The 55895-nt window shown below is 63.6% G+C and carries 54 protein-coding genes, 1 pseudogene and 1 riboswitch (1 of these 56 running past the window's edge); of the genes and pseudogenes, 14 read left to right on the forward strand and 41 right to left on the reverse strand.

Translation table 11 applies throughout. The annotated features are described in order from the left end of the window. Positions 1–378: 378 nt before the first annotated feature. From RCH10_RS21195 to RCH10_RS21210, 4 genes are all read right to left on the reverse strand, one after another. Positions 379–519 carry a KTSC domain-containing protein gene (locus RCH10_RS21195; protein WP_409053923.1) on the reverse strand — a complete coding sequence of 47 codons (141 nt, stop codon included), beginning with the start codon at positions 517–519 and terminating at the stop codon, positions 379–381. A gap of 23 nt (positions 520–542) precedes the next feature. Further along, entirely contained in the window at positions 543–1112 is a 570-nt protein-coding gene (locus RCH10_RS21200) for a hypothetical protein (RefSeq protein WP_409053924.1), read from the reverse strand. Further along, a complete protein-coding gene (locus tag RCH10_RS21205; protein ID WP_409053925.1) occupies positions 1109–1423 on the reverse strand; it encodes a hypothetical protein in 315 nt (104 codons plus the stop codon). Before RCH10_RS21205 ends, RCH10_RS21200 begins: the two co-directional genes overlap by 4 nt. Positions 1424–1591: 168 nt before the next feature. Then, on the reverse strand, positions 1592–3064 hold the full coding sequence (locus RCH10_RS21210) for a phage/plasmid primase, P4 family (protein WP_409053926.1): 1473 nt from the start codon (positions 3062–3064) through the stop codon (positions 1592–1594). A gap of 97 nt (positions 3065–3161) precedes the next feature. Between RCH10_RS21210 and RCH10_RS21215 the strand changes: the two genes are divergently transcribed. Further along, on the forward strand, positions 3162–4130 hold the full coding sequence (locus RCH10_RS21215; protein ID WP_409053927.1) for a hypothetical protein: 969 nt from the start codon (positions 3162–3164) through the stop codon (positions 4128–4130). A gap of 174 nt (positions 4131–4304) precedes the next feature. After that, a complete protein-coding gene (locus RCH10_RS21220) occupies positions 4305–4502 on the forward strand; it encodes a hypothetical protein (protein ID WP_409053928.1) in 198 nt (65 codons plus the stop codon). Positions 4503–4733: 231 nt separating this feature from the next. Here RCH10_RS21220 and RCH10_RS21225 read toward each other — a convergent pair whose 3' ends face one another. The 9 genes from RCH10_RS21225 to argE all read right to left on the reverse strand — a co-directional run bounded on the left by RCH10_RS21225 (position 4734) and on the right by argE (position 13895). Beyond that, complete coding sequence (locus RCH10_RS21225; RefSeq protein WP_409053929.1) at positions 4734–5453, reverse strand: ABC transporter ATP-binding protein; 720 nt, start codon at positions 5451–5453, stop codon at positions 4734–4736. Next, positions 5450–6244, reverse strand: coding sequence for an ABC transporter ATP-binding protein (locus RCH10_RS21230; protein WP_409053930.1), 795 nt, complete (start codon positions 6242–6244; stop codon positions 5450–5452). The genes RCH10_RS21225 and RCH10_RS21230 overlap by 4 nt, the downstream gene beginning before the upstream one ends. After that, the gene (locus tag RCH10_RS21235; RefSeq protein WP_409053931.1) at positions 6241–7104 is read right to left on the reverse strand and encodes a branched-chain amino acid ABC transporter permease; all 864 of its coding nucleotides are present in this window, start codon (positions 7102–7104) and stop codon (positions 6241–6243) included. Before RCH10_RS21235 ends, RCH10_RS21230 begins: the two co-directional genes overlap by 4 nt. Next, positions 7104–7985 carry a branched-chain amino acid ABC transporter permease gene (locus RCH10_RS21240; protein WP_187053119.1) on the reverse strand — a complete coding sequence of 294 codons (882 nt, stop codon included), beginning with the start codon at positions 7983–7985 and terminating at the stop codon, positions 7104–7106. The genes RCH10_RS21235 and RCH10_RS21240 overlap by 1 nt, the downstream gene beginning before the upstream one ends. 185 nt (positions 7986–8170) lie before the next feature. Further along, positions 8171–9319, reverse strand: a complete 1149-nt coding sequence (locus RCH10_RS21245) for an ABC transporter substrate-binding protein (RefSeq protein WP_187053120.1) — start codon at positions 9317–9319, stop codon at positions 8171–8173. A 69-nt stretch (positions 9320–9388) separates the two neighbouring features. After that, complete coding sequence (locus RCH10_RS21250) at positions 9389–10402, reverse strand: ornithine cyclodeaminase family protein (RefSeq protein WP_409053932.1); 1014 nt, start codon at positions 10400–10402, stop codon at positions 9389–9391. 30 nt (positions 10403–10432) lie between these two features. Beyond that, positions 10433–11422: a threonine/serine dehydratase gene (locus RCH10_RS21255; protein WP_409053933.1), complete on the reverse strand. Its 990-nt coding sequence runs from the start codon at positions 11420–11422 to the stop codon at positions 10433–10435. Further along, complete coding sequence (locus RCH10_RS21260; RefSeq protein ID WP_409053934.1) at positions 11419–12708, reverse strand: MFS transporter; 1290 nt, start codon at positions 12706–12708, stop codon at positions 11419–11421. The genes RCH10_RS21255 and RCH10_RS21260 overlap by 4 nt, the downstream gene beginning before the upstream one ends. Positions 12709–12728: 20 nt before the next feature. Further along, positions 12729–13895, reverse strand: coding sequence for an acetylornithine deacetylase (argE, locus tag RCH10_RS21265; RefSeq protein ID WP_409053988.1), 1167 nt, complete (start codon positions 13893–13895; stop codon positions 12729–12731). Positions 13896–13963: 68 nt separating this feature from the next. Between argE and RCH10_RS21270 the strand changes: the two genes are divergently transcribed. After that, the gene (locus tag RCH10_RS21270; RefSeq protein WP_323495743.1) at positions 13964–14578 is read left to right on the forward strand and encodes an XRE family transcriptional regulator; all 615 of its coding nucleotides are present in this window, start codon (positions 13964–13966) and stop codon (positions 14576–14578) included. Here the strand turns inward: RCH10_RS21270 and RCH10_RS21275 are convergent, their stop codons facing one another. From RCH10_RS21275 to ruvA, 3 genes are all read right to left on the reverse strand, one after another. Further along, complete coding sequence (locus tag RCH10_RS21275; protein ID WP_409053935.1) at positions 14579–15463, reverse strand: UDP-2,3-diacylglucosamine diphosphatase; 885 nt, start codon at positions 15461–15463, stop codon at positions 14579–14581. A gap of 86 nt (positions 15464–15549) precedes the next feature. Beyond that, a complete protein-coding gene (ruvB, locus tag RCH10_RS21280; RefSeq protein ID WP_323495744.1) occupies positions 15550–16611 on the reverse strand; it encodes a Holliday junction branch migration DNA helicase RuvB in 1062 nt (353 codons plus the stop codon). A gap of 93 nt (positions 16612–16704) precedes the next feature. Continuing rightward, positions 16705–17277 (reverse strand): Holliday junction branch migration protein RuvA, encoded by a 573-nt coding sequence (ruvA, locus tag RCH10_RS21285; protein WP_323495745.1) that lies wholly within the window; start codon positions 17275–17277, stop codon positions 16705–16707. Between the two features lie 18 nt (positions 17278–17295). Between ruvA and RCH10_RS21290 the strand changes: the two genes are divergently transcribed. Together RCH10_RS21290 and ybeY are read left to right on the forward strand one after the other, a co-directional pair. Then, positions 17296–18255: a PhoH family protein gene (locus tag RCH10_RS21290; RefSeq protein WP_409053936.1), complete on the forward strand. Its 960-nt coding sequence runs from the start codon at positions 17296–17298 to the stop codon at positions 18253–18255. Between the two features lies 1 nt (position 18256). Continuing rightward, the gene (gene ybeY, locus RCH10_RS21295; RefSeq protein ID WP_323495748.1) at positions 18257–18709 is read left to right on the forward strand and encodes an rRNA maturation RNase YbeY; all 453 of its coding nucleotides are present in this window, start codon (positions 18257–18259) and stop codon (positions 18707–18709) included. A gap of 48 nt (positions 18710–18757) precedes the next feature. Here ybeY and RCH10_RS21300 read toward each other — a convergent pair whose 3' ends face one another. Then, entirely contained in the window at positions 18758–19720 is a 963-nt protein-coding gene (locus RCH10_RS21300) for a cation diffusion facilitator family transporter (RefSeq protein ID WP_323495749.1), read from the reverse strand. Between the two features lie 122 nt (positions 19721–19842). Between RCH10_RS21300 and RCH10_RS21305 the strand changes: the two genes are divergently transcribed. Then, positions 19843–20331: a FecR domain-containing protein gene (locus RCH10_RS21305; RefSeq protein WP_409053937.1), complete on the forward strand. Its 489-nt coding sequence runs from the start codon at positions 19843–19845 to the stop codon at positions 20329–20331. After that, complete coding sequence (locus tag RCH10_RS21310; protein WP_409053938.1) at positions 20328–20948, forward strand: OmpA family protein; 621 nt, start codon at positions 20328–20330, stop codon at positions 20946–20948. The genes RCH10_RS21305 and RCH10_RS21310 overlap by 4 nt, the downstream gene beginning before the upstream one ends. Before the next feature lie 36 nt (positions 20949–20984). Here the strand turns inward: RCH10_RS21310 and tyrS are convergent, their stop codons facing one another. After that, positions 20985–22217 carry a tyrosine--tRNA ligase gene (tyrS, locus tag RCH10_RS21315; protein ID WP_409053939.1) on the reverse strand — a complete coding sequence of 411 codons (1233 nt, stop codon included), beginning with the start codon at positions 22215–22217 and terminating at the stop codon, positions 20985–20987. 161 nt (positions 22218–22378) lie between these two features. Between tyrS and RCH10_RS21320 the strand changes: the two genes are divergently transcribed. Continuing rightward, positions 22379–23728, forward strand: coding sequence for a peptidoglycan DD-metalloendopeptidase family protein (locus RCH10_RS21320; RefSeq protein ID WP_409053940.1), 1350 nt, complete (start codon positions 22379–22381; stop codon positions 23726–23728). A 41-nt stretch (positions 23729–23769) separates the two neighbouring features. Then, positions 23770–24894 carry an anhydro-N-acetylmuramic acid kinase gene (locus RCH10_RS21325; protein WP_409053989.1) on the forward strand — a complete coding sequence of 375 codons (1125 nt, stop codon included), beginning with the start codon at positions 23770–23772 and terminating at the stop codon, positions 24892–24894. Positions 24895–24993: 99 nt separating this feature from the next. Here the strand turns inward: RCH10_RS21325 and mdtD are convergent, their stop codons facing one another. The 4 genes from mdtD to rplM form a co-directional block, all read right to left on the reverse strand. Then, positions 24994–26472, reverse strand: a complete 1479-nt coding sequence (mdtD, locus tag RCH10_RS21330) for a multidrug transporter subunit MdtD (protein ID WP_409053941.1) — start codon at positions 26470–26472, stop codon at positions 24994–24996. Between the two features lie 72 nt (positions 26473–26544). Continuing rightward, positions 26545–26925 carry an iron-sulfur cluster insertion protein ErpA gene (gene erpA / locus RCH10_RS21335; RefSeq protein ID WP_409053942.1) on the reverse strand — a complete coding sequence of 127 codons (381 nt, stop codon included), beginning with the start codon at positions 26923–26925 and terminating at the stop codon, positions 26545–26547. A 142-nt stretch (positions 26926–27067) separates the two neighbouring features. Beyond that, complete coding sequence (gene rpsI, locus RCH10_RS21340; RefSeq protein WP_187053137.1) at positions 27068–27460, reverse strand: 30S ribosomal protein S9; 393 nt, start codon at positions 27458–27460, stop codon at positions 27068–27070. After that, positions 27457–27927, reverse strand: a complete 471-nt coding sequence (gene rplM / locus RCH10_RS21345) for a 50S ribosomal protein L13 (protein WP_187053138.1) — start codon at positions 27925–27927, stop codon at positions 27457–27459. Before rplM ends, rpsI begins: the two co-directional genes overlap by 4 nt. Positions 27928–28089: 162 nt before the next feature. Here rplM and RCH10_RS21350 point away from each other — a divergent pair, with 162 nt between their 5' ends. After that, entirely contained in the window at positions 28090–28986 is an 897-nt protein-coding gene (locus RCH10_RS21350) for a 23S rRNA (adenine(2030)-N(6))-methyltransferase RlmJ (RefSeq protein ID WP_409053943.1), read from the forward strand. Positions 28987–29025: 39 nt separating this feature from the next. On the opposite strand, the gene RCH10_RS21355 is transcribed toward RCH10_RS21350, so the two are convergent. The 4 genes from RCH10_RS21355 to ahcY are packed head-to-tail and all read right to left on the reverse strand — an operon-like array spanning position 29026 to position 32862. Further along, positions 29026–29760 (reverse strand): septal ring lytic transglycosylase RlpA family protein, encoded by a 735-nt coding sequence (locus RCH10_RS21355; protein ID WP_409053944.1) that lies wholly within the window; start codon positions 29758–29760, stop codon positions 29026–29028. Next, positions 29757–30581 carry a methylenetetrahydrofolate reductase [NAD(P)H] gene (gene metF / locus RCH10_RS21360; RefSeq protein ID WP_409053945.1) on the reverse strand — a complete coding sequence of 275 codons (825 nt, stop codon included), beginning with the start codon at positions 30579–30581 and terminating at the stop codon, positions 29757–29759. The genes RCH10_RS21355 and metF overlap by 4 nt, the downstream gene beginning before the upstream one ends. Then, entirely contained in the window at positions 30559–31401 is an 843-nt protein-coding gene (locus RCH10_RS21365) for a TlyA family RNA methyltransferase (protein ID WP_409053946.1), read from the reverse strand. Before RCH10_RS21365 ends, metF begins: the two co-directional genes overlap by 23 nt. Positions 31402–31407: 6 nt before the next feature. Next, positions 31408–32862 carry an adenosylhomocysteinase gene (gene ahcY / locus RCH10_RS21370; protein ID WP_323495759.1) on the reverse strand — a complete coding sequence of 485 codons (1455 nt, stop codon included), beginning with the start codon at positions 32860–32862 and terminating at the stop codon, positions 31408–31410. A 76-nt stretch (positions 32863–32938) separates the two neighbouring features. Beyond that, positions 32939–33007: riboswitch (S-adenosyl-L-homocysteine riboswitch) on the reverse strand. 103 nt (positions 33008–33110) lie between these two features. Between ahcY and RCH10_RS21375 the strand changes: the two genes are divergently transcribed. The 4 genes from RCH10_RS21375 to RCH10_RS21390 all read left to right on the forward strand — a co-directional run bounded on the left by RCH10_RS21375 (position 33111) and on the right by RCH10_RS21390 (position 36973). Then, a complete protein-coding gene (locus RCH10_RS21375; protein ID WP_409053947.1) occupies positions 33111–33803 on the forward strand; it encodes a hypothetical protein in 693 nt (230 codons plus the stop codon). Positions 33804–33933: 130 nt separating this feature from the next. After that, positions 33934–34404, forward strand: a complete 471-nt coding sequence (gene phaP, locus RCH10_RS21380) for a TIGR01841 family phasin (protein WP_409053948.1) — start codon at positions 33934–33936, stop codon at positions 34402–34404. A 125-nt stretch (positions 34405–34529) separates the two neighbouring features. Further along, positions 34530–36158, forward strand: a complete 1629-nt coding sequence (locus RCH10_RS21385) for a peptide chain release factor 3 (RefSeq protein ID WP_409053949.1) — start codon at positions 34530–34532, stop codon at positions 36156–36158. 17 nt (positions 36159–36175) lie between these two features. Next, on the forward strand, positions 36176–36973 hold the full coding sequence (locus tag RCH10_RS21390) for an HAD-IIB family hydrolase (protein ID WP_409053950.1): 798 nt from the start codon (positions 36176–36178) through the stop codon (positions 36971–36973). A 77-nt stretch (positions 36974–37050) separates the two neighbouring features. On the opposite strand, the gene RCH10_RS21395 is transcribed toward RCH10_RS21390, so the two are convergent. The 15 genes and pseudogenes from RCH10_RS21395 to RCH10_RS21465 all read right to left on the reverse strand — a co-directional run. Further along, positions 37051–37599, reverse strand: a complete 549-nt coding sequence (locus RCH10_RS21395) for a Fic family protein (protein WP_409053951.1) — start codon at positions 37597–37599, stop codon at positions 37051–37053. 121 nt (positions 37600–37720) lie between these two features. Further along, positions 37721–43564, reverse strand: a complete 5844-nt coding sequence (uvrA, locus tag RCH10_RS21400) for an excinuclease ABC subunit UvrA (protein WP_409053952.1) — start codon at positions 43562–43564, stop codon at positions 37721–37723. Positions 43565–43711: 147 nt separating this feature from the next. After that, positions 43712–45388 (reverse strand): MFS transporter, encoded by a 1677-nt coding sequence (locus RCH10_RS21405; RefSeq protein WP_409053953.1) that lies wholly within the window; start codon positions 45386–45388, stop codon positions 43712–43714. A 180-nt stretch (positions 45389–45568) separates the two neighbouring features. Then, positions 45569–46207: a 2-hydroxychromene-2-carboxylate isomerase gene (locus tag RCH10_RS21410; protein WP_187053147.1), complete on the reverse strand. Its 639-nt coding sequence runs from the start codon at positions 46205–46207 to the stop codon at positions 45569–45571. Further along, positions 46204–46338: a hypothetical protein gene (locus RCH10_RS21415; RefSeq protein ID WP_409053991.1), complete on the reverse strand. Its 135-nt coding sequence runs from the start codon at positions 46336–46338 to the stop codon at positions 46204–46206. The genes RCH10_RS21410 and RCH10_RS21415 overlap by 4 nt, the downstream gene beginning before the upstream one ends. A 12-nt stretch (positions 46339–46350) precedes the next feature. Continuing rightward, positions 46351–46470: pseudogene (locus RCH10_RS21420) on the reverse strand (DUF1289 domain-containing protein); the annotation flags it as partial. Then, positions 46467–46994 (reverse strand): YbaK/EbsC family protein, encoded by a 528-nt coding sequence (locus RCH10_RS21425; RefSeq protein WP_409053954.1) that lies wholly within the window; start codon positions 46992–46994, stop codon positions 46467–46469. The gene RCH10_RS21425 and the pseudogene RCH10_RS21420, both read right to left, overlap by 4 nt. Next, entirely contained in the window at positions 46994–47914 is a 921-nt protein-coding gene (locus tag RCH10_RS21430; protein ID WP_409053955.1) for a hydroxymethylglutaryl-CoA lyase, read from the reverse strand. Before RCH10_RS21430 ends, RCH10_RS21425 begins: the two co-directional genes overlap by 1 nt. A gap of 17 nt (positions 47915–47931) precedes the next feature. Continuing rightward, positions 47932–48870 carry a glyoxylate/hydroxypyruvate reductase A gene (locus RCH10_RS21435; protein ID WP_323495770.1) on the reverse strand — a complete coding sequence of 313 codons (939 nt, stop codon included), beginning with the start codon at positions 48868–48870 and terminating at the stop codon, positions 47932–47934. Positions 48871–48872: 2 nt separating this feature from the next. Further along, on the reverse strand, positions 48873–50900 hold the full coding sequence (locus RCH10_RS21440) for a biotin carboxylase N-terminal domain-containing protein (RefSeq protein WP_409053956.1): 2028 nt from the start codon (positions 50898–50900) through the stop codon (positions 48873–48875). Next, entirely contained in the window at positions 50893–51564 is a 672-nt protein-coding gene (locus RCH10_RS21445; RefSeq protein ID WP_409053957.1) for a DUF4126 domain-containing protein, read from the reverse strand. Before RCH10_RS21445 ends, RCH10_RS21440 begins: the two co-directional genes overlap by 8 nt. Before the next feature lie 54 nt (positions 51565–51618). Then, positions 51619–53121, reverse strand: coding sequence for an MmgE/PrpD family protein (locus tag RCH10_RS21450; protein WP_409053958.1), 1503 nt, complete (start codon positions 53119–53121; stop codon positions 51619–51621). Positions 53122–53173: 52 nt separating this feature from the next. Further along, on the reverse strand, positions 53174–53968 hold the full coding sequence (locus tag RCH10_RS21455; RefSeq protein WP_409053959.1) for an enoyl-CoA hydratase/isomerase family protein: 795 nt from the start codon (positions 53966–53968) through the stop codon (positions 53174–53176). A 45-nt stretch (positions 53969–54013) separates the two neighbouring features. After that, entirely contained in the window at positions 54014–55642 is a 1629-nt protein-coding gene (locus RCH10_RS21460) for a carboxyl transferase domain-containing protein (protein ID WP_409053960.1), read from the reverse strand. After that, positions 55639–55895, reverse strand: partial view of an AMP-binding protein gene (locus RCH10_RS21465; RefSeq protein WP_409053961.1) — the final stretch only. It continues 1408 nt past the right edge of the window; 257 of the gene's 1665 nt are visible here — the last part of the coding sequence; its start codon lies off the right edge, out of view — the gene reads right to left on this strand; it ends in the stop codon at positions 55639–55641. The genes RCH10_RS21460 and RCH10_RS21465 overlap by 4 nt, the downstream gene beginning before the upstream one ends.

The following is a 55895-nucleotide window of genomic DNA, read 5'->3' on the forward strand; positions in this document are numbered from 1 at the left end:
TACACTTATCCACAGCCGACCATCACGGCGTCGGCTTCCACCCCTGGCTCACGATTCAATTGGCGCGGTGGCTCACTTCTACTTCGGCGCGGACAGGAAGCCTTCGTAGTCGTCTTGGGACAGACGCATCATCTTCGCAGATGGTAGCCCGCGGGTGCGGGCGACCTGTAGCATGTAGTGGCAGCGTCCGTGCCCATCCCGCTGCCAACCGGCCCGGCGCCCCGGGTTCTAGCTTCCCGTGAACCCCGACGCACACTCCCGTGCCCGCTCACGAAACGGGCGAATCTTCCCGGTTTCGGCTGCTGGCCCCCACCCGTCCGAGCACTGACCGCCCCCGGATATACGCCGTGTAGTAGCCGCTATTAGACGCGGACATCATCAGTTCCCGTCATAGACCCGCTGGGGCACGCGGCAGAAGTCGTATATGTGGCCCTGCTTGAACGGGATTTTCATCTCCTGGTTGATGGGGTCGTACCCCACCGCCGTCATCGCAGACGACGACACCCGCACCATTTCCATGTCGTGCTCCAGTTCTGTGAAGTTCAGATTTTGACCTTCTTGGCATCGGCGCCATCCTTCAGACTGAGCCGGTCCGACAATCGTTCGTGCCGCAATGCCGTTTCACACCGACCGACGAAGGCTGCGAAGCGCTCATCACGATCCTCGCCCGAGATGCTGATCTCTTGCATAAGTTGATCTACGACTTCGGCAGGGGTCATTTGCGACCGCAGAAGGTACTGCACCAGCTCCTCGGCAATACGGCGATTGCCCATTTCCATCCAGTGCCGATGAGCGATCATCGCGAGGCCCACCGATGACGGATCGGGTTCCACCAGTGCCCCGGCCTTCAGCAGACATTCAAGCTCAGTGGTGTGGTCATCACTGAAGTGCTGGAGCCGCCATCGCATGATTTTTTCACCGCGCTTCACGGCCTCTTTCAGCTCCGCCACACCAGCATCCGTCAACACGCTGTGCATCGTGTGGGTGCGGAAATTCGGCTGATAGTCAAACGCCGCGTTCGGCTCATAGTCCACCGCTTCGCTCGCCGAGTAGCCCATCACCGCCATCCGCCAGCAATGCCAATCGGTCTTGGCCCAGTTGATGCGATTCACAGTGCCGCATCCAGCAAGTTGCGAAGTTGTTCCGCATCGGTCGCTCCGGAGAAGTCGCGGCCGTAGATGGAAATCGACTCCAGCGAATCGCCATCGCAATAGCAGGCGTCGTAGATGGCATCGACCGGGTCAATGACCGGGCGTTCCTTCTCGCGGCTGTAGCCCATCGCTTCGCCGAAGCTCAGTTCCTCCTCGCGGACGGTGATCGAGAAAGCAAAACTGTCATCGTCGTGGGTGAAGCAATATCCGCCGTTTTTTTCACCCAGAGTGAAGGCAGCGTTGAATGCCTGGGTAAATTCGTTCCGTGTCATGTTGATTCCTTAAAAATTGGGTTGATGTGTCCACCCTGTCCGGGCTGCCCAAGTGATATCTGTGTTTCGTCGCGTGGGAGCTGCGGAGCGGGAGGAGCAAGTCGTCGTCACTGTCTGGCCGGCAAAGTCATCAAAATGCCTGGCCAGCCTGGACCGCTTGGACATGTCTTACCTGTTCTTGAACGGGTCGAAATCCTCGTCTGCCGTCGGGATGTTCGCCATGAGCATCGCGGTCAACTCAGCGCTCTGGTCGTTCGCTGGCTGCCCGATATCAAAGTGTCCGAGCATGAGTCCCAGACGGCGCACCCGCTCTTTCTTCCCATTGACAGTGAGCACCACACGGTCTTCCTTGGCCGTGGGGAAGACGGCCTTCATCCGCTTGAAGAACTCGGCATTGCCTACGGGCATCAGGCCGTGCTGATGGCAGTGGTCGCGATAGCAGTCATAGAGGTCCGCCTTGCTCACCATCTGGCTGGGAAGCATGGACAGAGCCACACCGGCATCCTGGGTCCAGGAGAACACCGTGTTGGATGTCTGAATGGCATCCTGCTTGGCCTGCTCCATGACCTCGGGCACCGCGAAACCACTGCGAGCAAGCATCCGCTGCAACCCGAGCAAGGCCCAGTCCAACACCGCATCCAGTTCCGTCTCAATGATCTTCTGGTCCAGGTCGTAGATGACCTTGGCTCCTTTGATCTGCTGGTTCCACTCCACGATGTGAAGACGGCGCCACCAACCGTCGGAATGGTCCGTTGCACTGGGCAGGTGGTTGCTGCAAATGATGAACTTCGCCGTGGAGCGATAGTTGAAGGGCTTGCCGTACTTCGGCTCCACTTGAACCACGCCGCCGCTGATCAGTGACTTCAGGGCCTGCTGGTTGATCTTGGATTTCGGTGTCTCATCGCAGAAAGCGAGCGAAGCGCCGACGAGGCCGGCCAGGTCGAAACCCGAGAGCTTGTCAAGCCGGACGGCGGCCGCACTTTCATGCAAAGCCCGCACGACATTCAAAAGGAGCGATTTGCCATTGCTGCCCGCTCCTACCCACAAGGTACCGACCTGCAATTTGGTGGTGCTGGTCAAGGTGTAGCCGATGTACTCTTGAACGAAGTTCCGCACGTCCTGGTTCGGCAGTGAAGAGGCCAGAAACTGGGCGAACAGCGATTTCGGCTTCAGAGGCTCCGGCGTGTAAGGGCCGAGGGGAATGCTTTTTTCGCAAGCGATCCGGTGGCAGACAGCGACACCGGGGTCCGCTTCAATGGCGGTGATGACACCTTTTGGGTCCACGAAGAGCCAGCGGTCACGCAGCGGAATGACGGTGCTGGAAGCCCTGGGCTTGGCGGGCAGTTTCCGCACCCGCAGCCGTGCGGTTTCAACACAGGACTGAGCCATGGAGGCCGTCGCCCTGCTGCGGTCAAAAATGGAAAGCCAGTCAAGTGCTTCCTCCTGGATTGCCTCGTCCGACGTGGCCTTCCAGTGGTCCTGATCCCATTTGTAGAACAGCCCGTCGCTGCGAGCGGTCCGCGGGTCCTTGCGACACAAGTCCGCATACTGGATCTGCGAGGTCTCCGAGTCCGAGGATTTCGCGCGAGCCAGTGGCGCGGATGAGGGAAGGCTTGAATCGATAATTTGTTGCTTCGTCATGTGGTTCCTTTCGTTGTTGATGACAAACCGAATCTCTCAAAACGACGCCCAAAACACCCGGCCGAACCACCCCTGACCAAGCGCGCCTGGTTCGTCCTTGACAAACACGATTTCTCGCAAGATGAAAAATGAAAAACCCGCGCCAAGTCAAAGCCGTGCGCGCTCCACACGGGCCCTCAAGGATCGTGAGCTTCAGAAGCTGCGGGTGCAGACCTGGTATCGGCACCTGCTGGAACGAGCAATCGAACACGAGGTGGACCGGCGGGCCGACCGCGCGGCTCTGAACGAATATTTCGGCGTTGACGGCGACTTGCCCAACCTGAACGCCGCCATGCAAAAGTGGTTGGAGGCTCAGGTGGAAAAGAACCTGCACCGGCTGACGCTGAAGGAGACGGAGGTCGCGCAACGGCTCGCACGCAGTCGTTATGACAAAGGCAAGACCACCCCGACCGAACTCACAATCAGGGTTTTTGAGGTGCTGCTGCCCGGTTCGGCCGCCGTCTACGACCAAGGCCCTGGGGACTTGCCGTTGTGGCGGGTGCTGGATGGCGATCTGGAGGCATGCAAGGCCTATGTGGAGGACATGCTCAGTCCGCCGCCGCCGTGGTGGGAAGAATGCTTCAACGATGTCGTACAGGGGGTTTTTGATTCACTGATTGCACCGGCGTACCGCGTGGACATGGACGCAATTCCCACGCTGAGCGCACCGCAGCGCGACACGCACCCTGTGTGGCTGAGCTTCATCAACAGCCGCTATGTGGCCACTTTGGACGAGGACGAGGGGGACAAGGTGCCCGAGGCATTCACGCTTGACGACTCGGTTCTTCTGGCCATCGCCTTGGCCAACCTCGCCGCTGCCAGAGATGACGGCCCGCAGCTTCAACTGGAATGGTTGCTGGTAGGGCTGTGCTGGGGGGTGATCGCGCAGCACATGGAAGAGCCGATTCAGGAATACGTGCTGAAGTCAGTGGAGAAGCGCGGCAAGGCCATGGATGCCACACTCAGAAAGATGGGGGTCCGGATGCCGACGTTTGAGGAGCGCTGGCCGGGTGGATTCGCCCCCTGACCGAGGCCTCCGGGCCTACCCTGTTGGCGGCGAACGTGCTCCTGATCCACGGCGTCGAAGACGCAAACGATGACATAGGGAAAACGTCAGGCATCCTCGCGCAAATGACGGCGCCGGCAGAGATACATTTCCCTACACGCCACTGCGCTCATGCATCGGCTACTAGGAGGAACCATGGCAGTGAATTCGTTTCGCCCGAAAAAATTTGAAGATCACGAAATCGTGGATGACAAGAACAAGGTTGTCGGTCACATCAGAGTTAAGCCTAGCGGCATCCTTTGGTCTCCGAAAAACGGGAAGGACTGGTACGGCATAAGCTTGGCGGACTTTGCGGCTTACGTTGAAGCGAACGGAAGAAAGCAAACCAAGTAATCGGTCTTTGGCGCCTGCCAATTGGCGGCGAACGTGATACGGTTGGTGTCACGAATCCCGTACCACTTCTGACCGTCACGGGTTCGCAAGTACTTGATATTCAAGGACTTTCCGGAGTTTGGCTTTTCCTCCGTGAAGAGCCACCAGTTTGAAAATGCCTTGCAGGTCAATGACTTGCAAGGCATTTTTCGTTTTCCGGAGCGATGCTGCCGGTTCAGCAAATCCAGCCTGCTAGCCGCCCAGATAGGCGTCTTGCACCTTCGGGTTACCGAGCAGCTCGCGCCCGCTGCCGGCCAGCACGATGCGGCCGGTTTCGATCACGTAGGCACGGTCGGCGATCTTCAGTGCCTGACGCACGTTCTGCTCGACCAGAAAAATCGTCAGCCCGTTCTTGTTGATCTCGCGCAGCGTTCGAAAGATGTCCTGCACGATGATGGGCGCCAGACCCATCGACGGCTCGTCGAGCAGCAGCACGCGCGGCTTCGCCATCAAGGCACGGCCGATGGCCAGCATCTGCTGCTCGCCGCCCGACAGGTTGCCCGCCAGCCCATCGGCCCGGTCTTTCAGCACCGGGAACAACGTGAAGATGCGGTCGAGGTCGTCGGCGCGCTGGGCACGGCCGTCGCGCCGTGTGTAGGCGCCGAGTTCAAGGTTCTCGCGCACGCTCAGCGTGGTGAGCGTGGCGCGCCCTTCCGCCACTTGCACCACGCCAGCGGCGACGATCTTGTGCGGCGCCAGCGAGCTCAGGTCTTGACCTTGCAATACGACTTTGCCGGCCGCCTTCTTGACCAGCCCCGACAGCGCCAGCAACGTGGTCGACTTGCCCGCACCATTGGCGCCCACGAGCGTCGTGATCTGCCCCTCGTGCAACTCCAGGTCGATGCCCTTGACCGCTTCGATGTGACCGTAGGCGACCTTGAGCCCGTCGACCTTGAGAAGCACGGCGCTCATTGTTCAACCTCCGTGCCGACTTCGTCTTCTTCGCGGCCGAGGTAGGCCTCGATGACCTGCGGGTCGTTGCGAATCTCGTCCGGACCGCCGCGCGCGATGATGCGGCCGAAGTTCAGCACGGCGATGTGCTCGCAAAGGCCCATGACGAAACGCATGTCGTGTTCGATCATGAAGATGGTGTAACCGCGCGCAGCGATGTTGCGGATCTCGATCATCAGATCGGTCTTTTCAGTGCTGTTCATGCCGGCGACCGGCTCGTCGAGCAACAGCAAAGTGGGATCGGTCGCGAGCGCGCGCGCCAGCTCGAGCTTGCGCTGTTCGCCGTAGGAAAGGTTGTCGGCGATGTCGCCGGCCTTGTGGTCCAGCTTGACCCACGACAGCAACTCGCGCGCACGGTCCCGCGCACGGCGCTCTTCGCTTCGAAAGAGTCCCGACGAGGTCAGCAGCCCGAACGCACCGTAGCCCAGGTTGGCGTGCATGCCGACCATCACGTTCTCCAGCAGCGACATTTCCTTGAAGACGCGGATGTTCTGAAACGTCCGCGCAATGCCGGCACGCGTGATCTCGTGCGGCTTCATGCCAGCGAGATCGTTGCCCTGGAAGCGGATCGTGCCGCCGGTCACAGGAAGCAAACCGGTCGTGAGATTGAACACCGTCGTCTTGCCGGCGCCGTTCGGACCGATGAGGCCGAACACGCCGCCCTTCGGCACATCGAGGTGCACTTCCTGCAGCACCCTGAGGCCGCCGAAGTGACGCGAAACGCCATCGAGTGTCAGCAGGCCCGCGCTCATGCCACCACTCCCTTGCGACCGAACCAATTCCGGATGCGCGACGGGTCCCATATGCCCTTGGGCAGGAACAAGACGATCAACACGAGGATGATTCCGTTGAGCACCAGGCGGAAATCGCCGAAGGCCCGCAGCGATTCGGGGAGGATCGTCAGGATGACGCCGCCGAGCACGGGCCCGGTGAGTCCATTGATGCCGCCGAGCACCGCCATCGTCAGGATGTCGACGCCGCGGTCGAAGCCGAACTCGTTCGGTCCGATAAAGAAGGTCAGGTGCGCGTTGAGCGTGCCGGCCAGACCCGCGATGGCTGCGCCGAACACGAAGGCCAGCATCTTGTGGGCGCCAACGTCGATGCCCATAAGCCCCGCGGCCGTCTCGTCTTCCTTGATGGCTTCGAACGCGCGGCCGATTTTCGAGTGCCGCAAACGCCAGAGTGCCGACAGCACCAGCACCACCGCGAGCAGCACGTGCCACCACTGCGTCGAGGGCGGAATACCGTTCAAGCCGAGGGCACCGCCGGTGAGTGATTCGGCATTGAGGATCACGATGCGCACAACTTCGCCGAAAGCCAGCGTTGCCATGGCGAGGTACACGCCCGACAGTCGCAGCGTCGGCTTTCCGATGATGAAAGCCATCAATGCCGGTGCCGCCATGCCGGCCGCGATCGCGACCGGAAACGGCGCGCCGTAACTCATCGTGAGGATGGCCGAGGTGTAGGCGCCGATGCCCATGAACGCGGCGTTGGCCATCGCCAGCATGCCGCACGACAGCGTGAGCCAGATCGACAACGCCAGCAGCGCATTGGTGCCGAGCGACAGCACCACGTTGCTGTAGACCGACCAGAAGTTGGCGAGCGAGTCCATCAGACTTTGCGTTCCTGCAAAGTGCCGAACAAGCCTTTGGGGCGCACCAGCAGCACGAGGAACAACAAGCCGAAAGCGACCGCGTCACGCATGGTTGAACCGATATAGGCCACCGACAGCACTTCGGCAAAGCCGAGGAAGAGCCCCCCCAGCAGCGCGCCACGAATGTCGCCCATGCCGCCGAGGATGATGACCGCGATGCCCTTGTGCAGCATCGGCTGGCCCATCAGGGGAAACACCGCGTTCGAATAGAGCCCGATGAGTACGCCCGCCAAGCCACCCAACGCTGCAGCAGCGAACGAGGTCATGAAGAACAGGCCTTCGACGTTCACGCCGACAAGGTACGCAGCCTTGGGCGATTCAGCGATGGCGCGCAGCGCGCGGCCGAGCTGCGTGCGCTTGAGCGCCAGCAGCAGCACTGCCATCAAGGCGAACGACAGCAGGATGATGCCGAGCTCGAGCGCCGTCAGATGAATGCCGCCGAGGCTCAACGACTGGTCCGAAATCACGCCTTGCGGAAAGCGGATGTTCTGCGCACCGAATATGCCCTGAATGCCGTTGTTGATGATGATGGCCACGCCGATGGTGGCGATCATCGGGATCAGGTGCGGTGCGTTGCGCGCACGCAGCGGCTTGAGCACCAGAAAGTCGATCAGCAGCCCGAGCGCACCGCAAAAAACAAAGGCGAACAGCATGCCCGCCCATAGCGGCAGCGCGAAGCGCGCCATGACCTCGACCGCCGCGTAAGCGCCGACCATGAAGACCGCGCCATGCGACAGATTGATGACGCCCAAGACGCCGAAGATGAGCGTGAAACCCAGCGCGAAAAGCGCGTACACGCAGCCCAGCGACAGGGCGTTGACGAGTTGCTGTTCAAGCAAAGTGAAACCTCCGAGCCCGCGACAAGGCAGGCAATACAAACGCTGAAGTTGCTGTCGACAACAGGCCGTCGGCATCGCTTCTTCAGGTGAGACACCGAGGAACCGGCTTTGCCGGACCTCTGGTGTCGCCCCCGGCAGGGGGTGGGAGTCGCGACACGCAGTGCGCAGCGACCTGGGGGCGAGTTCTACTTCTCGATGACGAACTCAGCGCCCTTCGTCACGCTGACGATCGGGACTTGCTGCGCGTCGTAGCCAGCCGGCTTGCCAGCCTTGTCTGTGGCACGGCGAAACTGGAATGCACCGGTAGCGCCGGTCCACTTCACCGCCGGCAGCGCGTCACGCAAAGCGGTGCGATCGGCCGCCAGGGTGCCCGACAGCTTCACGGTCTTGATGGCCTGCGCCGCGATGTACATCGCGTCGTACGCCTGCGCCGCGAACTGGTCGGGTGCCACCTTGTACTTGTCGTTGTAGCCCTTGATGAACTTGCTGTTCTCGGGCGTCGCATTGCTCAACGACCACGGGCTGCCGACATACAGGTTGTCGGACTGGCCCTTGGCCAGATCGAACACCTTGGCCGAGTTCATGCCGTTGCCGCCGATGAAGGGCACGGCGAGGCCGAGCTGGCGCGCCTGCACCATGATCGGGGCGCCTTCGGCCAGCAAGGCCGACAGCACGATCGCATCGGCACCGCTGGCCTTGATCTTGGTCAGTTGCGCCTTGAAGTCGACGTCGCCCTTGGCGAAGGTCTCGGTGGTCGTCACCGGGATCTTCAGGTCGTCGAGCGCCTTCTTGAAGTTGTCGTAGCCGCTCTTGGTGAACACGTCGTCGTTGCCGTAGAGGACAGCGACTTTCTTGATGCCGGCCTTCTTGACCGCCATCTTGATGGTCTCGGGCAGCACGTCGGCTTCGGTCACCGAGTTGCGAAAGACGTAGTCGCCGATCGAGGTGATGCCGTCGGCCGTATTGGATGTGCCGAAGGCCACCGTCTTGCCGGCTTGAGCGATCGGGTCGCCAGCCTGCGCCGAATTGGACAAGGTCGGGCCGAACACCATCAGGACCTGGTCCTGAAAAATCAGCTTCTTGAAGACGTTGATCGCTTCTTCTTTTTTGCCTTGCTCGTCGGCGACGATGAGCTGGATCTTGTCGCCGTTGATGCCACCGGCGGCATTAATCTCATCGGCGGCCAGTTCGAGGCCGTTGCGGATCGCGACACCGTACTGAGCGGCACCGCCGGAAAGGGCTTCAGCCACGCCAATCTTCAGATCGGCGGCCTGCGCCGTGGCGCAGAAAGCTGCGAAAGCCAACAGCGTGGCCTTGAATGGAAGTTGTCTCATTTGGAGTCTTTCGGGGGGAAAAAACGAGCGCCAAGCATAAATCAGCTTGGGGCCGGGCATTTGCTCGGGCTACATCGGCAGCCAGGTTCCCACTCGTGCCGCCTTCGCGCGGAGGTACAAAAGGCGCGCCGTCGCGACATCTTCGAGCGCCATGCCGAGCGACTTGAAGAGCGTCACTTCGTTTGCACCGCCACGCCCCGGATGCGCACCGATTACCAGTTCGCCAATCTCTGCACGCAAGCTCGCGGGGCTCACGAGGCCAGCACGCAATGCGTTCAGATAGTCGCCCGATTCGGCAAGCGTCGACTCGCGCCGATCGACGAACAGCGACGCCCGACCCATCAGCGCCGGCTCGATCTCGCAATAGGCCGGCGTGCTGGAGCCGACCGCGTTGATGTGCGTGCCCGGCGCGATCCAGGCATCGAGAAGGATCGGCTCGCGCGCATTCGTGACGGTAACGACGATGTCTGCGTCGCGCACTGCGGCCTCGGCAGACCCCACCGCTTCCATGACGAACCCATAGGCGGGCTGTTCCACCGCCACGAACGCCCGTGCGCTGGCCAGACTGCGGGCGGCAACCTTGACCGAAGTGAGCGGCCGGGCAGCCGCCACGGCCTGCAACTGCCAATGCGCCTGATGGCCGCTGCCGATCAAGGCGAGCTTCGAAGCGTCGGGCCTCGCCAGCAGGCGCGTCGCAAGGCCGGTCATCGCCGCAGTGCGGATGCCGGTGATTTCCGAGGCCGACATCACCGCCATCAATGCGCCGGTCTCGCCGCTGAACAGCAGTACGCAGCCCTGGTGCGGGTCCAGCCCGAGCGCGCTGTTGCCGGGGAAGAAGCCACCGGTCTTGGCGCCGTAGACCGGGTCGGCCCCGCCGATGTAAGCCGGCATCAATCCCAGCAGACCTTTTGCGCCGGGCGGACTGACGATCTGACGCAAGGGCTGGTGCACTTCGCCCTGCGCAAGTGCGGCCATGGCGTCCGACATCAGGTCGATGCAGTCGGCCACGCTCAGGAGTCGGGCGACTTCCTGCTGGGCAAGAAACAGTACAGGCTCGACGACGTCGACCGCACTGGCAGTCATGCCTGATTCATCCAGGACGCGTGCCGCGAATCATCCATGAGCGCGGGCCGCGTCCAGGTGCTTCGTCAACGTCGGAAGATCAGTGTTGGTGCCGCACAGCAGCACGCCCACGCGTTGGCCTTCGAGCTCCTCGCGCAACGGGCCGAGCAAGCCAGCCGTGGCGGCCGCGCAGGCAGGCTCGGGCGACAGTTTGAGTTCTTCGAACAGGTGCAGCATGGCCCTGCGGATCTGGTCGTCGGACACTGTCACGAGCCGGTCGATGCTGCGACTGCAAAGCTCGTAGCTGTAAGCCTCGGTGTGCGGCGCCATCAGGCTGTCGGCGATGCCTTGCATCGGGCCCATCTTGATCGGGTGGCCGGCCCTGAAGCTCTGCGCCATGCCGTCAGCGCCTTCAGGCTCGACACCGTAGACCTTGCAGTCGGGCTGCACCAACTTGAAAGCCGTGGCCACGCCAGCTGCCAGACCACCGCCGCCGATCGGCAGGATGACCGCGTCGAGCGCAGGCGCCTGGGTCGCCCATTCGTAGCCGAGCGTCGCGCTGCCGAGCACCGTGCGGTAGCCGTTGAACGGGTGCACGAAGAAGCGCCCCTCTTCCTGCTCGATCTGGCGCACCCGCTCGAAAGCCGCCGCGCCGTTGTCGGCCATCACGACTTCAGCGCCGTACTGGTGGCACAGCGCCACCCGGAACGGGCTGGCGGTCTTGATCATCACGACCTTGGCGCCGATGCCGAGCTTCATGGCGGCGTAGGCCACCGCCACCGCATGGTTGCCGGCGCTCACGCAGGTCACGCCGGCCTGCCGCTGCTTGTCGTCGAGCGCCAGCATGTTGGAGAACGCGCCACGTGCCTTGAAGGTGCCGCTGGCTTGCAGCAGTTCGAACTTGAAGTTGAGGCGCGTACCGGCGAGGTCGGCCAGCGCGTCCTTGTCGAGCACCGGCGTCTTGAAGACGTAGGGCTCGAGCGCGGCGCTCAACTCGCGGATGGCTTCGAGCGTGGGTACGGGTTGGCCGTCGATCGTCATTTAAAACCCAGCCGGCTGCGCGTGAAGAGCAAGGCAATGATGCTGACGATGGCGGCAAAGATCAGGTAGTAGCTCGGCGACAGCTTGTCGTGCGTCACGCTAATGAGCCAGGTCAGAATGAAGGGCGCGAAGCCGCCGAAGATCGTCACCGCCGTGTTGTAGCTCAAAGAGAGTCCCGTGGTGCGGGTCTGGGTCGGGAACAGTTCCGACAGCAGCGCGGGCACCGGCGCGAAGTAAGCCGTCATCAGGCAACCGAACACGATCTCGACGAGCAGCAGCGTGCCGAAGCTCGGGCTCGCGACCAGCAGCGCGAACATCGGATAGATCAGCACCAGCAGCAGCACCGCGGCGGTCAGCATGATGCGCACACGCCCGACGGTGTCCGACAGATGGCCGATGACGGGCGCGAAGATCATCTGGATGATGCCGACTATCATCGTGGCCGTGAACACGACCGACGCCGGCAGGCCGAGCTGCTTCACGCCGTAGGTCGGCATGAAGAGCACGAGGTAGGTCGCGACCGTGCCGAGGATCACGATGCCGATCGCGAGCAGCAGGCGTTCCTTCTGGTGCGCGAAGGTGTCGCGGATGGGGGTCGTCGTCGCTTCGATCTTCGCGAACTCCGGGCTCTCGTCGACATTGCGGCGGATGTAGTACGCCACCGGGCCGATGAGGAGGCCGAAGATGAACGGAATGCGCCAGCCCCACGCCGCCATCTGGTCACCCGTGAGCGTGCTCGTGAGCACCGCACCGAAGCCGGCCGCCAGCAAGGTCGTGAGGCCCTGGCTCGCGACTTGCCAGCTCGAGAAAAAGCCGCGGCGCTTCGGCGCATGCTCGGCGAGAAAGGCTGTTGCGCTGCCGAATTCGCCGCCGGCCGAGAAGCCCTGGATCATTCGCGCCACCACCAGCACCGCCGGCGCAAACAAGCCGATGCTGCTGTAGGTCGGCACGATAGAAATCATCAGCGTGCCGGTGAACATCAGCACGATCGACAAGGTGAGCGCCGCCTTTCGCCCGGCGCGGTCGGCGTAGGCGCCGATGACGATGGCACCGAGCGGCCGCAGGAAGAACGACACGCCGAAGGTACCGAGCGTGAGCAGCAGCGACACCGTGTCGTCGCCGGTCGGAAAAAAGAGCTTGGAGATGGTCGCGGCAAAGAAGCCGTAGACCACCAGGTCGAACCATTCGAGCGCATTGCCGATCGATGCTGCAATGACGGCGCGCCACGGTGGCGCTTCTGTGGTCGCGGCGGGGTGGCGCAGCACGCCGGCGGTTACTTGGCTCATGTGTTTATTCTTTCCAAAAATCAGGCCGGCAGCGACATGCTGCGAATCAGCTTGCGCATGAAGGACTCGCACTGTTCGATCTGCGCCAAGGTAACGAACTCGTTGGCCTTATGTGCGTCTTCGATGCTGCCCGGCCCGCACACCACAGAAGGGATGCCCAATTGCTGGAACAGTCCCGCTTCCGTGCCGTAGGCCACCTTGCGCACATCGCGGTCGCCGGTGAGCGCGCGAACCAGTTGCGTGATGGCCGCCTGCTCCGATGCGTCGAGCGTAGGCGCGGTGGCCAGCAGTTCGAAGTCGATGGCCGCGCCCGCGTGCTCGCTCTTCATTCGCGGCAAGAGCGTGTTGGTCGCGTAGTCCTTGATTCGCTCGATGATCGGCGCGCTGTCGACGCCCGGCAGGTTGCGGTATTCGAATCCAAACTCGCACTGCGAGGGAATCGTGTTGATCGCAATGCCGCCGCTGATGGTGCCGGTCTGTAGCGTGGTGAAGGGCACGTCGAACGCGTTGTCGAAAGGCCCATCGCGTCGATACTGATCGGCCTGGTCGCGGATGAAGCAGATCAGCCGTGCGGCGTACTCGATGGCGTTGAGGCCATGCGGCGTCAACGACGAATGCGCCGCATGCCCGTGCACACGGCAGCGGTACGCGTTGATGCCCTTGTGCGCCACGATGACGCGCATGTCGGTCGGCTCACCGACGATGCAGCCGTTGGCATGGATACCGCGCGCCTTCAAGTCGGCGAGCATGTAGGGCGCGCCGACGCAGCCAAGCTCTTCATCGCACGAGAAGGCGAAGTGGATCGGCTCCTTGAGCTGCGCGGCTTTCATCTCGGGCAGTAGCGTCAGCGCCACGCCGATGAAGCCCTTCATGTCGCAGGTGCCGCGGCCGAAGAGCTTGCCTTCGCGCACCGTGGGCTCGAAGGGGCCGCTGTCCCATTTCTGACCTTTGACCGGCACCGTGTCGGTGTGCCCCGAAAGCACGATGCCGCCTTGCGTCGAACCGTCGGCTGCGGGCAAGGTCGCGAAGACATTCGCCTTCCTGCCGGTGGCTTCGTAAGTGAGCGTCGACCTGGCACCATGCCGCTCGAGGTCGTCGCGGACCGTCTCGATGAGGCCCAGATTAGACTCAAAGCTGGTCGTATCGATGCGGATCAACTTCTCGATCCAGGGAAGAGAAATCGGCATTGGCGTCGGGTCTTTCAAGGTGGTCACAGAATTATCATATGCGAAAATTTTCAGATAAGAAAAGGAAAATGCAAGCATCCGATTCTGTTGTTCTCGACAAGTCGGAGCTCGGTGGCCGGCTGCGCAGCGCCCGGCTGGCACAGCGCTTGACGCTTTCCGACCTGGCTGCGAAATCGCAGGTTTCGGTGGCCTCGATCTCGAAAGCGGAGCGCGGCTTGCTGGCGCTCAGCTACGAAAAATTCGCCGCATTGGCAGCGGCGCTGCAGCTCGACTTGTCGACGCTGTTCGGCACGCAACCGTCAGGTTTCTTGTCAGGCAGTGTCGTCGTCACGCGCAGCAAGGACGTGGTCGAGTACCACTCCGAGCGCTACCTCTACGGCATGCTCGCAACGCAGGTCACGTCGAAAAAGATGACGCCGATGATGGGCCGCATCGAGGCCAACTCGGTGTTGCGGCCGGGCCAGTTCAGCAAGCATCCGGGAGAGGAGTTCATCTTCGTGCTCGACGGTGCGCTCGAGATGCACTTTGCCGACGGCCGCGTCGAAAGGCTCGAGAAGAACGACAGCATCTACTTCGACAGCGGCCTCGGCCACCTCTACGTCAACGGCGGAAAAGAAGGCGCGCAGATCCTGGTGGTTTGCTGCAACGAGCCGGGACATCCGTCGATCGACGGCAGCCGATGATCAGGCCGCGATCCCCGGTTCCGGTGCGAGCTGCGTCCCGGCAATCGTCTGCGCGCCCGATGGCATGTGCTGTGCCCACTCGATGATTTCGAGCCGTCCATCGGCGTGCTCCGCCAGCGCGGTCAAGCTCTCCACCCAGTCGCCGTCGTTGCAGTAGAGGATGCCGTCGATGTCGCGCATCTCGGCATGGTGGATGTGCCCGCACACGACGCCCTGCACACCGCGCTTGCGCGCCTCGCGTGCGACGGCAACCTCGAAGTCACCGACGTAGCTGACCGCCCGCTTCACCTTCTGCTTCAGATACTTCGAGAGCGACCAGTACGGCAGCCCCATGCGCGCGCGCAGTGAGTTCAGGTGCCGGTTGAGCTTCAGAGTGAACTCGTAGAGCGAGTCGCCGACATGCGCAAGCCACTTCGCGCACTGGATCACGCCGTCGAACAGGTCGCCGTGCATCACCCAGAGCTTGCGGCCATCGGCCATTTCATGAATCCATTCGTCGGCGACGTCGATGCCGCCGAAGTTGTGGTTCAGATACTTGCGCGCGAACTCGTCGTGGTTGCCCGGAATGAAGATCACGCGGGTGCCCTTGCGTGCCTTGCGCAACAGCTTCTGGATCACGTCGTTGTGCGCTTGGGGCCAGTACCAGTGCCGCTTGAGTTGCCAGCCGTCGATGATGTCGCCGACGAGGAACAGCGTCTCGCACTCGGTGTGCTTCAGGAAGTCGAGCAGTGCGCGTGCCTGGCAGCCGGGCGTGCCCAGATGCAGGTCAGAGATCCACAGCGTGCGAAAGCGTTGCGACGGCCGCGTTGCGTCATCGTCGTCCGGCGCCGAAGTGCCGGTTGCGTTGTCGCGCCATGCGCGGAGAAAAGCATCGTCGCGTTGCATGGATGCGTAGCGTCGCGGTGCTGCGTGACGTCCGCATGGCAACGGCAAGACGGTTCGGTGACAACGGCTCAGCAGCCGCAGGCGCTTCAGATCAGCAGATCACTGTCGCTCGATCGATGTGACGGCGGAACGACCCCGAGATGCCGATAAGCCGCCAGCGTGGCGATGCGGCCGCGCGGCGTGCGCTGCAGGTAGCCTTGCTGGATCAGGTAGGGCTCGATCACGTCTTCAATCGTGTCGCGCTCTTCGCCGATGCTGGCCGCCACGTTGTCGAGCCCGACCGGACCGCCGTCGAAACGATGGATCACGGCCTCGAGCAGCTTGCGGTCCATCAAGTCCAGGCCCTGGGGATCGACGTCGAGCATCGCCAGCGCCTTGTGCGCGATGTGTTCGGTGATGCGCCCGTCGCCCTTCACTTGCGCATAGTCGCGCACCCGCCGCAACAGTCGGTTGGCGATGCGTGGCGTGCCGCGCGAACGGCGCGCGATCTCGAAGCCCCCGGCCTCGTCCATCTCGACTTTGAGCAACCCGGCACTGCGGCGCACGATGCGCGCCAGTTCTTCGGGCGTGTAGAACTCGAGCCGTGCCACGATGCCGAAGCGGTCGCGCAGCGGATTGGTCAGCATGCCGGCACGCGTGGTCGCTCCGACCAGCGTGAACGGCTGCAGGTCGAGCTTGATGCTGCGCGCCGCCGGGCCTTCGCCGATCATGATGTCGATCTGGTAGTCCTCCAGCGCGGGGTAGAGGATTTCTTCGACGACCGGCGACAGCCGATGGATCTCGTCGATGAAGAGCACATCGTTGCGTTCCAGATTGGTCAGCAGTGCCGCCAGGTCTTTCGGCTTCTCGAGCACTGGCCCCGAGGTCTGCCGCAAGTTGACGCCGAGCTCCGCCGCGATGATGTGGCTCAGCGTGGTCTTGCCCAGGCCGGGCGGGCCGAACAGCAGCACGTGGTCGAGCGCCTCGTTGCGCATGCGCGCCGCCCCGATGAAAATTTCAAGCTGCTCGCGCACCTTCGCCTGGCCGACGTATTCGTCGAGCAGCTTGGGGCGCAAGGCGCGCTCGATCGCTTCTTCGTTCGGCGAGGCGGGCGCCGCAGACACCACGCGTTGCGGGGCCGGGGCGAAGTCGTCGGTCTGGATGGTCATGGGCGGTTGGCTGTAAGGGCAGTTTAGTCGGCCCAAGTGCGCTCTGCGCGCCCGATACTTACGGCGACGCAAGGCGCTTCTCGCGCCTGTCGATTACCGGGCCAATGCCTTCAGCGCCAGCTTGATGCCGTCGCCCACCGCCACATCCTTGGGCAGTGCCTTCAATGCTGCGGCTGCTTCTTTGTCGCTGTATCCAAGTGCCACCAGCGCCTGGAGGATGTCGCCCTGGGCGTCGTTGGCAGCATGCGCTGGCAGCGCGATGTCCGCGCCGAGTTTTCCTTTGAGTTCCAACAGCAGGCGCTCCGCTGTCTTCTTGCCAACGCCCGGAATCTTCACCAGCCGACCCGTGTCCTGCAGCGTGACGACCTGCGCCAGCTCGCTCACGCTGAGCCCCGACAGCACACCCAGCGCCATGCGCGGGCCAACGCCTGAGATTTTGATCAACTGCCGAAACGCCATGCGCTCCTCGGCCGTGCCGAAGCCGTACAGGATCTGCGCGTCTTCACGGACTACGAAGTGCGTGAGCAGCGACACCCGCTCCCCCGTCGGCGGCAGGTTGTAGAAGGTGCTCATCGGCACGTCGACCTCGTAGCCGACGCCGTTGCAGTCCACCACCACCTGCGGCGGGTTGCGTTCGGCCAGCGTGCCGGTCAGTTTGCCTATCATGGGTGCCCTTTTCTTGAAATGTCCGGCGTGATTCTGCGACACACCTTCGCCCCTCCCAACAACACCCGCCTCGGCCACCTGTGCGGCCCGCTCGATGCCCATCTGCGCCGAATCGAAGAGGCGCTCGACGTGAAAATCGCGCACCGGCACGAGCAGTTCAAGATCGACGGCCCCAAGGTCAACGCGCAACGTGCAATGGATGTGCTGCAGGCCTTGTACGAGATCGCGCAACGATCGATCGATGCGGCGGTGGTGCAGCTCACGCTGGCAGGCGACAGTTCGATGGACGAAGCCGACGACGAAGGGATGACGCTGGTCACGCGCCGCGCCGACTTGCGTGCTCGCACGCCGACGCAAAGCCTTTACCTCGAAAACATCGCCAACCACGACATCACTTTCGGCATCGGGCCGGCCGGCACCGGCAAGACCTATCTGGCGGTGGCCTGCGCGGTCGATGCGCTGGAGCGCAGCAGCGTGCAGCGCATCGTGCTGACCCGACCCGCCGTCGAGGCCGGCGAGCGGCTCGGCTTCCTGCCGGGCAATCTGAGCGAAAAAGTCGACCCATACCTGCGTCCGCTGTACGACGCGCTTCACGACCTGATGGGCTTCGACAAAGTGCAGAAAGCCTTCGAGCGCAACGCGCTGGAGATCGCACCGCTCGCCTTCATGCGCGGCCGGACGCTCAACAACGCCTTCATCATCCTCGACGAGGCGCAGAACACGACGCCCGAGCAAATGAAGATGTTCCTCACGCGGATCGGCTTCGGCGCCAAGGCTGTGGTGACCGGCGACGTGAGCCAGATCGATTTGCCCAAGACGCAGCTGAGCGGACTCGTCGACGCCGAGCGCGTCATGAAACGGGTCAAGGGCATCGCGGTAACGCACTTCACCAGTGCCGACGTCGTGCGGCACCCCCTCGTGGCGCGCATCGTTGATGCCTACGACAGCCAGCGCAAACGCGCAGCGCCCACGCGCTGACATGGCGCTCGCTGCCCTCTCACTGTCGTTGCAGTTCGTGCCGTTCAAAGGCGTCGAACGCCATCGCGCGGCGTTACCCCGGCACAGCGTGACGCGCTGGATTCGCCACGCGCTCGATGTCGACGGCGAGCTCACGGTGCGCATCGTCGATGTCGAAGAAGGTCAACGACTGAACCGCGAGTTTCGCGGCAAGGACTACGCCACCAACGTGCTCACCTTCGACTATGCGCAAGAGCCGATGGTGATGGCCGACCTGGTGCTGTGTGCGCCGGTGGTCGCGCGCGAGGCGAAAGAGCAGCGCAAAACGCTGGCTGCGCACTACGCCCATCTGCTGGTCCATGGCACGTTGCACGCACAGGGCTGGGACCATGAAACCGGCGAGGCCGATGCCGAAGAGATGGAAGCGCGCGAGATCGAAATCCTCGCCGGGCTGGGCATTCGCAACCCGTACTAGCGCCTTCTCAGCAGGCCAGCGCGGGCGTCATGCGCCGTCGAGCACCCGTCACGCACCCGGCGCCATCTGAACGGCGCGCGCTTCCATGTTGAGTGGCAGCAGCTGGATGGTCACCCGAAGACCCGGCACGTTGTCCATCAGCGCCTGCTCGAGTTCATCACGCAGAGTGGCCGCACGTTGCAACGGCCAGTCGCCCGGCACATGCATGTGCAGGTCGGCGAAGAGCCGTTGCCCCGCGCGCCGGGTCGCGATGTCGTCGAAGCGGATCGGCCCGGCCTTGACCGCACCAGCGCCACCACCGGCGCGCTCCAGAAAACCGTCGAGCGTGGCTTGCACCGCAGCCATGGATTCGGCCGGCATGGCCTCGTCCATCAGCCCTTGCGAGGAGCGCCAAACGAGTTTGCCGCCTTCGAAAATGATGTTGAGCGCCACGCCGATGCCCAGCAGCGGATCGAGCCACAACCAGCCGGTGAAATGCACGGCGACGATGCCGACGACGACTGCGACCGAAGTCCACACATCGGTGACGAGGTGCCGCCCATCAGCTTCCAGCGCGATCGAACGGTGCTCTCGTGCCGCCCTGAAGAGCGCCCACGCCAATGCGCCGTTGAAGCCTGTGCTGACGATGGACAGCGCCAGCCCCCAGCCCAGCTGCTCGATCGGTCGCGGCGCCATCAAGCGCTCGATCGAGACCCACATGATCGCCAGCGCTGCGCCGATGATGAGGATGCCTTCGAAGCCCGACGCGAAGTACTCGGCCTTGTGATGGCCGTAGGGATGGTCTTCATCGGCCGGCCGCGCGGCAATGGTCACCATCGCGAGGGCGAACATCGCGCTCGCGAGATTGACGAACGACTCCATCGCGTCGGAAATTAGCCCCATCGAATGCGTGATGTAGCCTGCCATTCCCTTCAGCACGATGGTGACGAGCGCCACCGCGATCGACAGGCGCAACAACACCTTTGGGGTCAGTAGACTTTGTATCGAAGAAGAGAAAGAGGAAGAAGGCAAAAGAGGCACCGAGCTTCAGCAATGCCGACGGGAGGTCAGCGGGGCGCAGGAATTATGGACGGCTCATGCGCGGAGCACGTCGCGTACCATCGGGCGCTCACCTTGATTCAGAAGAGGCCCGGATGAGATTCAGACCCTGGACGCGGCTGAGCGCCCTGCTGCTTGTGGCGGCCATCGCATCGATCGCTTCGATCGCACCGGCGGCAGCACAAGCCACCCCACCGCCAGAACGGGCTGGTTTCGTCAAAAGCGTGCGCGGCGACGTGCAACTGCTCAGCGCCACCGGCGTGATGCGTACCGCACATGCCGGCGACGAGGTTGCTCCCATCGAACGTATCGTGACTGGCGCGGACTCGGCCGCGAGCCTGGTGCTGCGCGATGGCACCGTGCTCGTGCTCGGCCCTTCGTCGCGACTCGACATGAAGGAGTTCAGCTTCGATCCGACCGCCCAGGACGGCGGCCTGTTGATCTCGCTGCTGCGTGGCTCGCTGCGCATGATTTCCGGCCTGATCGGAAAGGCCCATCCGGACGCGGTTCGTATCGAGACACAGACCGCGACGATCGGCATTCGCGGCACCGATTTCATCGTTCAGGCGGATCCGCAACCATGAACATGCCACGCTGCGTCATCTGGTTTTCGCTCTGCTTTTCGCTCCTATCAGCCGCGCTGCTCGCGGGCTGCTCGACGCCGGCCACGCGCGTCGTGTTGCTGCCGCAACCGGACGGGCGGCCCTCCGCAGTGGTGGTCGGAAGTAACGGCGGCGAAATCACGCTGGACAAGCCTTACCAGCGCGCCACCGTGAAAGCAGGCCGCACCGGCGCGCCTTCGCTCGACCAGACCGATGCAGCACGGGTCCGCACCGACAACACCATGCTGTTCGACCTCGTTCCGCCCGCACCTCAGCGCTACGCGGTGTACTTCGACGCAGGCAACACGTCGCTGATGCCCGAATCTCAACGCGAGATGACCACCGCGTTGATGGTGGCAATGGCACGTGCCGGCAGCGATATCGTGATCACCGGCTACACCGACACGGTTGGGGCCGTCGTGTCTAACGACGAGTTGTCGATGCGCCGTGCGCAGCAAGTGCGCCAGATGTTCATCGACAGGCAGTTTCCGGCGGCACGGATCGAAGCGGTCGGCCGCGGCGAACGCGAACTCGCGGTATCGACCGCCGACGAGACGCCGGAGCCTCGAAATCGACGGGTGACGATCGAAGTGCGCTGAACGGCGGGCGGGGCTCGAACCCGGCGCAGTCTTTACTCAGCGCAAGGTCAAGCGGACGAACTTGCGCTTCCCGACCTGCACCACATAACTGCCCGCTGGCAGTTTCAGCGCCTTGTCGCTGACGACCACCGAGTCGAGACGAACGCCGCCGCCTTCGATCAGGCGGTTGCCCTCCGAGGTCGATGGCGCCAGACCGGCCTGCTTCAGCAGTTGGGCGATGCCGAGCGGAGCGCCTTCCAGCGTCGTTTCAGGAATGTCGTCGGGCACGCCACCTTTGCTGCGGTTGACGAAATCCCGCTCCGCCGCGTCGGCTGCCGCGGCGCTGTGAAAGCGCGCGGTGATTTCCTTGGCGAGCGCGACCTTGGCATCTTTCGGGTTGCGCCCACCTTCGACCTCGCCCTTCAGCGCCGCGATCTCGGCGAGCGATTTGAAGCTCAGCAAGGTGTACCAGCGCCACATCAGCACGTCGGAAATCGACAGCACCTTGGCAAACATGGTGTTTGGCGCTTCGCTGATGCCGATGTAATTGTTCTTGCTCTTCGACATCTTTTCGACGCCATCGAGCCCTTCGAGCAAAGGCATAGTGAGTATGCACTGCGGCTCTTGGCCATACTCTTGTTGAAGGTGCCGTCCGACCAAGAGGTTGAACTTCTGGTCGGTGCCGCCGAGCTCGAGGTCCGACTTGAGCGCCACGGAGTCGTAGCCCTGCATCAACGGATACAGGAACTCGTGCACCGATATCGACTGGCCCGCCTTGAATCGCTTGCTGAAATCGTCGCGCTCCATCATCCGGGCGACGGTGTATTTGGCCGCCAGCTGGATCATCCCGCGCGCGCCTAACGGGTCGCTCCACTCGGAGTTGTAGCGAACCTCGGTTCTGGACGGATCGAGCACCAGGCTGGCCTGACGGTAGTACGTCTGCGCGTTGGCCTCGATCTGTTCGCGCGTGAGGGGCGGCCGGGTCGTGTTGCGTCCGGACGGGTCGCCGATCGTCGTCGTGAAGTCGCCAATCAAAAAAATCACGGTGTGGCCCAGATCCTGCAGCTGCCGCAGCTTGTTCAGCACCACCGTATGACCGATATGAATGTCCGGAGCGGTCGGATCGAGGCCAAGCTTGATGCGCAGCGGCTGGCCGGTGGCCTCGGCGCGCTGAAGCTTTTTGATCCACTCTTCCTGGGGCAGCAATTCGTCAGCCCCACGCAGCGAGATTTCGAGAGCTCTTCCTACGCCATCGGAGAGGACTTGGGATGTAACAGAACCGGCAGTCATTGGGCTTTTGTGGCTGATTTGGGTATTGCCGAAGCTATACTGAGCCCGACTTTGCAAGCGCCGAATTCTAAGCGGCGCTTTTTTCCGCGCCGTGTTGCCGCCTCCGTCTTGAGGCCTTCTGCTTCACGGATTCGCTGAAACCTGATCTGGATTTTTGAGCTTTGATTGACAGATTTCTTGCCGCCGAGGAGCTGTTTGCTTCCCGTGTGGCCTACACATTCCGGACGTACCCAAGGCAGATCACCGCAGTGATTGCTGCGGTCTTGATGTCCGCAGGCGGTGGTGCATTCGCGGTTGCTTCGCTTGGCCCCGACGCGGCCAAGATTCCGGTAAAGCAAGTGCTTGAAACGGTAACACCGCTTGCTGTTTCAACACAGACCGACGCGCTGGATGCTTTCAGCTTCACACTGTTCCGCAGCGAAACCACGCGCTCGAGCGACACCGCCGAAGCGCTGCTCGGGCGCCTTGGCGTAAGCGATCCGGCCGCATCGGCGTACATCCGCGGCAACGCCGAGGCGCGCTCCGCGCTGTTGAGCCGGGCCGGCCGTACTGTCACTGCCGAAGTCACGCACGAAGATCGGCTCAAGAAGCTGAGTGCACGCTGGATTCCTGACGGCGACGGCTTCAAGCGCCTCGTCGTCGAAAGCGCGGGCGTCGGCTTCATCGTGCGTTCCGAAGCCGACACACTGACCGCCGGTACACGCCTGGCGAGCGGCGTGGTCCGGACGTCGCTCTTTGCGGCAACCGACGATGCCAACATTCCCGATGCTGTCGCGAGCCAGTTGGCCGACGTCTTCGCGGGCGATGTCGACTTCCGTCAATTGCGCAAGGGCGATCGATTCGCTGTCGTCTACGAAACCTTCGAAGCCGATGGCCAGTCCATGCGCAGCGGCCGTATTTTGGCGGCGGAGTTCGAAAGCGGCGGCAACATCCACCAGGCGCTGTGGTTCCAGGAGCCGGGCCGCAAGGGTGGCTACTTCAGGCCGAACGGCGACAGCTTGCGTCACGCGTTCCTGAGTTCGCCGGTCGAGTTTTCGCGCATCTCTAGCGGTTTCGCGATGCGGATGCACCCGATTTTGAACACCTGGCGTCAGCATAACGGCATTGACTTCGCGGCACCTTCGGGCACGGCGGTTCGAGCCGTCGGCGATGGCGTTGTCGAATTCGCTGGGCAGCAAAGTGGCTACGGCAACATCATCATCGTCAAGCACCGAAACGACCTGAGCACCGTGTATGCGCATCTGAGCCGCATGGACGTCAAGGTCGGGCAGAGCGTGGCCCAGAGCCAGTTCATCGGTGCTGTCGGCAGTACGGGCTGGGCGACCGGCCCGCATCTGCACTTCGAGTACCGAGTGAACGGTGAGTACACCGATCCGGCGGTCATCGCCAAACAGGACGGCGACATGACGCCGATCGCGGCAGCATCGCGTCCCGCGTTCGAGAAATTGGCGGTCGCAACGCGCACCGAATTGGCAGCCGCGTTCTCTGTGGTCCAGGCCAGCGCCGACTGACCGACCGCACCATCGAACACAACAAAATGGCCGATCTGCAGATGGCCAACCTGTTCATCGGCTTGATGTCGGGAACTTCACTCGACGGCGTCGACGGCGTCATAGCCGATTTCTCGGCCGGCGGCATTGCGGTCAAGGCGCACGCCACGGCGCCTTTCTCGGTCGGACTGCGCACCGAATTGCTGGCGCTGAACACACCCGATGGCGTCAACGAGCTGCATCGTGCGGCGCTCGCGGGCAACGCGCTGGCGCGGGTGTACGCAGCGGTCACGCAGGATTTGCTCGGCCAGGCCAACGTAGGTGCCGAAGCCATCGCCGCCATCGGGGCCCATGGCCAGACGGTGCGCCATCGGCCAGGCGAATTCGACGATATTGGCTACACGCTTCAGCTCAACAACCCCGCGCTGCTCGCCGAACTGACCGGCATCGACGTCGTTGCTGAATTCAGGACCCGCGATGTCGCAGCCGGCGGTCAGGGCGCACCGCTGGTGCCAGCGTTCCATCGCGCGCTGTTCGCGCTAGAAAACGACGCCGTTGCTGTTCTGAATCTCGGTGGTATTTCCAACCTCAGTTTGCTGCCTGCCACATCGGGCGAAGCGATCACCGTGCTCGGCTTCGATTGCGGCCCCGGCAATGCGCTGCTGGACCACTGGTGTCAAACCCACCTGGGCCAGCCATATGACGCTGGCGGCGCTTGGGCTGCCAGCGGGCGAGTGCTACCCGACTTGCTCGAGCGCCTGCTGCGCGATGCCTACTTTGCCAAGGCACCTCCGAAAAGCACCGGGCGCGACCGATTCAATCCCACCTGGCTCGCCGCGCAGTTGCAGCACGCCAGCAGCGCTGATGCCGCGGATGTGCAGGCAACGCTTGCCGAGCTGACTGCCAGTTGCTGTGCCGCGGGCGTAATCCGCTACGGCATCGACAGCAAGACCTTGATCGTGTGCGGCGGCGGAGCGCTGAACGACCACCTGCTCGCCCGGTTGCGCGCACTGCTCCCCGGTGTCGAGCTGAAGTCGTCGGCTGAACGGGGACTGCCACCACAACAGGTCGAAGCGGCAGCATTTGCGTGGCTGGCCCGTTGTACGGTGCGCCGAGAGACGGGCAACCTTGCCAGCGTGACCGGCGCCAAGGGCGCGCGGGTGCTAGGCGCCACCTACCCTGCTTGACTGGAGGCCTGCCTGGCCTGGACTTGCTGGTGGACCCAAGCGGCAGCGTGGCGGGTAGCTTGTGCTAGTTGCTGGTCGCTGGTCGCAGCAGTCGGCGCTTCAGCCTTGGCCGGACACCTCGGGCTGTGCCGGTCGAATGGCCCTGGCTTCCGCGGGCAGATGCCAAAAGATCAGCGTCGATGCCAGCGTGATCAGTCCCATGCTAGCGAACGTCGCCTGAAAAGCATGCAGCGTTTCGATCGACGTGATCGGCGCAGTGCCGCCGAAGATGCCCGTATAGCCCGCAAGTACAGCGCTCGCAGCGGCCACGCCGAGGCTCATTGCCAGCATCTGAACCATCGACAGCAAGCTGTTACCGCTGCTCGCCATGCTGCCGTCGAGATCTTTCAAGGTGATCGTGTTCATGGCAGTGAACTGCAATGAATTGACCGCGCCAAAAGCCAAGAGCTGCAAGATGTTCAACACGATCGGCTGGCCCGGCGCGGCAAGCCCGAAGGACGCCATCGTCACGCCGACCAGCGCCGTGTTGACGACCAGCACCTTTCGGTAGCCATAGCGCGTGATGAGCACCGTGGTGAAGCGCTTCATCGCCATGCCTGCCAGCGCGATCGGCAACATCATCAACCCCGCCTGCAATGGCGAATAGCCCATCGACACCTGGAGCAGCAACGGCACCAGAAACGGCATGCAGCCGCTGCCTAGGCGCGAAAACAGATTGCCGAGCAAGCCAATGCTAAGTGTCTGGACCTTGAATAGCGACGGCGCAAAGAGCGGATCGGCGCGCCGGCTAGCGTGCAGCCAGTAAGCGACGATGCTGGCGAAACCGAAGATCAACAACATCAGCACACCGACTTGCCGCATGCCGACACCCGAGACGCCGTCGAGCGCCAGCGAAATTGCGACCATGCCAAAGGCGAGCATCGCGTAACCTGCCCCGTCGAAGCGATGCCGTACGGCGCCGCGCAGATCGGGCATGAGCCTGAGCGTTGCGATGCAGCCGACCAGACCCACGGGTACGTTGATCAAGAAGATCCAGTGCCACGACGCGTACTGCACCAGCCAGCCGCCCAGCGTCGGGCCGAGCAACGGTCCGATGAGCCCCGGAATCGCGACGAAGCTCATCGCCTGCAAAAACTCGGCGCGCGGCACCGTACGCAGCAGCGACAACCGTCCTACCGGCAGCAGCAAGGCGCCTCCGAGCCCCTGCAGCACTCGTGACGCGACGAGTTGACCGATGCCTTGCGATGCGGCGCAAAGCACCGACCCGAGCACGAACAACAAGATGGCGGAGAAGAAGACGCGGCGCGTCCCAAAACGGTCGGCGATCCAGCCCGAGGCTGGGATCAGCATCGCCATCGTGAGCGCATAGGCCACCACGACCGACTGCATCCGCAACGGGCTTTCGCCCAGGCTCGCCGCCATGGCGGGCAATGCGGTATTGATGATGGTTGCGTCGAGCGTCTGCATGAAAAAGCCGATGGCGACGAGCCAGAGCAGACTTTTGCGATAGCCCGGTGCTGGCGCCGAAGGAGGCACCGGAGAAATGGGCGTCGAATTAGATCCGACAGGAAGCGTCATCGCAAAAACTCAGGCAACAAAAAGCCGCCCTTAGGCGGCTGTTCAAACAAACGCGAAGAACTTCTGCAAATCTCAGGCTGAGAAGCTGGAGCCGCAGCCGCAAGTGCTGGTCGCGTTCGGGTTCTTGATCACGAACTGGGCGCCCTGCAAATCTTCCTTGTAGTCGATCTCAGCGCCTACCAGATACTGGTAGCTCATGGCGTCGATCAGCAGCGAGACGCCGTTCTTGGTCATCGTGGTGTCGTCCTCGTTGGTGATCTCGTCGAACGTAAAACCATACGAGAAACCAGAACATCCGCCACCCTGCACGAAGACACGCAGCTTGAGTTCAGGGTTGCCTTCTTCGGCGATCAAGTCAGCCACCTTCGCGGCGGCGCTGTCAGTAAACAAAATCGGTTCCGGCATATCCGGAACGGGCATTTCAGAAACGATATTTTCGGCAACGGCGCTCATGTGAGTACTCCTGTAAGTGCGGCCAAACGTGCGAGCACGTGCAACCAATGAAGGTAATGCTACTGCAACAAACAAAAAACCGCCCGAAGGCGGCGTTTTGACTGCGAGGGCAGTAAGCCCAAACAGCAGCTCCAAAAGCGAATTAACGCTTCGAGAATTGCTTCCGGCGGCGAGCAGAGTGCAAGCCGACCTTCTTCCGCTCGACTTCGCGCGCATCGCGCGTCACGAAGCCAGCCTGGCTCAACACCGGCTTGAGCGTCGCGTCGTAGTCGATCAACGCACGGGTGATGCCGTGGCGCGCCGCGCCGGCCTGGCCCGATTCGCCGCCGCCATTCACGTTGATCATGATGTCGAAAGCTTCGACGTTGTTCGTCAGGAACAGCGGCTGCTTCGCGATCATGATGGACGTTTCGCGGCCAAAGTAGGCCTGAATGTCCTTGCCATTGATCGTGATCTTGCCGGTACCCTTTTTCATGAACACACGGGCGACGCTCGATTTGCGACGGCCGGTGCCATTGTTCCATTCACCGATCATTTGGCGGCCTCACGTTGGGCGTTGGTGGACAAGCCTGCAATTTCCAGCACTTTGGGCTGCTGCGCGGTATGCGGGTGCTCTGCGCCACCGTAGACCTTGAGCTTCTTGATCATGGCGTAGCCGAGCGGGCCCTTGGGCAGCATGCCCTTGACGGCCTTTTCCAGCGCGCGGCCGGGATGCTTGGCTTGCATGTCGCGGAAGTTCGTAGCCGAAATACCGCCTGGGTAGCCTGAGTGACGGTAGTAGATCTTGTCGATCGGCTTGGCACCGGTGACACGAAGCTGGGCTGCATTGATGATGACGATGAAGTCACCGGTATCGACGTGAGGCGTGTAAATGGCCTTGTGTTTGCCGCGCAAACGGAGAGCAACTTCGCTGGCTACTCGTCCGAGGACCTTGTCGGTCGCGTCAACCACAAACCACTCGTGCACCACGTCAGCGGGTTTGGCGCTGAAAGTTTTGGTCATGAGATTCTCTTTAAAAGAGGGGTTTGGCGGGCCCTTTTCCACGGTCGGCGTTCCTCTGACGGGAATCTCTTAGGTGGGGTTCAGGCTTCGCCGCGGGGCCACAAAAGCGCTGCGAAGCCTTCGATTATATAAAGATTCCGCGCTGGCGGGTACCATCGACCCATGTTCAGTTACCGCCACGCCTTCCACGCCGGCAACCACGCCGACGTGCTCAAGCACACGGTGTTGATCGCCACGCTCACTCATTTGCTCGAAAAAGACGCGGCGCTGACCGTGGTGGACACGCATGCCGGCGCCGGCTTGTACCGTCTGGATGGCGACTACGCCGACACCAGCGGGGAGGCCGCGGAAGGTCTGTTGCGACTGATTGCAGCCAAGCCGAAAGACGGCGCGCCCCTCGCGGACGCCATCGCCCGCTACCTCGGCGTCATCGCCGACTTCAACCCGAAAGGCGGCGCCAAGGTCTATCCTGGCTCGCCTTTCATCATCCAGCACCTGTTGCGGGACCATGACCGGTTGAAACTGTACGAGTTGCATCCTACCGATGCCAAAACCCTCGACGCCAACATCGCGCAACTCGATGCAGGTCGGCAGATTGCCGTCCTGCGCGAAGACGGTTTCTTGAGCGCCAGCAAATTCTTGCCCCCACCGTCGCGTCGCGCATTGGTGCTGATGGACCCAAGCTACGAGATAAAAAGCGACTACGGCCGCGTGCTCGAGTTTGCGGCCGAAGCGCTCAAGCGATTCGCCACCGGCACCTACGCCGTCTGGTATCCGATCATTCCGAGGCCTGAAGCGCACGATTTGCCGCGCCGCCTCAAGACGATGGCGACCAAGGCCGGCAAGTCGTGGCTGCACGCGACGCTCACCGTAAAGTCCAGCAAGCTGACATCTACGCCCACTGGCGAGACCAAGCGACCCGGCCTGCCTGCCAGCGGCATGTTTTTGATCAATCCGCCGTTTACCTTGAAACCGCAATTGGCCGCGGCGTTGCCTCAGTTGGCAGAGCTTTTGGCGCAAGACCGCCACGCGGCGTTTTCGCTCGACAGCGGCGGCTGAGTTCCGGCGCTTCTGCGACCGTTCATTCAACGCCGATATCTAGCGGCGTTTGCGATTCGATGATTTGACCGGTACCTTCCGCGTGCTCGAAGGCGACGGCGCAGAATCACCCGCCATTGGCGCATCGGCGAAGTCGACGGCCGCACCGCTGCAACGCATGTCTTTCTTGTCGATCACCGACAACGCAACCTGCTTGATCCCCATTGCCGTCAGCCCGATCTGATCTGCTGCGGCGCGGCTCAGATCGATGATGCGACCCAGCGCATAGGGCCCCCGATCGTTGATGCGCACCAACACCTCCTTGCCATTCACCAGGCTTCGCACGCAGACACGCGTGTTGAATGGCAGTGTCTTGTGAGCGGCCGTGAATGCGGTCATGTCGAAGCGCTCTCCGTTGGCAGTTTTGCGCTGGTGAAACTGGATGCCGTACCAGGAAGCGCCACCGCGCTCGAAGATTTCGCGAAGGCTTCCGTCACCGGGGACGCCATCGTCCGGCGAGAGTTCGCCAGTTCCTGAGATGGAGAGCTCGTAGCGCACCGAGGGCACTTGCGAACGTGGAGCGGCACCGGCCGGCACCGCAAGCTCGCGTGGCAACGGCCGTAACCGAAAGCGCCCCGATGAATCCGCTCCAGCGTCAGGTTTGGGCGCATTGGCATCGGGCGGCGGTGTGCCGCAGGCCGCAAGCAGACACAGCAAACCGGCCAGCGCGCCTCGCAGCGCGCGACGCGATCCGGTCCACCCCGCATGGCGGGCGGCCGGGCACGCGACATTCACTCGATGCGCTCCAGAACTCCCAAAGTCGCAGCAGCCTGATTCATCGTGTAGAAATGAAGGGCAGGTGCACCGCCGTCTCGCAGTCGCACGCACAGGTCGGTGACGACATCGAGGCCGAACGCCTTGATCGACGCCGTATCGTCGCCAAAACCCTGCAGCCGAAGACGAATCCAGCGAGGAATCTCAGCGCCACAGGCGTCCGAGAAACGCATGAGTTGGGTCGAGTTAGTGATCGGCATGACGCCCGGCACGACAGGCACGTCGAGCTTCAACTTGCGGGCTTCATCCACGAAGCGGAAGTAGGCCTCGGCACTGAAAAAATACTGCGTGATGGCCGAATCGGCGCCCGCTTCGACCTTGGCCGCATAAGCCCGCAAGTCGGCCTCGGGCGAGCGCGATTGCGGGTGCACTTCAGGGTAGCAAGCGACCTCGATATGAAAGTCGCGACCTGTCTCTTCGCGAATGAACGAGACCAGATCGCTTGCGTACAAAAACTCGCCGCCAGCGCCGTAGCCGCTGGGCAAATCGCCGCGTAATGCGACCAACCGCTTGACGCCCATCGCCTTGAGTTCGGCCAACTGCATGCGCACGGTTTCCTTGGTCGATCCGATGCACGAAAAGTGGCTCGCTGCATCCACGCCCTCGCCCAGAATTTCACGCACCGTGTTGAAGGTGCCGTCGTGCGTCGAGCCTCCGGCGCCATACGTAACCGAACAGAACTCGGGCTTTCGCGTGTAGAGCTGCTGCCGGACTGCACGCAGTTTGGTCGCGCCCTCGACCGTCTTCGGCGGAAAAAATTCAAAGCTGAGCGGAAGGCGCATCGCCGGCTCCTGGAGCGCCGTCCGCGCGAACGGCGTGAACGAAAAACTCATGGTTGCCATCGCCGCCGACGATCGGGCTGTCGAACCACTGCACAACACGCAGTCCCAGCGCAGCGCAGGCTTCTCGCAAGCGTGCCTCCACGATCGGGTACATCGCCGCATCGCGCACGATGCCGCCCTTGCCGACCTGGCCCGGCTGCAGTTCGAACTGCGGCTTGACCAGCATCAGCATGCGGCCATCGGCTGCTAGAAAAGGCACCACCGCCGGCAACACCAGCGTCAGCGAAATGAACGAGAGGTCACCCACGATCAGGTCGAAGCGCGGCTCGAATTCGATTTCCATCGTCTCGACATCGTCTTCGGCGTCGACACTCGAAGCGATCAGGTCGACCGCGGTCAGCGCTCGCGCATTGACCTTTTCGACCGCGATCACACGCTCGTCTTCGCGCAGCTTCGCGTGCAACTGGCCGTGACCGACGTCGACGCCGACCACCTTCGCCGCACCGTGCTGCAGCAGGCAATCGGTGAAGCCTCCGGTCGACTGGCCGATGTCGAGGCACTGCAGCCCCGTCGCATCGATGCCTGCGGTCTTCAAAGCCCCTTCGAGCTTGAGTCCTCCGCGCGAAACGTAGCGTGCTTCAGCGCCGTCGACCAGGTCGAGCTCGGCCGATTCAGGCAGGTCGTCGCGGTTCTTGACTACGTCACGCCATGCGTCGCTGCTGCCCGCATCGCGCCAGCGCAAACCGCCCGCAATCAAGCGAACGGCCTGCGATCGGGACGCGGCCATGCCGCGCTCCACCAACAATTGATCAGCGCGCATGCGCTATCAATAGCGGTAGGTGTCAGGCTTGTAAGGGCCGTTTTTATCGACACCGATGTAGGCCGCTTGCGCTGGCGTCAGTTCGGTCAGCATGGCGCCGACCTTCTTCAGGTGCAGGCGCGCGACCTTCTCATCGAGGTGCTTGGGCAGCACGTAGACCTTGCCGGCTTCATACGCGTCGGGCTTGGTGAAAAGCTCGATCTGCGCGATGACCTGATTGGCGAATGACGACGACATCACGAAGCTCGGGTGGCCCGTGCCGCAGCCCAGGTTCACCAGGCGACCCTTGGCCAGCAAAATGATCTTCTTGCCGTCCGGGAAGGTGATGTGGTCGACTTGCGGCTTGATCTCTTCCCACTCGTACTTCTCGATCGACACGACATCGATTTCGTTGTCGAAGTGACCGATGTTGCAAACGATGGCCTGGTCTTTCATGGCGACCATGTGGTCGTGCGTGATGACGGACAGGTTGCCGGTCGCCGACACGAAGATATCCGCCTTGTCGGCAGCGTATTCCATGGTCACGACCTTGTAGCCTTCCATTGCAGCCTGGAGCGCATTGATCGGATCGACCTCGGTGACCCATACCTGCGCCGACAGGGCGCGCAGCGCTTGTGCCGAGCCCTTGCCCACGTCGCCGTAGCCCACCACGACCGCCACCTTGCCGGCGATCATCACATCGGTCGCGCGCTTGATAGCGTCGACCAGAGATTCACGGCAGCCGTACAGGTTGTCGAACTTGCTCTTGGTGACTGAATCGTTCACGTTGATGGCGCGAAACTGCAGCGTGCCGTTCGCCGACATCTCGTTCAGGCGATGAACGCCCGTGGTCGTTTCTTCGGTCACGCCGATGATCTCGGCGGCTTTGCGGGTGTACCAGGTACTGTCGACAGCGATCTTGGCCTTGATCGCGGCGTACAGGATGCGCTCTTCTTCGCTGGTCGGGTTCGCGAGAACGCCCAGGTCTTTTTCAGCGCGCTGGCCCAGATGCATCAGCAACGTGGCGTCGCCGCCGTCGTCCAGGATCATGTTGGGGCCTTCGCCCTTAGAGCCCTTGGGTCCGAAATCGAAGATGGCGTGGGTGTAGTCCCAGTAGTCGGTCAGCGTCTCGCCCTTGACGGCGAAAACCGGCGTGCCGGCGGCTGCGATGGCAGCGGCTGCGTGGTCTTGCGTCGAGAAGATGTTGCACGATGCCCAGCGGACGTCGGCACCGAGGGCTTGCAGCGTTTCGATCAGCACCGCGGTCTGAATCGTCATGTGGATCGAGCCGGTGATGCGCGCGCCCTTGAGCGGGTGCGACTTCGCGAACTCGGAGCGAATGGCCATCAGGCCCGGCATTTCGGTCTCCGCGATGCGGATTTCCTTGCGGCCCCAAGCGGCCAGCGTGATGTCGGCGATGGCCTGATCGGTCAATTTGAGAGGGATTGCGACGGCGGATGCGGATTCGAGAACAGCGCTCATGAGAACTCCAAAGCAAGTTTGAGAATTGCCGCCGCGCTCGGGAAGGTAGACCTGTAGATCGACTCACCGCGAGAACAGCGGTTGAGCGTGGTTGCGATGTGGTCCGAGCCTCACGCCTGATGGCGCTGCAACGCTCCTCGGAACGACGGATTTTAGCGCAGACGCCCGATTGCGTGCGTCACCGCCCGGAAGGGTCGGCGTTACCGCCGACAAGCCGAAATTCCTGCGGCGTATTACGCTCGTACGATATGAACACACCCTCCGCATCGTCTTTCCGCAAGCTCTCGCCGCTTGCGTCTGTGCTTCTGGCTTCGGCCACCCTGCTCGGCGCAGCCGTGCTGCCGCTCGCCGCCGCTGCGCAGAGCCCGGCGGCCACGCCATCTGCCGCTCCCGCCGCCCCGACCGTCCGAATTCGAGGCACGGTCGTCTATGTAGACCCAAAGAAGGTGGTCGTGAAGGACCGCAGCGGTGAGGTCGTTTCGCTTGCACGGGTCGCCGACATGCCGATCTCCGAGGTGTATCGCATCAAGCTGAGCGACATCAAGCAAGGGAGCTTCATCGGCACTGCAGCGATGCCGCAGGCAGACGGCACGCAAAAGGCGCTCGAAGTTCTGGTCTTCCCCGAGGCCGCGCGTGGAACCGGCGAAGGCCATTTCCCATGGGACTTGCAGCCGCAGAGCACGATGACCAACGCGACCGTGGCCGACCTCGCCGCGGCGCCGAAGAACGTGCGCGGCGGCCAGCAGCTGAAGCTCAGCTACAAGGGCGGTGAAAAGACGCTCATCGTTCCGCCGAACGTGCCCGTCGTGACCTTTAAGCCCGCAACCGACGCCCTGCTGGTCCCCGGCGCGAAAGTGCTGATCAACGCGCAAGAGCGCAACGGCACCCCGACGGCACTGCGCGTGCTGGCCGGCCGCAACGGCTTCACGCCGCCGATGTAATCCAAGGGAAATCCCGGAAGTAAATTGGCGCAGAGAACCGCCGCAGCCGCGCCGCTGCGGCGTATCGTGGCAACGGATTTCCGCATCGACAGGCGCGGCGTCCGCCTTCCTCAAACCTCAGGAGACTCCCATGGCCACCGCCAAGAAAGCTGCCGCCCAGCCCACCGCTTCGCAGGGCAACACCAAAATCCCCAACCCGGCCGACATGCTCAAGGGCATGGCCGAGCGTCTGCAGAGCGTCAACCTGACCGGCGCCGGCAGCAAGCTGCTCGACAGCGGCCGCAAGGATCTTCAAGCCGTGATGCAGGCCAACGAAAAGTCGTACAAGGGCCTGCAGACGGTGGTGCAGCGTCAGACCGAGATGATCAAGAGCGCGATTGCCGAATGGCAGTCCGCAGCCAAGGCGGCCCCAGGCAAAGACCCGAAAGAAAATCTTGCCAAGCTCGACGAACTGGGTCGCGCGTCGTTCCAGCGTGCCATCGACGACATCAAGGAGCTGGCCGACCTGGCGGCCAAGTCGCAGAAGGACGCTTTCGAAGTCGTGCGCCAGCGGGTGCAGGACAACGTCGACGAAGTGACCAAGCTGCTGCAGCGCAAGTGAGAGGGCTGCCGGCGCGCTCGACGCGACCGGCATGACCACGGCTTTGTGGCGTCGCGCTAGCCCCGTGCGAGAGAAGCCAGGAGCGCATCCGTAAAATCGGGCAATCCCCCCGCAGATTGCCCACTTTGTCTTTCGCCTCCGAAACCCGTCGCCGTCGCACTTTCGCGATCATCTCCCACCCAGACGCCGGCAAGACCACGCTCACTGAAAAGCTCTTGCTGTTCTCAGGTGCGATCCAGATTGCCGGTTCGGTCAAGGCGCGCAAGGCCACGCGGCACGCCACCTCCGACTGGATGGAGATCGAAAAGCAGCGCGGCATTTCGGTGGCCTCATCGGTCATGCAGATGCTGTACCGCGACCACGTCATCAACCTGCTCGACACGCCCGGCCACAAGGACTTTTCAGAAGACACCTACCGCGTGCTGACCGCCGTCGACTCGGCTTTGATGGTGATCGATGCGGCCAACGGCGTCGAAGCCCAGACGCGCCGCCTGATCGAAGTTTGCCGGCAGCGCGACACGCCCATCATCACGTTCGTCAACAAGATGGACCGCGAAGTGCGCGAGCCGCTGGACATCATGGACGAGATCGAACGCGAGCTCGGCATGCCCTGCGTGCCGATGACCTGGCCGGTCGGCCAGGGCAAATCCTTCGGCGGCATCATGAATCTGCGCACCCAGACCATGACGGTGTTCGACTCCGGCAAGGAGCGACTGCCGCAGGAGTTCGAAACCATTCGCCTCGACAACCGCGCCGAGCTCATCAAGCGCTTCGGCAGCGAGTTCGAATCTGCCGAGCAGAGCATGGAACTGGCAGCCGGTGCCTCGCCGACGTGGGATCGCGAAGCCTTTCTCGCGGGCAAGCAGACGCCGGTGTTCTTCGGCTCTGGCGTCAACAACTTCGGCGTGATGGAAGTGCTCGATGCGTTGGTCGATCTGGCGCCGCCGCCGCAGTCGCGCACCAGCACCACGCTGGTCAATCGCCAGCCTGTGGTGAAGGAAGTGCAGCCGGAAGACAAGGACTTCGCCGGCGTCGTGTTCAAAGTCCAGGCCAACATGGATCCATCGCACCGAGACCGCATCGCCTTCGTGCGCATGGCCTCGGGCAAGTACACGCCGGGCATGAAGCTGAAGGTGCAGCGCACGTCGAAAGAACTGCGGCCGACCAGCGTCGTCACCTTCATGAGCCAGCGCCGCGAGGCGGTCGAAGAGGCCTATGCCGGCGACATCGTTGGCTTCACCACGCATGGCGGCGTGCAGCTCGGTGACACGATCACCGATGGCGCCAACCTGATGTTCACCGGCCTGCCCTTCTTTGCGCCCGAACTCTTCATGACGGTGATCCTGAAGAACCCGCTGCGTACCAAGCAGCTTCAACAAGGCCTGGCGCAGCTCGGAGAAGAAGGTGCGATCCAGGTGTTCCGCCCCGAGATCGGCGGGCCGATGTTGCTCGGCGCTGTCGGCCAGCTGCAGTTCGAAGTGGTGCAGCACCGGCTGAAGGGCGAGTACGACGTCGACGTACGGCTCGAAGGTTGCCAGTACACCGGCGCCCGCTGGATCACGGCCGACACGCCGGCGGAACTTAAAGACTTCGTCAACGCCTACCCGGCACGCATGGCGCTCGACGCGGCCAACACGCTGGCCTACCTCTGCACCTCGCCCTACGACGTGCGGCTCGCGCAGGAGCGTTTTCCGAAGATTCATTTTCATCCGTTGCGCGAGCACGCAGGGCTGGCGCTGCAAAGCGCCGGCTGAAGCTGGCGCAGGCCGCCATGCTGCCGTTGGCGCGATGGTCGTGGAACGCCCGGCGCGGCCTGCTGGGTGTTTTGACCGACATCGACGACACGCTCACCACCGACGGCGCCATCACGCCCGACGCCTTGCAGGCGCTGCTCGACCTGAACGCCGCCGGCCTGCACGTCGTCGCCATCACCGGTCGCCCGGTCGGCTGGAGCGAGCCCTTCGCGGCTGCATGGCCGGTCGATGCGATCGTTGCCGAGAACGGTGCGGTGGCGCTGACCGTCGATGCCGATGGGATGTTAATCAAGCGCTACCAGCAAGACGCCACTACGCGCGCCGTCAACTTCACGCGCATGCAAGGCGTGCTGGCGCGCATCGAGCACGAGATCCCCGGCGCGCAGCGCGCCAGCGACTCACCGGGCCGCGAGACCGACATCGCGATTGACCACAGCGAGTTCACGCGATTGAGCGAGGCGCAGATCGCCGCCGTGGTCGCGCTGATGCGCAGCGAAGGCCTGCACGCGACGGTCAGCAGCATCCACATCAACGGCTGGTATGGCAACCACAACAAGCTGGTCGGCGCGCGCTGGATCGTGCGGGAGCTATGGGGCCGCGCGCTGGACCCCGAGATGAGCCGCTGGGCCTACGTCGGCGATTCGACCAACGACCAACTGATGTTTGAAGCCTTTGCGCACAGCATCGGCGTGGCGAATGTGCAGCGCTTCGTGCCAAAGCTGACGCACCTGCCGCGCTACATCACGCAGGGAGAACGTGGGGCGGGGTTTGCTGAAGTGGCGCGGGCGGTACTGGAAAGTCGGGTCGTGCGCTGAGGTTCGGACTTGGCCACGCGGCGGGCCGAGTCAATCGAGCAAGCCGGGACTTGTTGAGCGCACCCCGGCTTTGGCGTTCACGCACCTTCGCCCTGCAGGATCGCGGTGAGCGCCAGATTGACGTAGTAGTTGCTGCGACCGATCTTCTGCTTTTGCACGAAACCGCCCTCGGCCAGTCCGTCCAGGTACTTGGTCGCGGTCAGGCGTGACAGCTGCAAATCGCGCTGGATGAAATCGATCTTGGTATACGGGTGCATGAACAGGTTGTTGATCAAATCCTGGCTGTAGAACTTGTAGCCCGCGCGGATGCGTTGCTTGTAGTCTGCCAATGCGGCCTTGATCGCGTTGATGGTCCCGATGGTCTGCGCCGCCGTCTGTTGCACCGCCTCCAGCAGGTACAGCACCCATTCTTCCCATCGGTTTTCGGTACGCACTGTTTGCAACAAGCGGTAGTAGTCGGCCTTGTTGCGCATGATGTAGCTGCTCAGGTAGAGCACCGGACTATCGAGCAGCCCCTCCTTGACCAGGTAGAGCACGTTGACGATGCGCCCGGTGCGGCCGTTGCCGTCGCAAATTGGGTGTACCGGGCCGAGGACATGAGGGAGACTCCTTGACTGGGCCCACATTGGACCGAGCCAGCTTCCGGCCAGCAATCGGGAAGTCCCGCCCGCGACGTGCGCACCCTGATGCGCAGCGGCAGGTACGCCGCCGGCGCAAACCCCTCCAGCGCAGCGCCACCCAACGCGCCTATGCCCGCGCCAGCACAGGCGCCAGCGCCACGCCGGTGTGCGTGCCCAAACGCACCACTTCTTCCGGCGGCGCCGCCGCCACGACGCGACCACCAGCGTTGCCGCCTTCGGGCCCGAGGTCGATGATCCAGTCCGCCTCGGCGACGACATCCAGATCGTGCTCGATCACCACCACGCTATGCCCGCCGTTCACCAGCCGGTGCAGCACATGGATCAGCTTCTCGACATCGGCCATGTGCAGCCCGACGGTCGGCTCGTCCAGCACGTACAACGTGTGCGGCGCCTTCTGACCGCGCCGCGTGATGTCGTCGCGCACCTTGCTCAGCTCGGTCACCAGCTTGATGCGCTGCGCCTCGCCGCCGCTCAGCGTCGGAGACGGCTGGCCCAACGTCAGGTAGCCGAGCCCCACGTCTTTCAGCAACTGCATTGGATGGCTGATGTTCGGCATGGCCGCGAAGAATTCGACGGCATCGTCGACCTCCATCTGCAGCACTTCGCCGATGCTCTTGCCGCGCCAGCTCACCGCCAGCGTCTCGGGATTGAAGCGGGCGCCGTGACACACCTCGCACGGCACCTTCACGTCGGGCAAAAAGCTCATCTCGATGGTGCGCACACCAGCACCGTCGCATCCAGCGCAGCGGCCTTCGCCGGTGTTGAAGCTGAAGCGCGCCGGACCGTAGCCGCGGGCCTTGGCTTCCAGCGTGTCGGCGAACAGCTTCCGGATGGTGTCCCAGAAACCGATGTAGGTGGCAGGGCAGCTGCGCGGCGTTTTGCCGATCGGCGTCTGATCGACCTCGAGCACGCGGTCGATGGTTTCGTAGCCTTCGACCGCGCTGCAGCCGGCCCACCTGGCGCGCTTGCCTGCGGCATCGTTGTCGCGGCCGGCCTTGGTCATGCGCTGCACCACGATCGCATACACGTTGGCCAGCAGCACGTCGCGCGCCAGCGTCGACTTGCCCGAGCCGCTGACGCCGGTGACCGCCACCAATCGATGCAACGGCAGCGACGCCGTCACCTCCTGCAGGTTGTGCAGATTGGCACCGCGCACCGTCAACCAGCCGGGGGCACCCACTTCGGGCGCCGGCACCGGGCGGCGCTTCTGCAGCGGATGCTTGATGGCATCGCGCAGATAGCGGCCAGTCTGCGAATCGGCCGCTGCCTCGATGTCGGCGACCGAGCCCTCGGCAACCAATCGCCCACCGCGCTTGCCCGCGCTCGGGCCGATGTCGATGATGTGGTCGGCGCGCCGGATGGTGTCTTCGTCGTGCTCGACCACCACCAGCGTGTTGCCTTTTTCGCCGAGCTTGTGCAGCGCGTCGAGAAGGATCTGGTTGTCGCGTGCATGCAGTCCGATGGTCGGCTCGTCGAGTACATAGCAGACGCCCTGCAGGTTGCTGCCAAGTTGCGCCGCCAGGCGAATGCGCTGTGCCTCGCCGCCGCTCAATGTGGGCGCGCCACGGTCGAGCGTGAGGTAGCCGAGTCCGACTTCCTTGAGGAACTCGAGGCGGCTCTTGATCTCCGGCACCAGGTCACGCGCGATCTCCGCTTCGCGCCCCACCAGCTGCAGTGTCTCGAACCACTCGCGCACTTCGATCACGCTCATGCGCGCGAGTTGCGTGATGCCGATCCCACCGATGCCGAACGGGTTCACGGCGCCTGTGGCCGGCGCGTCGGGCGCGGCTCCGAACAGCACGGCACGCGCGATCGCATTCAGACGTGTGCCTTCGCAGGTCGGGCAGGCCACGTCACCGACGTCTTCGGCCTCCGGCTCCGCAAAGGTTTGCTCGCGGCCCTTCTGGTCGGCGCCGAGCACCGAGTCGTCGAACACCTTGCGCTGGTCCTTGTTCAGCTTGACACCGGTGCCGACGCAATCGGGGCACCAGCCGTGCTTGCTGTTGTACGAGAAGAGCCGCGGATCGAGTTCGGTGTAGCTGGTGCTGCAGATCGGGCAGGCCCGCAACGTAGAGAACACATGCACGTGGCCGATGCCATGGGTCGGCGCGTTGGCCATCATCGCGGCGCGCAGGCCGGTGAGTTCGCTCAACACATGCACCACGCCCTTTCCGTGCTCCAGCGCGCGTCGCAGCGCGTCGCGCAACTCGGCTTCGTTCTCCGGCAGCACATCGAGACTCGCCACCGGCAGTTCGATGCTGTGCTCCTTGAAACGGTCGATCCGCGGGAAACCGGTCGTCGGCAAGAACCCACCGTCGACACGCAGGTGCGTGAAGCCGCGCGGCCGGGCCCAATCGGCCAGTTCGGTGTACACGCCCTTGCGGTTGCTCACCAGCGGCGCGAGCAGGCCGATGTGCTGGCCGCGAAAGTTCTTGAGCAGTTGCGCCGCGATGCTGTCGGGCGTTTGCGGCTGCACGGCTGCACCGTCGTTGACGCAATGCTGGATACCGAGCTTGACGTACAGCAGCCGCAAAAAGTGCCACACCTCGGTGGTGGTACCGACCGTGCTCTTGCGGCCGCCACGCGACAGACGCTGCTCGATCGCCACTGTGGGTGGAATGCCATACACCGCATCGACCTCGGGCCGACCGGCCGGTTGCACGATGCTGCGCGCATACGCGTTGAGCGATTCGAGGTAACGGCGCTGGCCTTCGTTGAAGAGAATGTCGAAAGCAAGCGTTGACTTGCCAGAGCCGCTGACGCCGGTGACCACGCTGAACTTGCCGCGCGGAATGTCGACGGAAAGATTCTTCAGGTTGTGCTCGCGCGCATTCACGATCTGGATCGCGTTGCTGCCCGGTGCCTTGGTTTTCGTCTTGCCCGAATAGCGGCGCGCATTGCGCTCGGCCACCTTGTAGGCGTCGGGACCGATCGCCAGTTCATAGTCGGCCAGCGCTGCGCCGGTGAGCGATGCGCGGTCTTCGCGCAAGGCCTCGGGCGTGCCGGTCGCGACCACTTGCCCACCGCCCTCGCCGCCTTCGGGGCCGAGGTCGATCAACCAGTCGCTGGCGCGGATCACGTCCAGGTTGTGCTCGATCACGACCAGCGAATGGCCGGCGTCGAGCAGCTTGCGCAAGGCTCGCATCAGGCGCGCGATGTCGTCGAAGTGCAGGCCGGTGGTCGGCTCGTCGAACAGGAACAGCGTGCCCTTGCGCGCGACCGCCTGCTTGCTCGATGTCGCGCTCTTGGCGGCTTCGGCCAGGAAGCCGGCGAGTTTGAGCCGCTGCGCTTCGCCGCCCGACAAGGTCGGCACAGGCTGGCCGAGCTTCACGTAGTCGAGCCCCACGTCGATGATGGGTTGCAGCACGCGCAGCACTTCGCGGTCGGCTGCGAACACGGTGGCCGCCTCGGCGACGGTCAGGTCGAGCACGTCGGCGACGTTGTAGTTCTTGCCGCCGCGCTCGATGGTCACCTCGAGGATCTCGGGCCGGTAACGCTTGCCATCGCAGTCCGGGCAACGCAGGTACACGTCCGACAGGAACTGCATCTCGACGTGCTCGAAGCCCGAGCCGCCGCAGGTCGGGCAGCGCCCATCGCCTGAGTTGGAGCTGAACTTGCTGGCCGTGTAGCCACGCTGGCGCGACAACGCCGCCGTCGCGAAGATCTCGCGGATGGCATCCCACGCGCCGACATAGCTCGCAGGGTTGGAGCGCGCGGTCTTGCCGATGGGCGATTGATCGACGAAGACCACGTCGCTCAGGTAGTCCGCACCGAGCATGCGGTCGAACGCCCCCGGCGATTCGGTCGTCTTGCCGAAGTACCGCATCAACGCGGGCGCCAGCACGTCCTGCACCAGCGTCGATTTGCCCGAACCGCTGACGCCGGTGATGCACACCAGCCGCTGCAACGGCAGCTCGACTGTGATGTTCTGCAGGTTGTGCTCGCGCACACCTTCAAGGATGAGCCGGTGCGTGTTCTCGCTCACCAGTCGCTTGAAGCCCATGCCGATCTTCTTGCGACCGCCGAGGTAGTTGCCGGTCAGCGTGTCGGCATCGCGCAGCTGGTCGGTGGTGCCGTCGAACACGATCTGCCCGCCGCGGATGCCGGGGCCCGGCCCCATGTCGATCACGCGATCGGCCGCCAGCATGACGGCCGGATCGTGCTCGACCACCACCAGCGTGTTGCCCGCGTCGCGCAGCCGCAGCATGGCTTCGGTGATGCGGTTCATGTCGCGCGGATGCAGGCCGATGCTGGGCTCGTCGAGCACGAACAAGGTGTTGACCAGCGACGTGCCGAGTGCCGTCGTCAGGTTGATGCGCTGCACCTCCCCGCCGCTCAGCGTGCGGCTCTGTCGATCGAGCGTGAGGTAGCCGATGCCGACGTCGTGCAGGTAGCGCAGGCGGGTGGTGATTTCTTCGAAGAGGAGTTTGAGGGCCTGGGCATCACCGTGGCTTGCTCCTTCACCCTCTGGGGAAAGGTTGGCGAGGGGGCGTTCAGCCGAGGGCTGCTGCCCATCGAAAAACCGCCGCAGCCGCTCGATCGACAGCATCATCAGATCGTGCAGGCACAGCCCCGGCAGCGACTCGAGCTGCGCGCGCGACCACTTCACGCCCATCGGCATGAAGCGCTTTTCGGGCGGCAGCACGGCATCGGCATCGGCCTTGCTGCCGATTCGCCACAACAGGCTGTCCAGCTTCAGCCGGGCGCCGGCGCACGTCGGGCATTGCGTGTAGCTGCGGTACTTCGACAACAAGACGCGGATGTGCATCTTGTAGGCCTTGCTTTCCAGATAGGCGAAGAAACGCTTGACGCCGAACCACTGCTGGTTCCACTTGCCCTTCCAGTTGGGCGAGCCTTCGATGACCCATTGCTTCTGCTCGTCGGTCAGTTTGTTCCACGGCGTGTCGCGCGGAATGCCGGCGGCTTCGGCGTGGCGCATCAGATCGTCCTGAGCCTCCTTCCACGCGGGCGTCTGGATGGTCTTGATGGCACCCGCGCGCAGCGTCAGCCGGTCGTTCGGAATGACCAGCCCGAGGTCGACGCCGATCACTCGGCCGAACCCGCGGCAGGTTTCGCAGGCGCCCACCGCAGAGTTGAACGAGAACATCGACGGGATCGGGTCGGTGTAACGAATGTCGCTCTCGGGGCAATGCAGGCCGGTGGAGAACTTCCAGATCTCTTGCGCCGGCTCGGGAACGACAGCGCCGTCGACGACGCCCTCTGCCGCGAGGACGGGCGCGGGCAGCGATGCATAAACCGTCAGCCGCCCCGCACCGCGTTTGAGCGCAGTCTCGATGGCTTCCAGCACGCGCGCCCGTTCGGCACCGGCGATGCGAAAGCGGTCGGCCACCACGTCGAGCACCTTGCGCGGGCCGGTCGGCGTTGCCACTTCGCGCTCGGCCTGCACGCGGGTGAACCCGCTGGCCGACAGCCATTGCGTCACTTCTTCGGTACTGGTCGCCGCCGGCAGTTCGACCGGAAACGTCAGCACCACGCGCGGGTCGCCAGCAGCGGCCGCGCGCACGGCCAACGCGGTGTAGATCGAGTCGGGCGAATCGTGCCGCACCGGCAACGAGGTCTCGCGGTCGAACAACTGCGACGCGCGCGCGTAGAGCAGCTTCAGGTGATCGTTCAGCTCGGTCATGGTGCCGACCGTCGAGCGCGACGACCGCACCGGGTTGGTCTGGTCGATGGCAATGGCGGGCGGCACGCCCTCCACCTTGTCGACCGCCGGCTTGTCCATGCGGTCGAGGAACTGGCGCGCGTAGGCAGAGAAGGTCTCGACGTAGCGGCGCTGCCCTTCTGCATAGAGCGTGTCGAACACCAGGCTCGACTTGCCCGAACCGCTGGGGCCGGTGACCACCGTCATCTCACCCGTGTGGATGTCGATGTCGATGTTCTGGAGATTGTGCTGGCGTGCGCCGCGGATGCGAATGGAGCCCTGTGTCATTGCTTGCCTGGAGGTGGGGCAAACATTATGGGCAGCGTGCCGTGGCAGCGCCGTGGCAGGGTCTTGCGCACGCCCCTGTCAGCCGCGACGCCATATAAAAAGCCCCGCGGCCTTTCGGTCGCGGGGCTCTCGCGCATTCAGCGTGAATCAGTCGTTCGCGTAAATGTCGACGTCCTTGGTTTCGCGGACGAATATGACGCCGATCACCAAGGTGATCAAAGCGATCACGATCGGGTACCAAAGCCCGTTGTACATATTGCCCGTCTGCGCCACGATCGCCAGCGCGGTGGCCGGCAGCAGTCCGCCGAACCAGCCGTTGCCGATGTGGTACGGCAGGCTCATCGAGGTGTAGCGGATGCGTGTCGGGAACATCTCCACCAGCATGGCAGCGATCGGGCCGTACACCATCGTCACGTAGATCACCAGGATGGTGAGCAGCAGCACGATCATCGGCTTGTTCATCTTCTCGGGGTCGGCCTTGGTCGGGTAGCCATGCTCCTTCAATGCAGCGCCGATGGCGGCCTTGAAGTCGGCGTCCTTTTTCTTGGCTTCGTCGGCCGGCAGGCCCTTGCTGGCGTAAGACTCGATGACCTTGTCGCCGATCGAGATCTTGGCCGTGCCGGTGCCGTCAGCCGTGTCGTAGCTCACAGAACGCGTGGCCAGCACCTGCTTGGCGATGTCGCACGAGCTGGTGAACTTGGCCGTACCGGTCGGGTTGAACTGGAACGAGCATTCGCTCGGGTCCGCGGTCACGACGACCTTCGATGCGGCTTGCGCTTTCGCCAGATCCGGGTTGGCCGCTTCGGTCAGCATGCGGAAGATCGGGAAGTACGTCACCGCAGCGATCAGCAGGCCGGCCATGATGATGGGCTTGCGGCCGATCCGGTCGGACAGCGAACCGAAGATCAGGAAGAAAGGCGTGCCGATCAAGAGGGACAGTGCCACCAGCACGTTGGTCGTCGCACCGTCGACCTGCAGCGAGCCGGTCAAAAAGAACTGCGTGTAGAACTGGCCGGTGTACCAGACGACCGCCTGGCCCATGGTCAGACCGACGAGCGCCAGGATGACGATCTTCAGGTTCTTCCATTCGCCGAACGATTCCGACAGAGGCGCCTTCGAGGTCTTGCCCTCGGCCTTCATCTTCTGGAACGCCGGCGATTCGGACAGCGACAGGCGAATCCACACCGACACCGCCAACAGCAGCACCGACACCAGGAACGGAATGCGCCAGCCCCAGGCAGCGAACTCGGGCTCGCCGAGCAGGGTACGCACACCCAGGATGACCAGCAGCGACAGGAACAGTCCCAGCGTCGCCGTGGTCTGAATCCACGATGTGTAGGCACCCCGCTTGCCGTGCGGCGCATGCTCGGCAACATACGTCGCAGCACCGCCGTACTCACCGCCGAGCGCAAGGCCCTGCAGCATGCGAAGCGCGATCAGGATGACCGGCGCGGCAACGCCGATGGTGCCGTAGCTGGGCAGCAGGCCGACGATGAAAGTCGACAGGCCCATGATCAAAATGGTGATCAGGAAGGTGTACTTGCGGCCGATCATGTCGCCCAGCCGGCCGAACACGATGGCGCCGAACGGACGCACCAGGAAACCGGCTGCAAAGGCGAGCAGCGAGAAGATGACTTGCGAGTTGGGGTCGAGGTTCGAGAAGAACTGGCGACCGATGATGGCGGCCAATGTTCCGTACAGATAAAAGTCGTACCACTCGAACACCGTGCCAAGGGACGAGGCGAAGATCACCTTGCGTTCCTCGGGAGTCATGGGCCGGGGGGCCGGATGCGGAACCCCCTTCGAATCCAGTGTGGCTGCCATTGCGTCGTCTCCTGTTTGAAATTCGGATGCGGCCTCGTCACGAGACCGCACCGCATTCTTGAAGCGACGACTGACCCGAGACTTTCACCAAACTGAACCGACGCTGACAGTTCGAGGGGAAACCCGCGGGGTCGGTTTCAGGATGCAAGAAAACCCGCCTCGGCGGCGTCCTTCACGCTTTTATTTCGCGCGGACGATCCCGGGCCGGTCGGCCGCATCGCGCCACGCCGCGCTGTCGAACCAGGGGTCGCCCTCGACCATCGCGCGCAGCATCGGCAAGCTGTCGAAGCCCCACACCGCCTGACCCTCGACCGAGTACGCGGGCACGCCGAACACACCGGCAGTCGCCGCCTCTTCGGTATTGGCACGCAACTGAACCTTGGCCTCTTCGCCTCTGCTGTCTCGCACCAGCGTCAGCCGCGATGCCAATGAGGCCAGGCGTACCGGGTCCGCCGCATCGCCGCCACCGCGCCACACGTCATGAAAAATCGTCTCTGCCACATAGCGGCTGATCTCGCCCGTGTGCGTCGTTGCCAGCGCGAGCCGCAGGTGCGGCAGCGGGTTGTACGGATGGCTGGCCGGCATGTCGATGGGAATGCCGTTCGCGCGGCCGAGCCACAGTGCCTGCCGATAGACCCAGGCGCGCTTGGACGGCACGTCGGCAGGCGCCACATGACCGTGGTGCATGAACAGCGCGCCGAGCAGCAGCGGCTTGTAGCTGACGCTGTAGCTGAGCCCTTCGAGCGCGTCGGGCAGTCGCTCGAACGCCAGATAGGCATAGGGCGAAATAAAGTCGAGATAGAAAGTGATGTGCTTCATGTCGATGTCTTGTCCTTCTCGTTCTCTTTTGCTTTCACTTCTGCTTCTGCGTCTGCTTCTGCTTGCGTTCTCGTTCCCGAGGAGCGTTGATCGATGAGTCCCCACACGGCGCACTTCTCGACGTCGCTCATGTGCCGCCACCCAGCGATCTCGGGAATGGTCCGAAAACATCCTTCGCAGAGGGCCGTTTCGGTCACCATGCGACAGACCGAAACGCAGGGCGAAGGCACGACCGGCTCAGGCAGCACTTCGCGTACTTTCATTGCGCAGGCGCCGCGACATCCACCGCCGTCACCTGCACCGTCACGTCGGCCACTGGTGCACCGGTGAAGCGCTCGATGTCTTGCGGTGCCAGTCGCACCACCGAATGCGGATGGCCCGCGGCCACCCACACTTCGTCGAAGCGAAACAGTTCGCGATCGATCAACGTCACGGACGGCGTGGCATGCGCGAAAGGCGACACGCCGCCAATCGAGAAGCCGGTCTTCGCCTTCACGAAATCGGCATCGGCACGCCCGGTCTTGCCGACGATGGCATCGACCTTTTTCTCGTCCACCCGGCGATCGCCCGAGGTGATGATCAGCACCGCTGCATCGTCGCTTTTGCGCCGGAAGATGATGCTCTTCGCGATCTGTCCGACCGCGATGCCGAGTGCATCGGCCGCCTGTTGCGCGGTGCGTGCAGCGTCGTCGAGCATCTGTGGCTCGTGCGCGTGACCGGCGTCCTGCAGCACCCGCGCGACGCGCTGTACCGACTCGGGCAGCGCGTGCAGTTCAGAGCCGCACATCAGGCTTCCCGCTTTGTCCGGATCGCCTTGGACGCCCGCGAATTCGGCTCTCGCCCCAGCGCCTGGCTGATGTACACGCCGGCATCGATGAGCTTGTCCAGATCGATGCCGGTATCGATGCCCATGCCCTGCAGCATGTAAACCACGTCTTCGGTCGCGACATTGCCGGTGGCGCCCTTGGCATACGGGCAACCGCCGAGTCCGGCCGACGAAGTGTCGAACTGCCACACGCCCATCTCCAGACTGGCCAGCGTGTTGCCGAGTGCCTGTCCATAGGTGTCGTGAAAGTGCCCGGAGATGTCGTCGATGCCGTAGTGCTGCAGCGTCGCTTCGATGGCGCGCTGCACCTTCACCGGCGTGCCCACGCCGATGGTGTCGGCCACGCCGAGGTGCTGCACGCCGATGCCACGCATCAGCCCGGCCAGGCGGCCCACCGCTTCGGGCGCAACTTCGCCTTCATAAGGGCAGCCGACGGTGCACGACATCGCGCCGCGCACATAGATGCCGTGCTCGCGGGCGGCCGCGACCACCGGCGCAAAGCGCTCGATGCTTTCGGCAATCGAGCAGTTGATGTTCTTCTGGCTGAAGGCTTCGCTGGCGGCCCCGAACACCACGATCTCGTCGGGCCACTCGTTGCGCGGCGCCGCGATGGCGGCCTCGAAGCCTTTCATGTTGGGCGTGAGCACCGAGTAGCGCACGCCGGCCTTGCGCTGGATGCCGTGCATCACCTCGGCGTTGTCGGCCATCTGCGGCACCCACTTCGGGCTAACGAAACTGGTGACCTCGATCTCGCGCACGCCGGCGTCTTGCAGGCGGTGCACGAGGCCGATCTTGACCTCGGCCGACACCGGGCTTTTTTCGTTCTGCAAGCCGTCGCGCGGGCCGACATCGACGATTTTTACGTTGAGGGGAAGCTTCATGGGGTCTCCTGGAAAAGTCAGTATCCGCGTTCGAGGTCGACCACGCCCGCCATCCCGTCAAAACCCGCACCCCCTTCGACGGCACGGATTTTCGAGACGATCTGCGCGATAGATTCTTCGCGCAACGTGCGCGCCGACGCATGGGGCGTCACGGTGATCTTCGGATGCCGCCAGAACGGATGGTCGGGCGGCAGCGGTTCGGTCTCGAACACGTCGAGCGTCGCGCCGTCGAGCTGCCCTGCGTCCAGCAGCGGGATCAGGTCGGATTCGACCAGATGCGCGCCGCGTGCCACGTTGATGACGTAGCCGCCCGGCGCGCCGCCGTTCAGCTTGGTCAACGTCTCGCGCCGCAGGATGCCGCGGGTGTCGGGCGTGACCGGCAGCAGGCACACCAGCACCCGGCTCTCCGCCAGAAATGCATCCAGACTTTGGTGCCCCGCGAAACTGCGGACGCCGGCGATGTCCTTGGGCGAGCGGCTCCAGCCGTTGACCGGAAAGTCGAATTGCGCCACGGCCTTGGCGACCCGCTCGCCCAGCACGCCGAGCCCCATGACGCCGACCGAAAATTGCGAGCGCAGACGCGGCGCCCGATAGCCCCAGCGGCCTTGCCGTGCATCGACCTCGTAGGCATCGAACTCCCGAAAGTGACGAATCAGCGCGTGGCAAACGTACTCCGCCATCTGCACCGCCATGCCTGCATCTTCGACTCGCACGATGCGCGTGTGCGGCGGCATCCTGAGTTTGAGCAGTGCATCGACGCCGGCCCCGATGTTGAAGAGGCCCCGCAAGCCGGGCTGCTCGTCGAGCATGCGCTGCGGCGGTGACCAGACCACGGCATGGTCGGCCGGCGGCGCGCCGGATTGCCAGACGGAAACGTGAGCCTCTGGAAATTCGTGTTGCAGGCCCGAGACCCAGGCGTCGGGTTTGAGATCGGTAAGGCAGACGGTGATGTGCATGATCAGGAAGCCTCTGGAGTGGCGATGCGCAGCAGCTCCGACCCTTCAGTCACCTGATCGCCCGGCGCATACAGCAGCTCTTCGACCGTGCCATCGGCCGGTGCCGCGATGGTGTGCTCCATCTTCATCGCTTCCATCACGGCCAACGGCTGCCCCTTGGTCACCTTGTCGCCAGCCTTCACGGCGAACGACACCACCTTGCCCGGCATCGGCGCGGTCAGCCGGCCGCCTTCGGCCTGCGTTTCGCCCGCATGCGCCAATCGGTCGATGGTGGTGATCTTGCTCGCGCCCTGCTGCGCGAAAACGTGTGCGGTGCCCTGGCTCTCGTAGACGTTCAACGTATGGCGCCCGCCGTTGAATTCGACTTCGAACTCGCCGGTTGGAAACTGGCCGATGACCAGCGCGCCTTCGACGTCGCCGACTTTCAGCCAGAGGCTGCCGTCGCGCTTGTATGTCACGAAGGCCGACGCGTCTTCACCCCGAAACTCGAAATCGAAGTGACGCGTGTATTCGCCCAGCGCACGCCAGCCATCGCGACGCGCAAACGGATCGGGCATCTTCGACGGCCATTCGCCGATCAACGTGCGTGTGATGGCCGCAGCCGCCGCCAGCGGCAGGCCGAGCGGTTCACGGTCGAACAGCACGGCGCGTTCGCGCTCGATCAATGCGGTATCGAGCTTGGCGTTGGCGAACGAATCGGTCGCCAGCACACCGCGCAGGAACTGCACGTTGGTCGCCACGCCGACGATATGCACCTGCGCCAGCGCTGCATCGAGACGCGCCAGTGCTTCGGCACGGTCCGCGCCATGCACGATGAGTTTGGCGATCATCGAATCGTAGAACGGCGAGATCTCGCCGCCTTCGCGCACGCCGTCGTCGATGCGGACCGCGGCACGCGGGTCGCTCAGCTTCGTTCTCTCGAATGCCGTCGCCTGCGGCTTGCGATAGACCAGCAGCTTGCCGGTCGCGGGCAGGAAATTGTTGTCCGGGTTCTCAGCGCAAATGCGCGCTTCGATGGCATGGCCATGGATCTTGAGTTCGCTCTGCTTCAACGGCAACGGCTCGCCCGACGCCACGCGCAGTTGCCACTCGACCAGGTCGAGGCCGGTGATGGCTTCGGTCACGGGATGCTCGACTTGCAGTCGCGTGTTCATCTCCATGAAGAAGAAGTTCATTTCGCCACCGTCTCTCTGCTCGACGATGAACTCGACTGTCCCCGCCCCGACGTACTTCACCGCCTTGGCAGCAGCGACCGCCGCCGCACCCATTTCCTTGCGCATCGCCTCGGTCATGCCGGGTGCCGGCGCTTCCTCGAGCACCTTCTGATGGCGCCGCTGCACCGAGCAGTCGCGCTCGAAAAGATAGACGCAATCGCCTTGCGTATCGCCGAACACCTGGATCTCGATGTGGCGCGGACGCTGCACGTATTTTTCGATCAACACCGCGTCGTCGCCGAAGCTGTTGATCGCCTCGCGCTGGCACGACGCCAGCGCAGTTGCAAAGTCTTCGCTCTTGTCGACCACCCGCATGCCCTTGCCGCCGCCGCCTGCGCTGGCCTTGATGAGCACCGGGTAGCCGATGCGATCGGCTTCGCGCTGCAGCAGCGCCGGGTTCTGGTCGTGGCCGTGGTAGCCAGGAACCAGCGGCACGCCGGCCTTTTCCATCAACTGCTTCGATGCAGCCTTGAGACCCATCGCCTTGATGGCCGAGGGCGGCGGCCCGATGAAGACGAGGCCCGCCTCAGCGCAGGCCCGTGCGAACTCTTCGTTCTCGCTCAGGAAGCCGTAGCCCGGATGCACCGCTTCAGCACCCGTGGCCTTGGCTGCTTCGAGAATCTTTTCCCAGCGCAGATAGCTGTCTTTGGGCGCGCTGCCGCCGAGGTAAACCGACTCGTCGCAAGCGCGTACATGGTTGGCATGCGCGTCGGCATCGGAGTAGACGGCGACGGTGCGGATCGCCATGCGGCGCGCCGTCGCGGCGACACGGCAAGCGATCTCGCCCCGGTTCGCGATCAGGATCTTTTTAAACATGAGGGCTGTCTTCCGAAGGTTTCTTCTTGAACTGGAAAGCGGAGGTCACGCCCGGGTCGGGCTTGCCGCTGAAGATGCGCGCGACGCGGCCGAAGAGCGACCTGAGAAAGCGCCAGCTCTTGCGAATGAGCCACACGCTGCCGATGAGCACGATGACGAACAGCACGCCGAACACCAGCGGATGCGCGACGGCGAGCCACAGACCGGTCGGCACCGCAGCGTCTTCAACCAAGGACGCGCCGACATTGCTGAACGGCTCGGGCGAGGTGTTGATGGCCGCGCGCGTGGTCGCCTTGGCGGCATGCGCGGTGGCCGCGAAGCCGCCGCCGACGAGTGCCGCGACCAGCGCCATGGCGGTGTGGTCGGCGCCAAAAACGCCGGCGGCCAATGCCGCGCCGGCCGGGATGCGGATGACGGTGTGCACCATGTCCCAGAGCGAATCGAGGCCCGGAATCTTGTCGGCGAAGAACTCGACAAACACCATGAAGCCGCTGGCGATCAGCACCGCCGGATGCGCCAGCAGTTGCAACCCGCCGGGCAAGGCGAACCAGCCGAAGTAGCCAACGAGCCCGGTCAGCAACACCACCAGATACAGCCGGATGCCGCTGGCCCAGCCGATGGCGGCGGCCAACGCCAGCAGTTGCGGCATGTCGAGCGCGCTCATGTCAGCGGGTCATCCCATGCGGTTGTTGTGATTGCAGAAAGGTCGGCACGGCCATCACGCTGCCGCAGCGGCGCGCCCAATGTCGCCGGCATCGGCCAAGTCCCAGGCTTTCCAGCACAACGCCATCAGTTGGCGGCTGCGTTCCGGGGCCAGGATGCCGTCGGTCAAACCGGTGAACTTGTCCTCCAGCTGGGCATCGGACATGGGATGGTCCTGACTGCCCACGGCGTGCTCGATGAACTGGTGCAACTTACGGCCGTCGGTGAGCGTCACGGTCATATCGACCTGGTCCGGCTTGATGGCGTTGTCGACGCTCACCGCCACTTTGTTGCGCACCGCCAGCACCGTCGGATCGTTGACGGCCGAGTCCCTGAACGCCTGGTCGCCGCCCCGCCCCGTCACCAGGGCCACGGCGACAGCGTGATAGACGCTGAACTTGCCTTCGAGGCCGGTGCGCGGTTCCGTCTTGCCCATCAGGTTGAGCACCAGCGGATGCGCCTTCAGTTCCACCGACGCGATCTGCTCGGGCTTGAGCGCATGGGCCGCGCGCAACTGGATCGCCGCATCGATAGCGGGATGCGCCACGATGCCGCACGCGAAGGGCTTGTAAGTGTTGAGCGCCAGCTCGTAACGCTCGCCCAATCCCCCGGTGACCTGGGCCCAGTCATGGCGCGTGCTCATGGCTTGGCCCCAGCCATCGAAACCCTCGATGGCGACTTCAGAGGCGGTGAAGCCTTGTTCTGCCAGCAGTGCCGACAGCATCCCGTTCTGCGCCGCCTTGCCAGGATGAAAACTCTTGGTGTCGGAACCGAACTGCACCTTGAGACCGACCGGTTGCGACGCGGCGTTGCCCAGCGCCCAGGCCATGCGTTTTTCGTCGAGCTTGAGCAGGCGCCCGATGGCGGCGGCAGCGCCGAACACGCCGGTGGTGCCGGTGATGTGCCAGCCCATCGCATAGTGTTCGGGATAGACAGCGTTGCCCATGCGGCATTCGATCTCGCAGCCCAGCACCAGCGCGTTCATGAAGTCGGCGCCGGAAACCGGCCGGTATTCAGCAAAGGCCGTCAACGCCGAAGCGACCGGACCGGCCGGATGGATGATGGTCTTGAGGTGCGTGTCGTCGTAGTCGAGCACGTGCGAGCTGATGCCGTTGACCAGTGCAGCCTGCATCGCGTCCAGACGTTCTGTTCGACCGAACAGGCTGGCCTGCGGCGGACCGGAGAACGGCTTGAGCGCCGCTGCAGCGTGCGTGGGCGCATTCTGCTGCGAGCCGCCGACCGCGCAGCCAACCCAGTTCAGCAGCGTCCGAGTCGCCTCCTTGCGCACCACTGCCGGTATCTGGTCGGCCGTGGCTGTTGCGGCGTAGCGTGCCAGGATGTGCGTCACCGGCGATGCCGCCGGACCCTTGGGCGCCGCGCTCAATGTCGGCGCGGGGGCTGGCGCCGGGACGCCCGCCGATGCTGCGGCCGGCTGGGCGCGCGATGTCGAAGCGGCCAAGCCGGTGAGCAATGCGGTACCGGATGCAAGCAGCAACTGGCGTCGGTCTTTCAAGATCATGCGATGTTCCCTAGGGCGTTTGATGTCATCGAGTGGGCGATGCTCACTTGCATCAGGCTTTGGCTTCGAGCCACGACGGTTTGCGCTTTTGCAGAAAAGCCTGCACGCCCACGCGCCCCTCTTCGCTGGCGCGGATGTCGGCGATGCCCTCGACCGTGTGGGCGATCAGCGCAGCGTCGATGTCACGACCCGCCACGTCGGCGATCAGTTGCTTGCCGGCGCGCACGGCGGCCGGGCTGGCGCCGAGCAAGGCCTTGAGCAACTCGTCGACCTTGGCGTCGAGCGCATCGGCCGCCACCACCTCGTGCACGAAGCCGATGCGATGCGCCTCGGCGGCCGTGAAGCGCTCGGCCGTCAAGAAGTAACGCTGCGCCGCGCGCGTCCCCATTGCGCGAATCACGTAGGGGCTGATGGTCGCGGGGATCAGGCCGATCTTCACTTCGCTCAGGCAGTACCAAGCCGTGTCCACGCTCACCGCCATGTCGCAAGCCGCGACCAGTCCCATGCCGCCAGCGTACACATCGCCCTGCACCCGCGCGATGGTCGGCTTGGGGCACTCGGCCATCACTCGCAACATTTCGGCCAGCTTGCCTGCATCGGCGATGTTTTCATCGCGCGAGTAGTCGGCCATGCGACGCATCCAGTGGAGGTTGGCGCCGGCGCAAAACGCCGGTCCGTTGGCGCCGAGGACGATGGCCTTGACGTTCGCCATCGCGCCGGCTTCGGCGAAAGCTTGCGTCAGCTCGGCGATCACGACGTCGTCGAAAGCGTTGCGCGTGTCGGGCTGGTCGAGCCAGATGCGGGCGATGGGGCCGTCTGTCGTGAGGGTCAGTTTGGTGAAGGTCATGTCTGGAAATTCAAGGACGTGCGCGATGAAACGTAGGTAGCCATCTCACATCCGGAAGATGCCGAACTTCGGTTCCGGTATCGGCGCATTGCGCGACGCCGCCAGCCCGAGGGCAAGCACACGCCGCGTATCCGCCGGATCGATGATCCCGTCGTCCCAGATGCGCGCCGTCGCATAGTAGGGATGGCCCTGCACTTCGTATTGCTGGCGCAGCGGTGCCTTGAAGGCTTCTTCTTCGTCGGCGCTCCATGTGCCGCCTTTGGCTTCGATGCCGTCGCGCTTGACGGTCGCCAGCACGCTCGCGGCCTGTTCGCCTCCCATCACGCTGATGCGCGCGTTCGGCCACATCCACAGGAAGCGCGGCGAGTAGGCGCGGCCGCACATGCCGTAGTTGCCGGCGCCGAAACTCCCGCCGATGATGATGGTGAACTTGGGCACATTGGCGGTCGCCACCGCCGTCACCATCTTGGCGCCGTGGCGCGCGATGCCTTCGTTCTCGTACTTGCGGCCGACCATGAAGCCGGTGATGTTCTGCAGGAAGACGATCGGCGTCTTGCGGTGGCAGCACAGCTCGATGAAGTGCGCACCCTTCTGCGCCGACTCGCTGAACAGGATGCCGTTGTTGGCGATGATGCCGACGGGCATCCCTTCGATCTCGGCGAAGCCGCAGACCAGCGTCGCGCCGAAGCGCTGCTTGAACTCGTGGAACTCGCTGCCGTCGACCACGCGCGCGATGATCTCGCGCACGTCGAAAGGCTTGCGCGTGTCGGTCGGGATGACACCGTAAAGCTCTTCTCGCGGGAAGTCGGGCGCACGCGGCGTGGCCGGTTCGGGCATTGCAGGCCGCGCCGCTTTGGCATTCAGATTAGCCACCGCCGACCGCGCCAGCGCCAGCGCATGCAGGTCGTTCTGCGCCAGATGATCCACCACGCCCGACAGCCGCGTATGCACATCACCACCGCCCAGGTCTTCGGCCGTCACGACCTCGCCGGTCGCGGCCTTCACCAGCGGCGGGCCACCCAGAAAGATCGTGCCCTGGTTCTTCACGATGATGGATTCGTCGCTCATCGCCGGCACGTAGGCGCCGCCCGCGGTGCACGAACCCATGACCACGGCGATCTGCGGAATGCCCTGCGCGCTCATCTGCGCCTGGTTGTAGAAGATGCGGCCGAAGTGATCGCGATCGGGGAACACCTCGTCCTGGTTCGGCAGGTTGGCGCCGCCGGAATCGACCAGGTAGATGCACGGCAAGTGGTTTTGCTCGGCGATCTCCTGCGCGCGCAGATGCTTCTTCACCGTGAGCGGGTAGTAGGTGCCGCCCTTCACGGTCGCGTCGTTGCAGACCACCATGCAGTCGACGCCGTTCACTCGGCCGATGCCGGCGATAAGGCCGGCGCCCGGGGCCGACTCGTTGCCCTTGGCGTCGAGGTACATGCCGTACGCGGCAAGCGGTGCGATCTCCAGGAACGGCGTGCCGGGATCGAGCAGTTCAGCGACGCGATCGCGTGGCAGCAACTTGCCGCGCGCGACGTGCTTGGCGCGAGCGGCTTCTCCACCGCCGGCCTCGACTTTGGCGAACTGTGCGTGCAGGTCGTCGACCAATGCGCGCATCGCGACGGCGTTGGCCTGAAAGTCGGCGGAACGGGCGTTGAGTTTGGTTTCTAGCTTGCTCATGCGGTCTTCTCTTCGTTGAGGCCGAGGCGCTCTTTCATCTCATCGCGGATCTTGAACTTCTGAATCTTGCCGGTGACGGTCATCGGGAACTCGGTGACGAACTGGATGTACTTGGGCACCTTGTAGTGCGCGATCTGGCCTTTGCAGAAATCGCGGATCTCGTCTTCGGTCGCGCTCTGGTTCGGCTTCACGATGACCCACGCGCACAACTCTTCGCCGTAGCGCTTGTCGGGCAGGCCGACGACCTGCACGT

The sequence above is a fragment of the Variovorax sp. GrIS 2.14 genome (genome assembly GCF_046115955.1).
Lineage (GTDB): Bacteria > Pseudomonadota > Gammaproteobacteria > Burkholderiales > Burkholderiaceae_C > Variovorax.

What these genes read in the sequence shown, in the direction of transcription:
- RCH10_RS21195 (WP_409053923.1), bottom strand. Translation starts at nt 519, where the DNA reads ATGGAAATGGTGCGGGTGTCGTCGTCTGCGATGACGGCGGTGGGGTAC.
- RCH10_RS21205 (WP_409053925.1), bottom strand. Translation starts at nt 1,423, where the DNA reads ATGACACGGAACGAATTTACCCAGGCATTCAACGCTGCCTTCACTCTG.
- RCH10_RS21210 (WP_409053926.1), bottom strand. Translation starts at nt 3,064, where the DNA reads ATGACGAAGCAACAAATTATCGATTCAAGCCTTCCCTCATCCGCGCCA.
- RCH10_RS21220 (WP_409053928.1), top strand. Translation starts at nt 4,305, where the DNA reads ATGGCAGTGAATTCGTTTCGCCCGAAAAAATTTGAAGATCACGAAATC.
- RCH10_RS21225 (WP_409053929.1), bottom strand. Translation starts at nt 5,453, where the DNA reads ATGAGCGCCGTGCTTCTCAAGGTCGACGGGCTCAAGGTCGCCTACGGT.
- RCH10_RS21230 (WP_409053930.1), bottom strand. Translation starts at nt 6,244, where the DNA reads ATGAGCGCGGGCCTGCTGACACTCGATGGCGTTTCGCGTCACTTCGGC.
- RCH10_RS21235 (WP_409053931.1), bottom strand. Translation starts at nt 7,104, where the DNA reads ATGGACTCGCTCGCCAACTTCTGGTCGGTCTACAGCAACGTGGTGCTG.
- RCH10_RS21245 (WP_187053120.1), bottom strand. Translation starts at nt 9,319, where the DNA reads ATGAGACAACTTCCATTCAAGGCCACGCTGTTGGCTTTCGCAGCTTTC.
- RCH10_RS21250 (WP_409053932.1), bottom strand. Translation starts at nt 10,402, where the DNA reads ATGACTGCCAGTGCGGTCGACGTCGTCGAGCCTGTACTGTTTCTTGCC.
- RCH10_RS21255 (WP_409053933.1), bottom strand. Translation starts at nt 11,422, where the DNA reads ATGACGATCGACGGCCAACCCGTACCCACGCTCGAAGCCATCCGCGAG.
- RCH10_RS21260 (WP_409053934.1), bottom strand. Translation starts at nt 12,708, where the DNA reads ATGAGCCAAGTAACCGCCGGCGTGCTGCGCCACCCCGCCGCGACCACA.
- argE (WP_409053988.1), bottom strand. Translation starts at nt 13,895, where the DNA reads ATGCCGATTTCTCTTCCCTGGATCGAGAAGTTGATCCGCATCGATACG.
- RCH10_RS21270 (WP_323495743.1), top strand. Translation starts at nt 13,964, where the DNA reads ATGCAAGCATCCGATTCTGTTGTTCTCGACAAGTCGGAGCTCGGTGGC.
- RCH10_RS21275 (WP_409053935.1), bottom strand. Translation starts at nt 15,463, where the DNA reads ATGCAACGCGACGATGCTTTTCTCCGCGCATGGCGCGACAACGCAACC.
- ruvB (WP_323495744.1), bottom strand. Translation starts at nt 16,611, where the DNA reads ATGACCATCCAGACCGACGACTTCGCCCCGGCCCCGCAACGCGTGGTG.
- ruvA (WP_323495745.1), bottom strand. Translation starts at nt 17,277, where the DNA reads ATGATAGGCAAACTGACCGGCACGCTGGCCGAACGCAACCCGCCGCAG.
- RCH10_RS21290 (WP_409053936.1), top strand. Translation starts at nt 17,296, where the DNA reads ATGTCCGGCGTGATTCTGCGACACACCTTCGCCCCTCCCAACAACACC.
- ybeY (WP_323495748.1), top strand. Translation starts at nt 18,257, where the DNA reads ATGGCGCTCGCTGCCCTCTCACTGTCGTTGCAGTTCGTGCCGTTCAAA.
- RCH10_RS21305 (WP_409053937.1), top strand. Translation starts at nt 19,843, where the DNA reads ATGAGATTCAGACCCTGGACGCGGCTGAGCGCCCTGCTGCTTGTGGCG.
- RCH10_RS21310 (WP_409053938.1), top strand. Translation starts at nt 20,328, where the DNA reads ATGAACATGCCACGCTGCGTCATCTGGTTTTCGCTCTGCTTTTCGCTC.
- tyrS (WP_409053939.1), bottom strand. Translation starts at nt 22,217, where the DNA reads ATGACTGCCGGTTCTGTTACATCCCAAGTCCTCTCCGATGGCGTAGGA.
- RCH10_RS21325 (WP_409053989.1), top strand. Translation starts at nt 23,770, where the DNA reads ATGGCCAACCTGTTCATCGGCTTGATGTCGGGAACTTCACTCGACGGC.
- mdtD (WP_409053941.1), bottom strand. Translation starts at nt 26,472, where the DNA reads ATGACGCTTCCTGTCGGATCTAATTCGACGCCCATTTCTCCGGTGCCT.
- erpA (WP_409053942.1), bottom strand. Translation starts at nt 26,925, where the DNA reads ATGAGCGCCGTTGCCGAAAATATCGTTTCTGAAATGCCCGTTCCGGAT.
- rpsI (WP_187053137.1), bottom strand. Translation starts at nt 27,460, where the DNA reads ATGATCGGTGAATGGAACAATGGCACCGGCCGTCGCAAATCGAGCGTC.
- rplM (WP_187053138.1), bottom strand. Translation starts at nt 27,927, where the DNA reads ATGACCAAAACTTTCAGCGCCAAACCCGCTGACGTGGTGCACGAGTGG.
- RCH10_RS21350 (WP_409053943.1), top strand. Translation starts at nt 28,090, where the DNA reads ATGTTCAGTTACCGCCACGCCTTCCACGCCGGCAACCACGCCGACGTG.
- metF (WP_409053945.1), bottom strand. Translation starts at nt 30,581, where the DNA reads ATGCGCCTTCCGCTCAGCTTTGAATTTTTTCCGCCGAAGACGGTCGAG.
- RCH10_RS21365 (WP_409053946.1), bottom strand. Translation starts at nt 31,401, where the DNA reads ATGCGCGCTGATCAATTGTTGGTGGAGCGCGGCATGGCCGCGTCCCGA.
- ahcY (WP_323495759.1), bottom strand. Translation starts at nt 32,862, where the DNA reads ATGAGCGCTGTTCTCGAATCCGCATCCGCCGTCGCAATCCCTCTCAAA.
- RCH10_RS21375 (WP_409053947.1), top strand. Translation starts at nt 33,111, where the DNA reads ATGAACACACCCTCCGCATCGTCTTTCCGCAAGCTCTCGCCGCTTGCG.
- phaP (WP_409053948.1), top strand. Translation starts at nt 33,934, where the DNA reads ATGGCCACCGCCAAGAAAGCTGCCGCCCAGCCCACCGCTTCGCAGGGC.
- RCH10_RS21390 (WP_409053950.1), top strand. Translation starts at nt 36,176, where the DNA reads ATGCTGCCGTTGGCGCGATGGTCGTGGAACGCCCGGCGCGGCCTGCTG.
- RCH10_RS21395 (WP_409053951.1), bottom strand. Translation starts at nt 37,599, where the DNA reads ATGTGGGCCCAGTCAAGGAGTCTCCCTCATGTCCTCGGCCCGGTACAC.
- uvrA (WP_409053952.1), bottom strand. Translation starts at nt 43,564, where the DNA reads ATGACACAGGGCTCCATTCGCATCCGCGGCGCACGCCAGCACAATCTC.
- RCH10_RS21405 (WP_409053953.1), bottom strand. Translation starts at nt 45,388, where the DNA reads ATGGCAGCCACACTGGATTCGAAGGGGGTTCCGCATCCGGCCCCCCGG.
- RCH10_RS21410 (WP_187053147.1), bottom strand. Translation starts at nt 46,207, where the DNA reads ATGAAGCACATCACTTTCTATCTCGACTTTATTTCGCCCTATGCCTAT.
- RCH10_RS21415 (WP_409053991.1), bottom strand. Translation starts at nt 46,338, where the DNA reads ATGAGCGACGTCGAGAAGTGCGCCGTGTGGGGACTCATCGATCAACGC.
- RCH10_RS21425 (WP_409053954.1), bottom strand. Translation starts at nt 46,994, where the DNA reads ATGTGCGGCTCTGAACTGCACGCGCTGCCCGAGTCGGTACAGCGCGTC.
- RCH10_RS21430 (WP_409053955.1), bottom strand. Translation starts at nt 47,914, where the DNA reads ATGAAGCTTCCCCTCAACGTAAAAATCGTCGATGTCGGCCCGCGCGAC.
- RCH10_RS21435 (WP_323495770.1), bottom strand. Translation starts at nt 48,870, where the DNA reads ATGCACATCACCGTCTGCCTTACCGATCTCAAACCCGACGCCTGGGTC.
- RCH10_RS21440 (WP_409053956.1), bottom strand. Translation starts at nt 50,900, where the DNA reads ATGTTTAAAAAGATCCTGATCGCGAACCGGGGCGAGATCGCTTGCCGT.
- RCH10_RS21445 (WP_409053957.1), bottom strand. Translation starts at nt 51,564, where the DNA reads ATGAGCGCGCTCGACATGCCGCAACTGCTGGCGTTGGCCGCCGCCATC.
- RCH10_RS21450 (WP_409053958.1), bottom strand. Translation starts at nt 53,121, where the DNA reads ATGATCTTGAAAGACCGACGCCAGTTGCTGCTTGCATCCGGTACCGCA.
- RCH10_RS21455 (WP_409053959.1), bottom strand. Translation starts at nt 53,968, where the DNA reads ATGACCTTCACCAAACTGACCCTCACGACAGACGGCCCCATCGCCCGC.
- RCH10_RS21460 (WP_409053960.1), bottom strand. Translation starts at nt 55,642, where the DNA reads ATGAGCAAGCTAGAAACCAAACTCAACGCCCGTTCCGCCGACTTTCAG.